This is a genomic window from Sphingomonas prati, from assembly GCF_014643515.1.
In the GTDB taxonomy this organism is placed as follows: domain Bacteria; phylum Pseudomonadota; class Alphaproteobacteria; order Sphingomonadales; family Sphingomonadaceae; genus Sphingomonas_R; species Sphingomonas_R prati.
Genome location: NZ_BMJP01000003.1, coordinates 171,257 through 228,019 on the forward strand (window position 1 = coordinate 171,257; position 56,763 = coordinate 228,019).

Annotated in this window: 54 protein-coding genes (2 of these 54 only partly in view); 28 read left to right on the plus strand and 26 right to left on the minus strand. The window is 67.9% G+C overall.

Features of this window, described 5'->3' with window-relative positions; translation table 11 throughout:
• The 4 genes in view from IEX50_RS11325 to IEX50_RS11340 are tightly spaced (at most 5 nt apart) and all read right to left on the minus strand, a layout consistent with a single transcriptional unit that may run on beyond the window.
• Positions 1-178, minus strand: the start of a protein-coding gene (locus IEX50_RS11325; protein ID WP_157176018.1) for a hypothetical protein. It extends 1,226 nt beyond the left edge of the window; 178 of the gene's 1,404 nt are visible here — the first part of the coding sequence; the start codon lies at positions 176-178; its stop codon lies off the left edge, out of view.
• Between the two features lie 3 nt (positions 179-181).
• Positions 182-1,033, minus strand: coding sequence for a 3-deoxy-8-phosphooctulonate synthase (gene kdsA / locus IEX50_RS11330; RefSeq protein WP_157176019.1), 852 nt, complete (start codon positions 1,031-1,033; stop codon positions 182-184).
• Positions 1,030-1,863, minus strand: a complete 834-nt coding sequence (gene kdsB / locus IEX50_RS11335; RefSeq protein ID WP_373285309.1) for a 3-deoxy-manno-octulosonate cytidylyltransferase — start codon at positions 1,861-1,863, stop codon at positions 1,030-1,032. The genes kdsA and kdsB overlap by 4 nt, the downstream gene beginning before the upstream one ends.
• Positions 1,864-1,868: 5 nt before the next feature.
• Positions 1,869-2,882 (minus strand): KpsF/GutQ family sugar-phosphate isomerase, encoded by a 1,014-nt coding sequence (locus tag IEX50_RS11340; protein WP_229673925.1) that lies wholly within the window; start codon positions 2,880-2,882, stop codon positions 1,869-1,871.
• A 169-nt stretch (positions 2,883-3,051) separates the two neighbouring features.
• Here IEX50_RS11340 and IEX50_RS11345 point away from each other — a divergent pair, with 169 nt between their 5' ends.
• The 9 genes from IEX50_RS11345 (at position 3,052) to IEX50_RS11385 (ending at position 15,058) form a co-directional block, all read left to right on the plus strand.
• The gene (locus tag IEX50_RS11345; protein ID WP_157176021.1) at positions 3,052-4,260 is read left to right on the plus strand and encodes an acyl-CoA dehydrogenase family protein; all 1,209 of its coding nucleotides are present in this window, start codon (positions 3,052-3,054) and stop codon (positions 4,258-4,260) included.
• Between the two features lie 3 nt (positions 4,261-4,263).
• The gene (locus tag IEX50_RS11350; RefSeq protein ID WP_157176022.1) at positions 4,264-5,367 is read left to right on the plus strand and encodes an acyl-CoA dehydrogenase family protein; all 1,104 of its coding nucleotides are present in this window, start codon (positions 4,264-4,266) and stop codon (positions 5,365-5,367) included.
• Between the two features lie 198 nt (positions 5,368-5,565).
• A complete protein-coding gene (rpiA, locus tag IEX50_RS11355) occupies positions 5,566-6,225 on the plus strand; it encodes a ribose-5-phosphate isomerase RpiA (RefSeq protein ID WP_157176023.1) in 660 nt (219 codons plus the stop codon).
• A gap of 121 nt (positions 6,226-6,346) precedes the next feature.
• Complete coding sequence (gene tkt, locus IEX50_RS11360; RefSeq protein ID WP_157176024.1) at positions 6,347-8,431, plus strand: transketolase; 2,085 nt, start codon at positions 6,347-6,349, stop codon at positions 8,429-8,431.
• Positions 8,428-11,229 (plus strand): bifunctional transaldolase/phosoglucose isomerase, encoded by a 2,802-nt coding sequence (locus tag IEX50_RS11365; protein WP_157176025.1) that lies wholly within the window; start codon positions 8,428-8,430, stop codon positions 11,227-11,229. Before tkt ends, IEX50_RS11365 begins: the two co-directional genes overlap by 4 nt.
• Complete coding sequence (gene gnd / locus IEX50_RS11370; protein ID WP_157176184.1) at positions 11,226-12,308, plus strand: phosphogluconate dehydrogenase (NAD(+)-dependent, decarboxylating); 1,083 nt, start codon at positions 11,226-11,228, stop codon at positions 12,306-12,308. The genes IEX50_RS11365 and gnd overlap by 4 nt, the downstream gene beginning before the upstream one ends.
• Positions 12,305-13,840, plus strand: coding sequence for a glucose-6-phosphate dehydrogenase (gene zwf / locus IEX50_RS11375; protein WP_157176026.1), 1,536 nt, complete (start codon positions 12,305-12,307; stop codon positions 13,838-13,840). The genes gnd and zwf overlap by 4 nt, the downstream gene beginning before the upstream one ends.
• Positions 13,837-14,649 (plus strand): Cof-type HAD-IIB family hydrolase, encoded by an 813-nt coding sequence (locus IEX50_RS11380; protein WP_157176027.1) that lies wholly within the window; start codon positions 13,837-13,839, stop codon positions 14,647-14,649. Before zwf ends, IEX50_RS11380 begins: the two co-directional genes overlap by 4 nt.
• Before the next feature lie 67 nt (positions 14,650-14,716).
• Entirely contained in the window at positions 14,717-15,058 is a 342-nt protein-coding gene (locus IEX50_RS11385) for a DUF6481 family protein (RefSeq protein WP_157176028.1), read from the plus strand.
• A 250-nt stretch (positions 15,059-15,308) separates the two neighbouring features.
• Here IEX50_RS11385 and IEX50_RS11390 read toward each other — a convergent pair whose 3' ends face one another.
• Genes IEX50_RS11390 through IEX50_RS11400 form a run of 3 tightly spaced genes read right to left on the minus strand, consistent with a single transcriptional unit; the run spans position 15,309 to position 16,975 of the window.
• Positions 15,309-15,872 carry a DUF1190 domain-containing protein gene (locus IEX50_RS11390; protein ID WP_157176029.1) on the minus strand — a complete coding sequence of 188 codons (564 nt, stop codon included), beginning with the start codon at positions 15,870-15,872 and terminating at the stop codon, positions 15,309-15,311.
• A gap of 13 nt (positions 15,873-15,885) precedes the next feature.
• Positions 15,886-16,299: a DUF350 domain-containing protein gene (locus IEX50_RS11395; protein ID WP_157176030.1), complete on the minus strand. Its 414-nt coding sequence runs from the start codon at positions 16,297-16,299 to the stop codon at positions 15,886-15,888.
• A gap of 37 nt (positions 16,300-16,336) precedes the next feature.
• The gene (locus IEX50_RS11400; RefSeq protein ID WP_157176031.1) at positions 16,337-16,975 is read right to left on the minus strand and encodes a DUF2491 family protein; all 639 of its coding nucleotides are present in this window, start codon (positions 16,973-16,975) and stop codon (positions 16,337-16,339) included.
• Positions 16,976-17,158: 183 nt separating this feature from the next.
• Between IEX50_RS11400 and IEX50_RS11405 the strand changes: the two genes are divergently transcribed.
• The 6 genes from IEX50_RS11405 to IEX50_RS11430 all read left to right on the plus strand — a co-directional run bounded on the left by IEX50_RS11405 (position 17,159) and on the right by IEX50_RS11430 (position 21,979).
• Complete coding sequence (locus IEX50_RS11405) at positions 17,159-17,599, plus strand: YjfI family protein (RefSeq protein WP_157176032.1); 441 nt, start codon at positions 17,159-17,161, stop codon at positions 17,597-17,599.
• 14 nt (positions 17,600-17,613) lie between these two features.
• On the plus strand, positions 17,614-18,348 hold the full coding sequence (locus IEX50_RS11410; RefSeq protein ID WP_157176033.1) for a PspA/IM30 family protein: 735 nt from the start codon (positions 17,614-17,616) through the stop codon (positions 18,346-18,348).
• Between the two features lie 176 nt (positions 18,349-18,524).
• The gene (locus tag IEX50_RS11415; RefSeq protein ID WP_157176034.1) at positions 18,525-19,709 is read left to right on the plus strand and encodes a glutathionylspermidine synthase family protein; all 1,185 of its coding nucleotides are present in this window, start codon (positions 18,525-18,527) and stop codon (positions 19,707-19,709) included.
• Between the two features lie 135 nt (positions 19,710-19,844).
• On the plus strand, positions 19,845-20,789 hold the full coding sequence (locus IEX50_RS11420) for a polysaccharide deacetylase family protein (protein ID WP_157176035.1): 945 nt from the start codon (positions 19,845-19,847) through the stop codon (positions 20,787-20,789).
• A gap of 117 nt (positions 20,790-20,906) precedes the next feature.
• Positions 20,907-21,593: an EI24 domain-containing protein gene (locus IEX50_RS11425; RefSeq protein ID WP_157176036.1), complete on the plus strand. Its 687-nt coding sequence runs from the start codon at positions 20,907-20,909 to the stop codon at positions 21,591-21,593.
• Positions 21,590-21,979, plus strand: coding sequence for a hypothetical protein (locus IEX50_RS11430; RefSeq protein ID WP_229673927.1), 390 nt, complete (start codon positions 21,590-21,592; stop codon positions 21,977-21,979). The genes IEX50_RS11425 and IEX50_RS11430 overlap by 4 nt, the downstream gene beginning before the upstream one ends.
• A gap of 3 nt (positions 21,980-21,982) precedes the next feature.
• Here the strand turns inward: IEX50_RS11430 and IEX50_RS11435 are convergent, their stop codons facing one another.
• A complete protein-coding gene (locus IEX50_RS11435) occupies positions 21,983-22,804 on the minus strand; it encodes a shikimate 5-dehydrogenase (RefSeq protein WP_184075225.1) in 822 nt (273 codons plus the stop codon).
• 165 nt (positions 22,805-22,969) lie between these two features.
• On the opposite strand from IEX50_RS11435, the gene IEX50_RS11440 reads away from it, so the two are divergent.
• Positions 22,970-23,968 carry an adenosine kinase gene (locus IEX50_RS11440; RefSeq protein WP_184075223.1) on the plus strand — a complete coding sequence of 333 codons (999 nt, stop codon included), beginning with the start codon at positions 22,970-22,972 and terminating at the stop codon, positions 23,966-23,968.
• 394 nt (positions 23,969-24,362) lie between these two features.
• On the opposite strand, the gene IEX50_RS11445 is transcribed toward IEX50_RS11440, so the two are convergent.
• From IEX50_RS11445 to hisB, 8 genes are all read right to left on the minus strand, one after another.
• Positions 24,363-25,895, minus strand: coding sequence for an amino acid permease (locus IEX50_RS11445; protein ID WP_157176037.1), 1,533 nt, complete (start codon positions 25,893-25,895; stop codon positions 24,363-24,365).
• A 115-nt stretch (positions 25,896-26,010) separates the two neighbouring features.
• A complete protein-coding gene (locus IEX50_RS11450; protein WP_157176038.1) occupies positions 26,011-26,388 on the minus strand; it encodes a histidine triad nucleotide-binding protein in 378 nt (125 codons plus the stop codon).
• A gap of 5 nt (positions 26,389-26,393) precedes the next feature.
• Entirely contained in the window at positions 26,394-26,714 is a 321-nt protein-coding gene (locus IEX50_RS11455; RefSeq protein ID WP_157176039.1) for a phosphoribosyl-ATP diphosphatase, read from the minus strand.
• Positions 26,711-27,505 (minus strand): imidazole glycerol phosphate synthase subunit HisF, encoded by a 795-nt coding sequence (gene hisF, locus IEX50_RS11460; protein WP_157176040.1) that lies wholly within the window; start codon positions 27,503-27,505, stop codon positions 26,711-26,713. The genes IEX50_RS11455 and hisF overlap by 4 nt, the downstream gene beginning before the upstream one ends.
• A gap of 82 nt (positions 27,506-27,587) precedes the next feature.
• Positions 27,588-28,319 (minus strand): 1-(5-phosphoribosyl)-5-[(5-phosphoribosylamino)methylideneamino]imidazole-4-carboxamide isomerase, encoded by a 732-nt coding sequence (gene hisA, locus IEX50_RS11465; RefSeq protein WP_157176041.1) that lies wholly within the window; start codon positions 28,317-28,319, stop codon positions 27,588-27,590.
• The gene (gene hisH / locus IEX50_RS11470; protein WP_157176042.1) at positions 28,316-28,927 is read right to left on the minus strand and encodes an imidazole glycerol phosphate synthase subunit HisH; all 612 of its coding nucleotides are present in this window, start codon (positions 28,925-28,927) and stop codon (positions 28,316-28,318) included. The genes hisA and hisH overlap by 4 nt, the downstream gene beginning before the upstream one ends.
• Entirely contained in the window at positions 28,924-29,208 is a 285-nt protein-coding gene (locus IEX50_RS11475) for a YciI family protein (RefSeq protein WP_157176043.1), read from the minus strand. The genes hisH and IEX50_RS11475 overlap by 4 nt, the downstream gene beginning before the upstream one ends.
• Before the next feature lie 18 nt (positions 29,209-29,226).
• Positions 29,227-29,823, minus strand: coding sequence for an imidazoleglycerol-phosphate dehydratase HisB (hisB, locus tag IEX50_RS11480; protein WP_157176188.1), 597 nt, complete (start codon positions 29,821-29,823; stop codon positions 29,227-29,229).
• A gap of 73 nt (positions 29,824-29,896) precedes the next feature.
• Here hisB and IEX50_RS11485 point away from each other — a divergent pair, with 73 nt between their 5' ends.
• Both IEX50_RS11485 and fumC read left to right on the plus strand, forming a co-directional pair.
• The gene (locus IEX50_RS11485; protein ID WP_157176044.1) at positions 29,897-30,376 is read left to right on the plus strand and encodes an SspB family protein; all 480 of its coding nucleotides are present in this window, start codon (positions 29,897-29,899) and stop codon (positions 30,374-30,376) included.
• Between the two features lie 175 nt (positions 30,377-30,551).
• Complete coding sequence (gene fumC / locus IEX50_RS11490; RefSeq protein WP_157176045.1) at positions 30,552-31,943, plus strand: class II fumarate hydratase; 1,392 nt, start codon at positions 30,552-30,554, stop codon at positions 31,941-31,943.
• Between the two features lie 174 nt (positions 31,944-32,117).
• Here fumC and IEX50_RS11495 read toward each other — a convergent pair whose 3' ends face one another.
• The 3 genes from IEX50_RS11495 to IEX50_RS11505 are packed head-to-tail and all read right to left on the minus strand — an operon-like array spanning position 32,118 to position 35,852.
• Positions 32,118-34,115, minus strand: coding sequence for a M3 family metallopeptidase (locus IEX50_RS11495; protein WP_229673929.1), 1,998 nt, complete (start codon positions 34,113-34,115; stop codon positions 32,118-32,120).
• Complete coding sequence (locus IEX50_RS11500) at positions 34,105-34,935, minus strand: transglutaminase-like domain-containing protein (protein WP_157176047.1); 831 nt, start codon at positions 34,933-34,935, stop codon at positions 34,105-34,107. The genes IEX50_RS11495 and IEX50_RS11500 overlap by 11 nt, the downstream gene beginning before the upstream one ends.
• Before the next feature lie 29 nt (positions 34,936-34,964).
• On the minus strand, positions 34,965-35,852 hold the full coding sequence (locus IEX50_RS11505) for a transglutaminase family protein (RefSeq protein ID WP_157176048.1): 888 nt from the start codon (positions 35,850-35,852) through the stop codon (positions 34,965-34,967).
• 16 nt (positions 35,853-35,868) lie between these two features.
• Here IEX50_RS11505 and IEX50_RS11510 point away from each other — a divergent pair, with 16 nt between their 5' ends.
• The 5 genes from IEX50_RS11510 (at position 35,869) to IEX50_RS11530 (ending at position 43,010) form a co-directional block, all read left to right on the plus strand.
• Positions 35,869-36,678 carry an N-formylglutamate amidohydrolase gene (locus IEX50_RS11510; RefSeq protein ID WP_198350636.1) on the plus strand — a complete coding sequence of 270 codons (810 nt, stop codon included), beginning with the start codon at positions 35,869-35,871 and terminating at the stop codon, positions 36,676-36,678.
• 28 nt (positions 36,679-36,706) lie between these two features.
• Positions 36,707-37,540, plus strand: coding sequence for a PDZ domain-containing protein (locus IEX50_RS11515; protein WP_157176049.1), 834 nt, complete (start codon positions 36,707-36,709; stop codon positions 37,538-37,540).
• Between the two features lie 170 nt (positions 37,541-37,710).
• Positions 37,711-39,291: a beta-helix domain-containing protein gene (locus tag IEX50_RS11520; protein WP_157176050.1), complete on the plus strand. Its 1,581-nt coding sequence runs from the start codon at positions 37,711-37,713 to the stop codon at positions 39,289-39,291.
• A gap of 76 nt (positions 39,292-39,367) precedes the next feature.
• The gene (locus tag IEX50_RS11525) at positions 39,368-42,097 is read left to right on the plus strand and encodes a TonB-dependent receptor domain-containing protein (protein WP_157176051.1); all 2,730 of its coding nucleotides are present in this window, start codon (positions 39,368-39,370) and stop codon (positions 42,095-42,097) included.
• 100 nt (positions 42,098-42,197) lie between these two features.
• On the plus strand, positions 42,198-43,010 hold the full coding sequence (locus IEX50_RS11530) for an APH(3')-I family aminoglycoside O-phosphotransferase (protein WP_157176052.1): 813 nt from the start codon (positions 42,198-42,200) through the stop codon (positions 43,008-43,010).
• A 40-nt stretch (positions 43,011-43,050) separates the two neighbouring features.
• On the opposite strand, the gene IEX50_RS11535 is transcribed toward IEX50_RS11530, so the two are convergent.
• From IEX50_RS11535 to IEX50_RS11545, 3 genes are all read right to left on the minus strand, one after another.
• Entirely contained in the window at positions 43,051-44,070 is a 1,020-nt protein-coding gene (locus IEX50_RS11535; RefSeq protein WP_184075220.1) for a patatin-like phospholipase family protein, read from the minus strand.
• Complete coding sequence (locus IEX50_RS11540; protein WP_157176054.1) at positions 44,067-45,080, minus strand: SDR family oxidoreductase; 1,014 nt, start codon at positions 45,078-45,080, stop codon at positions 44,067-44,069. Before IEX50_RS11540 ends, IEX50_RS11535 begins: the two co-directional genes overlap by 4 nt.
• Positions 45,081-45,448: 368 nt before the next feature.
• Positions 45,449-46,666, minus strand: coding sequence for an FAD-dependent monooxygenase (locus IEX50_RS11545; RefSeq protein ID WP_157176190.1), 1,218 nt, complete (start codon positions 46,664-46,666; stop codon positions 45,449-45,451).
• 193 nt (positions 46,667-46,859) lie between these two features.
• On the opposite strand from IEX50_RS11545, the gene IEX50_RS11550 reads away from it, so the two are divergent.
• The gene (locus IEX50_RS11550; RefSeq protein ID WP_229673931.1) at positions 46,860-49,205 is read left to right on the plus strand and encodes an FtsK/SpoIIIE family DNA translocase; all 2,346 of its coding nucleotides are present in this window, start codon (positions 46,860-46,862) and stop codon (positions 49,203-49,205) included.
• A 77-nt stretch (positions 49,206-49,282) separates the two neighbouring features.
• On the opposite strand, the gene IEX50_RS11555 is transcribed toward IEX50_RS11550, so the two are convergent.
• The gene (locus IEX50_RS11555; protein WP_157176055.1) at positions 49,283-50,200 is read right to left on the minus strand and encodes a manganese catalase family protein; all 918 of its coding nucleotides are present in this window, start codon (positions 50,198-50,200) and stop codon (positions 49,283-49,285) included.
• A gap of 246 nt (positions 50,201-50,446) precedes the next feature.
• Here IEX50_RS11555 and IEX50_RS11560 point away from each other — a divergent pair, with 246 nt between their 5' ends.
• From IEX50_RS11560 to IEX50_RS11575, 4 genes are all read left to right on the plus strand, one after another.
• Entirely contained in the window at positions 50,447-51,052 is a 606-nt protein-coding gene (locus IEX50_RS11560; RefSeq protein WP_157176056.1) for a LolA family protein, read from the plus strand.
• A gap of 406 nt (positions 51,053-51,458) precedes the next feature.
• A complete protein-coding gene (locus IEX50_RS11565; protein ID WP_157176057.1) occupies positions 51,459-52,253 on the plus strand; it encodes an exodeoxyribonuclease III in 795 nt (264 codons plus the stop codon).
• Between the two features lie 47 nt (positions 52,254-52,300).
• Positions 52,301-53,320, plus strand: coding sequence for a GTP cyclohydrolase II (gene ribA, locus IEX50_RS11570; RefSeq protein ID WP_229673963.1), 1,020 nt, complete (start codon positions 52,301-52,303; stop codon positions 53,318-53,320).
• Entirely contained in the window at positions 53,317-53,817 is a 501-nt protein-coding gene (locus IEX50_RS11575) for a L,D-transpeptidase family protein (protein WP_157176059.1), read from the plus strand. Before ribA ends, IEX50_RS11575 begins: the two co-directional genes overlap by 4 nt.
• 20 nt (positions 53,818-53,837) lie before the next feature.
• Here IEX50_RS11575 and IEX50_RS11580 read toward each other — a convergent pair whose 3' ends face one another.
• From IEX50_RS11580 to IEX50_RS11590, 3 genes are all read right to left on the minus strand, one after another.
• Positions 53,838-55,133, minus strand: a complete 1,296-nt coding sequence (locus IEX50_RS11580; protein ID WP_157176060.1) for an Hsp70 family protein — start codon at positions 55,131-55,133, stop codon at positions 53,838-53,840.
• A 92-nt stretch (positions 55,134-55,225) separates the two neighbouring features.
• Positions 55,226-55,864: a carbonic anhydrase gene (locus tag IEX50_RS11585; protein ID WP_157176061.1), complete on the minus strand. Its 639-nt coding sequence runs from the start codon at positions 55,862-55,864 to the stop codon at positions 55,226-55,228.
• Positions 55,861-56,763: the 3' portion of a SulP family inorganic anion transporter gene (locus IEX50_RS11590; protein ID WP_157176062.1), read on the minus strand. It continues 675 nt past the right edge of the window; only the last 903 of its 1,578 coding nucleotides appear in the window; its start codon lies off the right edge, out of view — the gene reads right to left on this strand; its stop codon occupies positions 55,861-55,863. The genes IEX50_RS11585 and IEX50_RS11590 overlap by 4 nt, the downstream gene beginning before the upstream one ends.

Below are 56,763 nucleotides of genomic sequence, written 5' to 3' on the forward strand. Positions count from 1 at the left end.
TGTCGCGGTAGACCCGGTCGTATCCGGTCTTCAGCGCAGACGGCGTCTGCGGCGGCGCGCTTTCGGCGGTCGCCCCGCATCCGCCGAGCAGGCCGAGGCCGCCTACCGCGGTGAGGGCCCCGACGCTCAGCCCCGCCAGGATTTCCCGCCGGGCGCGGACAGCCGTCTCGATATGCATGGGTCAGCCCTTCACGAATGCGTCCAGCGCGACCAGCCTGGCGGCCAGTGCTTCGAAGTCGTCGAGCGGCACCGCGTTCGGACCGTCCGATTTCGCGTTGGCCGGGTCGGGATGCGTTTCCATGAACAGCCCGCTGATCCCGACCGCCACGGCGGCGCGCGCCAGCACCGGCACGAACTCGCTCTGCCCGCCACTGGTCGCACCCTGCCCGCCGGGCAGCTGCACCGAATGGGTGGCGTCGAACACCACCGGACACCCGGTGTTGCGCATGATCACCAGCCCGCGCATGTCGCTGACCAGATTATTGTAGCCGAAGCTGGTGCCGCGATCGGCGACCATCAGCCCGCTGTCCGACACCCCTGCCGCCGCCGCCGCTTCGCGCGCCTTGGCGATCACATGGACCATGTCGTTGGGGGCCATGAACTGGCCCTTCTTGATGTTCACGGGTTTGCCCGATGCCGCAACCGCCTCGATCAGATCAGTCTGGCGCGCCAGGAATGCCGGCGTCTGGAGCATGTCCACCACGTCCGCCACCGGCCGGACCTGCGCCACCTCATGCACGTCGGTCAGTACCGGCAGCCCGATTTTGGCGCGCACTTTTTCCAGGATCCGCAGTCCTTCATGCAGGCCCGGCCCGCGAAACGAGCTTCCCGACGATCGGTTCGCCTTGTCGAACGAGCTCTTGTAGATCAGCAGCACGCCCAGCCGGTCGGCGATCCCGCGCAGCCGTTCGGCGGTGGACAGCGCCATCGCCTCGCTCTCGATCACACACGGCCCGGCGATCAGGAACAGCGGATGCGCCAGCCCGACCGGGCGCCCGCACAGCATCGTACCGCTCTCGACGATCGCGTTCATTCCATTCCCCGTACCGCAAGCTGCGCCTCGATCGGCGCCAGGTCGCTCGGATTGTTCAATTCCCACAACTCGCAGCCGCGCGCATCGACTTCGACGACGCGCACCGGCACGCCGCCGTCCAGGAACCGCAGCTGTTCCAGTCCTTCGAGCTGTTCGAGCAGCGACTCCGGCAACGCGGCATAACGCGCCAGCGCAGCGCGGCGATAGGCATAGACCCCGACATGCAGCAGCACCGGCAATGCCGGGTCGCCGATCCGCGCGTCGGGCACATGCGGGATGACCGCCTTGCTGAAATACAGCGCGCGCCCGTCCGCTGCCGTCGCGACCGTGGTGCCGCCCACCCGGCCCGCGGCCTGATCGTCGAGCAACCGGCGGTGGACGACGGGCGTCGCGCGCACCGCCGGCGTCGCCACCGCGATCGCCGGGTCCGCGCGCAGGACGCTCACTAGTTCGGACAGGAACCACGGCGGCGTCAGCAGCGCGTCGCCCTGCAGGTTAACGACGATGTCAGTGTCCGCGTCGATCCGGTCGAGCACCGCGGCGCAGCGTTCGGTCCCGTTCGCGCACGCCTCTGGCGTCATCATCACCTCCGCGCCGAACCCCTCGGCCAGCTCGGCAATGCGCGCATCATCGGTTGCAATGATTACCCGGACATCGCCGCCCATCGCATCCGCCGCTGCACGCGCAGCGTCCCAGCTCCGCCCGATCAGCGGGCGTTCAACACCCGTGGCACCGCGAATTGCGACCATCGGCTTGCCGGGATAGCGCGTCGACGCATGGCGCGCCGGCACCACGATCGCCACGCGGCCGTCACGTCCACCGCCTGCCACGTCGCTCACGCCAGCCCCAATCGCAGGAAATCGTGGATCGTCACCACGCCGACCGGCACGTCCTGCCCATCCGCGCCATCGCCACCGGTCACGAACAGCGCGGTGATCTTGTGATCGTTCATCAGCGCGAGCGCATCCTCGGCAAAGCTGGCCGCTCCGATCGTGATCGGATCATGCGTCATCACGTCCCGCGCGGTGCCGGTCATCAGCGCATCGACATGGCGTCGCAGATCGCCGTCGGTGATCACGCCGATCAGCCGCCCGGCATCGTCCACCACGCCGGCGATCCCGAACGTCAGCCGCGTCATGGTCAGCACGACTTCCCGCATTGACATGTCGGCCGGCACGACCGGCATTTCCTCGTCGCAGTGCATCACCGCGGCCACGCGCATCAGGCGGAGCCCGATCGTGCCGCCGGGGTGCAGCGCCTGGAATCCATCGCGCGACAGGCCACGCTCGTGCATCGTCGCCATCGCCAGCGCATCGCCCAGCGCCAGCATCATCGCGGTCGATGTCGTCGGCGCGATGTTGGCGGGGCACGCCTCCGCCGCGGCGGGCAGCATCAGGCGGATCGCCGCGGCGCGCATCAGCGTCGAATTGCGCCGTGCGGAAATCGCAATGATCGGCATGCCCAGGACCGCCGCATGGCCGATCATCGGCTTCAACTCGGTCGTGCCGCCGGAATTGGACAGCATGATCAGCGCGTCGCCCGGGATCATCATGCCGAGATCGCCGTGCGCCGCCTCGGCCGGATGAACGAACAACGCGGGCGTACCGGTGGAGGCGAGCGTGGCGGCGATCTTGCGCGCGATATGGCCCGACTTGCCCATGCCGGTCACGATCACCCGGCCGGGCAATGTCAGCAGCAGTTCGACCGCGTCGGCGAAAGAATCGTCCAGCGTCTCGCGCAGGCGGGACAGCGCCGCCGCCTCGATCGCGATGACCGATCGCCCTTCGCGCAGCCGTGCCGCGCGGGCATCTTCGGGGCTGAGGCGGGACGGGTCCGTGCCGTATCTCACCAGCGTCGTCCGGGGTTTGCTCAGCCTGATCACCATATGTGCCTAGTCCCGACAAGTTAAAAAAGCGAGCCTGCTGAACGCCCTGCCAATATCGATATTGCTTTACGCTTCCGTAAACGGCAACCTTCAGCTAGGCTACCGCTCAAGCATCCGGACGGAGACGAAGCGCATGAACCTTGATTTCGACGCCGACGAACTGGCCTTCCGCGACGAGGTCCGCGCGTTCCTGGCCGCCGAGCTGCCCGACGACATCCGCACCGCGGTGGCCGACCGGACGGACCTGACCAAGGAGCAGATCGTGCGCTGGCACGGGATCCTGCACCGGCGCGGCTGGGCGGTGCCGAAATGGGCGGCCGAACATGGCGGCCGCGGCTGGACCCCGGCGCAGAAATATATCTTCCAGGAAGAACTGTCGCTCGCCCGCGCGCCGGATGAATTCTCGTTCAACGTCGCGATGATCGGCCCGGTCATCGCGCGGTTCGGCACCGATGCGCAGAAGGAACGCTTCCTGCCGCCCACCGCCAGCCTCGACATCTGGTGGTGCCAGGGCTTCTCGGAACCCGGCTCCGGCTCCGACCTCGCCTCGCTCAAGACGACCGCGGTGCGCGACGGCGACGACTATGTCGTCAACGGGCAGAAGATCTGGACCACGCTGGCGCAGCATGCCGACTGGATCTTCGCGCTGGTCCGCACCGATCCGAACGCGCAGAAGCCGCAGATGGGGATCAGCTTCCTGCTGATCGACATGACGACGCCCGGCATCACCGTCCGCCCGATCCGCACGATCGACAATCATCACGAGGTGAACGAGGTCTTCTTCGACGACGTCCGCGTGCCGGCCGAAAACCTGATCGGTCAGGAGAACAAGGGCTGGGACTATGCCAAGCATCTGCTCGGCAACGAACGGTCGGGCATCGCGCGGATTGGTCTGTCGAAGGAACGGCTGCGCTGGGCGCGTGCGACCGCGAAGGAGATGGCGGCCGACGGGCGCATGACGCAGCGCGAACATGCGCGGCTCCTGCGCGAGCTGATCGAAACCGAGATCGACCTGAAGGCGCTCGAGCTGACCCAGCTGCGCGTCGTGGCGGCGGACAGCGCCGGCGGCGGCGGCGATCCGGGTGCCGGGGCGGCCGCATCCTCGATCCTGAAGGTGAAGGGCAGCGACATCCAGCAACGCATGACCGAGATCATGATGACGCTCGCCGGCCCCGCGGGTCTCGCGCAGCCGGACCTCGACCATGGCCGCAACGAGGAACCGCAGGACCGCTGGCTGCCTGCCGCGGCACCGTATTACTTCACCATGCGCAAGGTCTCGATCTACGGCGGGTCGAACGAGATCCAGCGCAACATCGTCGCCAAGACCGTGATGGGGCTCTGAACCATGGATTTCAGCTTTTCCGACGACCAGCGCCTGCTGCGTGAGACCGTCGCGCGCTTCGTCGCCGACCGCTACGGGTTCGAGGACCGCACCCGCATGATGGCGATGCCGGGCGGGCGCGACCCGGCGATCTGGTCCGAAATGGCCGAACTCGGCCTGCTCGGACTGCCCTTTGCGGAGGCCGATGGCGGGTTCGGCGGCGGCGGCACCGAGACGATGATCCTGATGGAGGAGTTCGGCCGCGGGCTCGTCGTCGAACCCTATCTCTCCGCCATCGTGCTGGCCGGTGCCTTGCTGCAGGACGCGGCGACCGCGGAGCAGCGCGCGGCGCGGGTCGAGCGGATCGTCACGGGCGACCTCCGCCTCGCGGTTGCCTTCGCCGAACCGCGCGGTCCGCGCTACACGGTCGACGCGCGCGAGACGGTCGCGGTCGGCGACCGGCTGACCGGCGAGAAGATCGCAGTGCTGGGCGGCGATCAGGCGCAGGAGCTGATCGTGTCCGCACGCACCAGCGAGGGGTCGACCGCTCTGTTCTTCGTCGATCCCGCCGCCACCGGCGTCAGCATTCGCGGCGAGGCCGGCTATGACGGCAGCCGCGTCGCGACGGTCACGCTGCACGATGTCGCCGCCGAACGCATCCCCGGCGACGGCGCGGCGCATCTGTCCCGCGCGATCGAGGCCGCCAACGCCGCGCTCTGTGCCGAAGCGGTCGGCGCGATGGCCGCCGCACTCGACCTGACGACCGAATATCTCAAGACCCGCAAGCAGTTCGGCGTGCCGATCGCGGCGTTCCAGGCGCTCCAGCACCGCGCCGTCGACATGCTGATGCAGCTCGAACTGGCGCGCAGCATGGCGATCCTCGCCGCCGCCTCGCTCGACCGCCCCGCCGCCGAACGCACCGCCAACATCGCCGCGGCCAAGGCGCACATCGCCCGCGCCTCGCGCTTCGTCGGGCAACAGGCGGTCCAACTCCACGGTGGCATCGGCATCACCGCCGAGTACAAGGTCGGCCACATCTTCAAGCGCCTGACCGCCATCGAAACGCTCTTCGGCGACGCGGACCATCATATCGATGCGCTGACCGACCTGGGAGGGTTGGCGGCTTAGCAGCCGGGAAACCTCCCGCCCACAGAACCGTCCATGCCGAGCGAAGTCGAGGCACCCTTTCCCCCGAGCGCAGCCGAGGGGCGCTGTTGGCTCCTCGACTACGCTCGAGGGCTCCCTCGACTGCGCTCGGGATGGACGGGTTTGGGCTAAGCCCCCGCCCCTAGGGGAACCCCCGCCCCCACCGGCCATTCCTGCTTCATGACCACCGACACCGACAAGCGCGCCGCCGCGATCGCCGCCGTGGCGGAGATCCAGCCCGGCATGCTCGTCGGCCTCGGCACCGGCAGCACCGCGGCCTACGCCGTCGCCGCGCTCGCCGAGCGGGTCCGCGCCGGCCTCCGCATCACCGCCGTCGTCACGTCCAAAGCCACCGAGACGCTCGCCCAATCCCACGGCATCACCGTCCTCCCGTTCGACGACGTGCCGCAGGTTGACCTTACCATCGACGGCGTCGACCAGATCGATCCCGCCCTCCGCGCGATCAAGGGCGGCGGCGGCGCGATGCTGCGCGAGAAGATCGTCGCCGCCGCCAGCACGCGGATGATCGCGATCGTCGACGGATCGAAGCGCGTCGCCCAACTCGATCGCGCCATCCCGGTCGAGATCCTGCCGTTCGCCCGCGCCTTCGTCCTGCGCCGGCTCGCAGAGCTAGGCGGGCCCGCCATCCTGCGCGCCACCCGGTCCGACCAGGACAATCTACTCGCCGACGCCGCATTCGGCCCCATCGCGGACCCGGCCGCGCTCGCCGCCGAACTGTCGGCCATCCCCGGCCTGCTCGGCCACGGCCTCTTCCTCGATGAAATCGACGCAACCTGCATCGCGGACGACAGCAGCACCGTTTGGCTGAAACGGTCTTAACAAAGCTTCATCTTACCCGTTAGAGCAGGAACAGTTCGGGCCGCCCGCCGTTCCCCGGACGATATCGTTCCCGCGCTGGCGCCGTTTTCCGGTGACCGTGCGCTCGCTCAAGGATCGCGCAATGACCACCCCAGCCACCGGCCTCCATGAGGATGGCTCGCCCGAGCGCCTCGCGATCGATACCATCCGCACGCTGTCCATGGACGCGGTGCAGAAGGCGAACAGCGGCCACCCCGGCACGCCGATGGCGCTCGCGCCCGTCGGCCACACGCTCTGGTCGCAGTTCCTGCGTTACGATCCGGACCGTCCCGACTGGCCCAACCGCGACCGGTTCGTGCTGTCCGTCGGCCACGCGTCGATGCTGCTCTACTCGCTGCTGCACCTCGCCGGCGTGAAGGAAATCAACGCGGACGGCGAATATAGCGGCGATCCCGCGGTCAGCCTCGACGATATCAAGGGCTTCCGCCAGCTGTCGTCCAAGACGCCCGGCCACCCGGAATATCGCTACACCACCGGCGTCGAGACGACGACCGGCCCGCTCGGCCAGGGTTGCGGCAACTCGGTCGGCATGGCGATCGCGGAACGTCACCTAGCGGCGCATTTCAACAAGGACGACATGGTCCTGTTCGATCACGACGTCTATTCGCTCTGCGGCGACGGCGACATGATGGAGGGCGTGACCGCGGAGGCCGCCTCGCTCGCCGGCCACATGAAGCTGTCGAACCTCTGCTGGATCTATGACAGCAACCAGATCAGCATCGAGGGCGGCACCGACCTCGCCTTCACCGAAGATGTCGCCGCGCGCTTCCGCGCCTATGGCTGGAAGACACTGCACGTCTCCGACGCGAACGACACCGTCGCACTGGCCGATGCGTTCCAGACTTTCCGCGATACGCATGATGCGCCGACGCTGATCGTCGTGGACAGCGTGATCGGCTGGGGCAGTCCGAAGGCGGGCAGCGAGAAGGCGCACGGCGAACCGCTTGGTGCCGACGCGATCAAGGCAACGAAGAAGGCCTATGGCTGGCCGGAAGACAAGGACTTCTACGTCCCCGAGGGCGTCGCCGAGCATTTCGCGCAGAGCATGATCGATCGCAGCCGCCCGCTGCGCGAGAGCTGGGACATGACCTTCGCGACCTACCGCGAAAAGTCTCCCGAGCTTGCCGCCGAACTGGAGCGGATGCGCCAGGGCGAGCTGCCCGACGGCTGGGCGGCCGACCTGCCGGTGTTCGAGGCCGACGCGAAGGGCGTCGCCAGTCGCGATGCCGGTGGCAAGGTGCTGAACGCGATTGCCAAGCGCGTGCCCAGCCTGATGGGCGGTGCCGCCGATCTGTCGCCATCGACCAAGACCGACCTGAAGTTCGACGGCGCGGGCAGCTTCACCGCCGCCACGCCGGGCGGCCGCAACATGCATTTCGGCGTGCGCGAACATGCGATGGGCTCGATCGCCAACGGCATGGCGCTCAGCTACCTGCGCTCCTACACCGGCACCTTCCTGGTGTTCGCCGACTATATGCGCGCGCCGATCCGGCTCGCCGCGATCATGGAAGTGCCGACGATTTTCGTCTTCACGCATGACAGCATCGGCGTGGGCGAGGATGGCCCGACCCACCAGCCGGTCGAGCATCTCGCGACGCTGCGTGCGATCCCCGGCCTCGTCACGATCCGCCCGGGCGACGCGAACGAAACCGCACAAGCCTGGTCCGTCGCGCTGAAGCAGGCCGACCGGCCGAGCGCGCTGATCTTCTCGCGCCAGGCACTTCCAACGCTTGATCGCGATAAGTACGCGTCGGCCGAGGGGCTCCAGAAGGGTGCCTACATCCTGGCGGAGGCCGGCGGCGGCGATCCCGACGTGATCCTGATCGGTACGGGCAGCGAGGTGTCGCTGGTCGTCGACGCATACGAGAAGCTGCGTGCAGAGGGCGTCCGCGCCCGGGTCGTGTCGATGCCAAGCTGGGAACTGTTCGAGAACCAGGACGCGGAATATCGCGACGCGATCTTCCCGCCCGCCGTGCGCGCCCGCGTCGCGGTGGAACAGGCCGGATCGATGGGCTGGGATCGCTATGTCGGCCATGACGGGGCAACGATCACCATGTCCACCTTCGGCGCGTCGGCCCCGCTCGCCAAGCTTCAGGAGAAGTACGGCTTCACGATCGATAACGTCGTGAAGGTCGCGCACGAAGTGATGCAGGGGAACGGCAAATGAGTGGCCCGCTGAACAAGCTCGAGCAGGCGGGTCAGGCCGTCTGGCTCGACTTCGTCGACCGCAAGTTCCTCGCCGACGGCGGCCTGCGCAAGCTGATCGAGGAGGACGGCCTGACCGGCGTCACGTCCAACCCGTCGATCTTCGAAAAGGCGATCGGCCACTCGGACGCCTATGACGATGGGCTGTCGGAATATCTGGACAAGGGCGACAGCACGATCGTCGCGGTCTATGAAAGCCTCGCGATTGCCGACATCCAGGCCGCGGCGGACGACCTCCGCCCGGTCTACGACCGGCTGGAGGGCAAGGACGGCTATGTCAGCCTCGAAGTCTCGCCCTACCTCGCCCAGGCAACCGACGACACGATCGAGGAGGCCCGCCGCCTCGCCGAGGCGGTCGATCGCCCCAACCTGATGGTGAAGGTCCCCGGCACGCAGGAAGGCGTCCCCGCCATCCGCCAGCTGATTGCCGACGGGCTGAGCATCAACGTCACCTTGCTGTTCTCGCGCGATGCCTACCGCGCCGTCGCGATGGCCTATCTCGAAGGGCTGGAGGAGCGCGTCGCCGCCGGCCAGCCGATCGACCGGATCGCCAGCGTCGCCAGCTTCTTCATCAGCCGCATCGATGCGCAGATCGACAAGGCTATCGACGACCGCATCGCCGAGGGCGACCCGGAAGCCGATGCGCTGAAGGCGATCCGCGGCAAGGTCGCGATTGCCAACGCGAAGCTCGCCTACCAGGACTATCTCGCGATCCTCGAAACCGATCGCTGGAAGGCACTCGCCGCCAAGGGCGCGCAGGTCCAGCGGCTGCTTTGGGCGTCCACGGGCGTGAAGGACAAGGCGTATAGCGACGTCCTCTACATCGAGACGCTGATCGGCCGCGACACGGTCAACACCATGCCGCCCGCCACGATGGACGCATTCCGCGACCATGGCGACGCGACCGCGCAGCTGACCAACGACATCGCCGACGCCGAGCATGTGATGGCGGAGGCCGACCGCCTCCACCTGAAGCTCGGCGACGTCACAACCGGCCTCGTCACCGCGGGCGTGAAGCTGTTCGCCGACGCCGCCGACTCGCTGCTCGGCGCGGTCGCCGGCAAGCGCGATACGTTCCTGGGCGACAAGCTCAACGGCATGTCCGCTACGCTGCCGAAGTCGCTCGACGAAACCGTCGAAACGCGGATCGGCACGATGCGCAAGGACGCGTGGAGTCGCCGGCTCTGGGCGGCCGACGCAACGCTCTGGACCGGCAAGGACGAGGGCAAGTGGCTCGGCTGGCTGGCCGCCGGCAAGGGCGAGCAGGTCGAAGAGGACGCGCTCGCCAAGCTGGCCGAGAAGACCAAGGGCAAGGCCGACGTCGTGCTGCTCGGCATGGGCGGCTCCAGCCTCGGGCCGGAAGTGATCGGCGCGATCGTGCCCCCTACCACCGGCGCCCCGCGCTTCCACGCGCTCGACAGCACCGATCCGGCGCAGGTCGCGACCGTCGCCGGCCAGATCGACGCCGGCAACACTGCGTTCCTCGTCTCGTCCAAGTCCGGTTCGACGCTCGAACCGCAGCTGCTCGAGGCCTATTTCCGCAGCCTGCCCGGCGCCGATACGAAGAACTTCGTCGCGGTGACCGACCCCGGTTCCAAGCTGGAAGCATCGGCCAAGGCGGACGGCTTCGGCGATATCTTCCACGGAGATCCTGCGATCGGTGGGCGCTACTCGGTCCTGTCGGTGTTCGGTATGGTGCCGGCCGCGATGATGGGCGTGGACGTCCCCGCCTTCTTCACCGCGGCCAAGGCGATGGTCTTCGCCTGCGGCCCGGACAGCCCGCCCGCCACCAACCCAGGCATGCGGCTCGGCGCGATCATGGGCGAGGCGGCACTGGCCGGTCGCGACAAGCTGACCATCCTGCCCAGCCCCAGCCTCGCCGCATTCGGTAGCTGGCTGGAACAGCTGGTCGCCGAATCGACGGGGAAGGAAGGCAAGGGCATCGTCCCCGTCGACCTCGAACCGCTCGGCTCCGCGGACAGCTACGGCACCGACCGCCTGTTCGTGCATCTGCACCTGGCCGGCGACAGCGACGACCGCCTCGAATCGACCCTCAAGGCACTCGCCGACGGCGGCCATCCGTTGGTGCGCATCTCGGTCGCGGACCCGATGCAACTCGGTCAGGAGTTCTTCCGCTGGGAAATGGCCACCGCGGTCGCCGGCGCGATCATCGGGATCGACCCGTTCGATCAGCCCGATGTCGAGGCCGCCAAGGTCGAGGCGCGCAAGCTGGTCGACGCCTATGAGGCGACCGGCGCGCTCGAACCCGAAACGCCGCTCTACGACGATGGCGATATCGCGATCTTCGCCCCCGGCGATCCGGAATTCGCACCGACCGACCCGGCCGTCCTGCTCAGCACGCACTTCGCCAGCCTGGTGCCCGGCGACTATGCCGGCTTCCTCGCCTATATCGAGCGCAACGAGCCGCATGCCGACGGCATCGCGCGGATGCGTGCCGCGGTCCGCGACGCGCGGCAGGTGGCGACGGTTGCCGGCTTCGGTCCGCGCTTCCTCCACTCGACGGGGCAGGCATATAAGGGCGGCCCGCGCACCGGCAGCTTCCTGGAAATCACCCGCACGCCGTCCGACGACGTCGCGGTTCCGGGTCGCAAGGCGAGCTTCGGCACCGTCCAGCTGGCGCAGGCGCGCGGCGACCTCGACGTGCTCGTCGAACGCGGCCAGCGCGTCATGCGCGTTCACCTGAAGCACGACGCGGCCTTTGACCGCCTCGTCGACATGGTGATCGCCAGCGTCGCCTGAACCACACCGACCGTACCCCGGCGCGGGCCGGGGCCTGGACGCATCCTCGCGCCAGGCCCCGGCCTGCGGCGGAACAAGATCTACACAGCAGGAGCATCCCCATGAAGATCGGCATCATCGGCCTCGGCCGCATGGGCGGCAACATCGCCCGCCGCCTGATGCGCGCCGGCCACGAAGTCGTCGCCTATGACCGCGACGACAAGGCGGTCACCGCGCTCACCGCCGACGGCGCGGTGGCCGCGTCCGGGATCGAGGACATGGCGGGCAAGCTCGACAGCCCGCGCATCTTCTGGTCGATGCTCCCCGCCGGCGAAATCACCGAACAGACGGTCGAGACGATCGCCGCGCTCTGCGCCCCCGGCGACATCGTGATCGACGGCGGCAACAGCTTCTACAAGGACGACATCCGTCGCGCGAAGGTGCTCGGCGAACAGGGTCTGCACTATGTCGACGTCGGCACGTCCGGCGGCGTCTGGGGCCTGGAACGCGGCTATTGCATGATGATCGGCGGCAGCGACGACGCGGTGCGCCTGCTCGACCCGATCTTCGACGCGCTGGCCCCCGGCCGCGGCGACGTGGTGCCCACCAAGGGCCGCGACACGGGCGACGACCGCGCCGAGCGCGGCTACATCCACGCCGGTCCCGCAGGCGCCGGCCACTTCGTGAAGATGGTCCACAACGGCATCGAATATGGCCTGATGCAGGCCTATGCCGAGGGTTTCGACATCCTGAAGGGCAAGGCATCGGACAAGCTGCCCGAGGACGAGCGCTTCGACCTCAACCTGCCCGACATCGCCGAGGTCTGGCGCCGCGGCAGCGTCATCTCCTCCTGGCTGCTCGACCTGACCGCGATCGGCCTCGCCAGCGACCATGAGCTGAAGCAGTTCAGCGGCCATGTCGCGGACTCGGGCGAAGGGCAGTGGACGATCGACGCCGCGATGGAGGAGAAGGTGCCCGCCAACGTGCTGACCGCAGCACTCTTCGCGCGCTACCGCAGCCGCGTCGACACGACGTTCGGCGACAAGCTGCTCTCCGCGATGCGGTTCGGCTTCGGCGGCCATGTGGAGATGCCACAATGAGCGCCGCGCCCAGCTCGCCTGCGGGCGGCACGACCGCCACGCCCCCCGCCCCGCCCGCAACGCTGGTCATCTTCGGCGCGCTCGGCGATCTCACCCGCCGGCTCCTCGTGCCGGCGATCGTCAATCTGGTCCGCAGCGGGCTGGTCGGTGACGACTTCAAGATCATCGGCGTCAGCCACCATGATTCCAGCGACGACGCGCTGCGTGAACAGCTCGACGACTTCATCGGCAAGGCCGACGGCGAAGGCGGCGCGCATGGTGACAAGTCCGGTGCGGGCGACCCAGACTGGCTGAAGCTGCGCGACCGCATCACGTACTTGAAGGGGGATTTCGAAGACGCGGCGACCTACGAGGCGCTCAAGGACCGCATCGATGGCAACGCCGCCTTCTATCTCGCCACCGCGCCCGGCTTCTTCGGCCCTGTGATCGACAGCCTCGGCGACGCCGGCCTGCTGACCCAGTCCGACGAGGCGTTCCGCCGCGTCGTGATCGAGAAGCCGTTCGGCCACGACCTGCCGTCCGCCGAAGCGCTCGATGAGCGCATCCTCAAGCATCTCGACGAAACGCAGGTCTACCGGATCGACCATTTTCTCGGCAAGGAAACCGTCCAGAACATCCTCGTCACGCGCTTCGCCAACACGATGGTCGAGGCGGTGTGGAACAACCGCTACATCGATCATGTCCAGATCACCGCGGCCGAGACGGTCACGGTCGGCACGCGCGGCAAATTCTACGACACGACCGGCGCGATGCGCGACATGGTGCCCAACCACCTGTTCCAGCTGCTCGCCATGGTCGGCATGGAGCCGCCGAACGATTTCGGTTCCGAGGCAATTCGCAACGAGAAGGCCAAGGTCATCGCCGCAATCCGCGCGCCGCGGCCCGAGGACGTCGCCGACGTTGCCGTCCGCGGCCGCTACACCGCGGGCCGCGCGGGCGATGCCGATGTCGCCGACTATCGGTCGGAGCCCGAGGTTGCGCCTGACAGCAAGACCGAGACCTATGTCGCACTGAAACTGATGGTCGACAGCTGGCGCTGGGCCGGCGTGCCGTTCTACCTGCGCACCGGCAAGGGGCTGGCGGCGCGCGATACCGAGATCGTCGTCCAGTTCAAACCTGTGCCCTATGCGCAGTTCGCCGGGGTCGATCACAACCGCCTGCCGCCCAACCGCATGGTGATCCAGATCCAGCCGGACGAAGGGCTGAGCATCGAAATCCTCGCCAAGAAGCCTGGTCCGGTGATCGAGCCCGCGCCGGTCAGCCTCGACTTCGCCTACTCCGATCATTTCAAGCTCGGCCACACGACCGGCTACGAAACCCTGCTCTACGACATGCTGACCGGCGACCAGACTTTGTTCCAGCGCGCGGATCAGATCGAGTCCGGGTGGGAAGCGGTGCAGCCGATCCTCGACGCCTGGGCCGCGGACGGCGAGCCCGAACCCTATCCCGCCGGCAGTGACGGCCCCGCCGCCGCCGCGGACCTCCTGACGCGCGACGGCCGCGCCTGGCACAAGATCGGAAGGCCCGCATGACCCGCCTCTTCATCTCCGACATCGACGGCACCCTAGTCCGCAAGGACAAGGTGCTGACCGAACCGACCGTCGCCGCGATCCGCCGGCTGCGTGCCGCGGGCGTGCCTGTGACGCTCATCAGCGCGCGGCCCCCGTCGGGCATGATCGCGCATGCCGAGCGGCTCGGCATCGACCTGCCAATGGGTGCGTTCAACGGCGGTACGATCGTGAAGCCGGACGGCACGGTCATCTCCGCCGCGCACGTGCCCGCCGATGTCGCGATCGACACGCTCGCCCGGCTCCGCGCGGCGAACATCGACCGCTGGGTGTTCGCGAACGGCAAATGGTACGCCAGCGGCCAGGACAGCCACCACCTGGAGCGCGAACAGGTCGCCGCCGCGATCGACGCGGTCTACACCGACGACTTCGCCGCGATGATCGACCGGATCGACAAGATCGTCGGCGTCAGCGACGACGCGCCGCTTGTCGCACGGGTCGAGGCGGAACTCGTCGCCGCGCACGGTAGCGCCGCGACCATCGCCTGCTCGCAACCCTATTATCTCGACATCACGGCGCTTGCCGCGAACAAGGGCGACGGGGTCGCGGCGCTGGCCGACGCGATCGGCGTTTCGCTCGCCGACGTCACGGTCGCGGGCGACATGCCCAACGACCTGCCGATGTTCGCGCGCGCCGGACAGTCGATCGCGATGGGCCAGGCGCCACAGGCGGTGCGCGACGCCGCGACGCGCGTGACGGGCCCGACCGACGAGGACGGGCTGGCCGCCGCGGTCGATGCACTGGCGGAATTGGCCGAACAGCACCATCTGTGATAGGGGCTGCGCCGATCTGCGGCGCACCTGCCGTTTCATTCCCTGCAAAGGCATCAGACCCGCTTTTATGAAGACCTATAATCCCGACTTTTCCGACCGTCGCAGTGCCGCCGCCGCCGCCAAGACCAAGGCGCTGGAAGCGATGAAGAACAAGGCCGCGCCCGATCCGGCGCTGGTCGCGGAAAAGCTTGCCGCGCAGGAAGCGAAGGAAGCCCTCCAGGCCGAACGCCGCGCCGCCAAGCTGGCCGAAAAGGAAGAGGCCGACGCCATCCGCAAGGCCGAACGCGCCATCCGCGAAGAAGCCGAGAAGAAGGCCGCCGAAGAGGCCCAGATGTCCGAATCCGACCGCAAGGCCGCGCAGAAGGCCGCGCGCGATGCGAAGTACGCCGCCCGCAAGGCGCGCAAGTAAGGCGAGAGAATGGGGTTCGTTTGTCGGGGCCGCGATCGGCTTGAGACCTAACTGAACCCTTTCCCCCACCCCGTTTGGTTCGAGCCTGTCGAAAACTCCGCGCCGAGTTCTCGACAGGCTCGAACCAAACGGGATGTATGAAGTAACGCGCGCAAGATCAGCGCGTGTGGGGTCCAGTCAAGTCGGCCGGATCGCCACCGCGGGCACTTTAGCGGGGCCAGCGCCGGCCCAGCATCACCCCGCGATCAAATCAGCCGCCAAAACTCCGCCCGCCACCGCCGCCGAAGCCGCCGCGCGAGATGACCGAACTCCGCGACTGGATCCGCGTCGGCGCCCGCACCGTCGGGTTGAACGCGTTCGACCCGATCCGCGTCCGGCCGCTGACATAGTCGCGTCCGAACGGCACGCCACCGCCGCCATAATAGCTGCCGTAGCGATCGCGATACATCGGCGCACCGCGATACCCGCCGCCACCCATGTTGCTCAGCGCCTGGCCGACGATGAACCCGGTCAGCAGCGGCGTGAAGAAGCTGCCGTTGTTGCGCGGCACGCACTGGTCGACGCCGTACTGTTCCTCGCAGCTTTGGCGCTGGTCGAACCGCGGCGCGTTCGTCTCGTTCGCCTTCTGCGCATCGGCATAGGCCTTGTCGCACGCCTCGGGCGTCATCTGCGCGTCGGCCTTGCACGCCGCGACCGAGGTGTAGCTCGTCGCCTCCACCGGCTTGCCGCCGGGATCGTCGCCGTCGCAGGCGGAGAGCGAGACGCCTGCCCCCGCCATCAGGGATGTCAGCACGATCGTCCGGGAACGCTTCATCGCCATGACCTCCTCAGGCCGTCATGCAGGCGGCGTTGAGCACGCCGATGCTGATCGAGATGCTTGCCATATAGATCGCCGCCGCCATTTCGCCGCGCACGATCCGGTCGCTGAAATCGCGCATCACGATCATCCGCACGACGGTGACCGCGACGATCTGGATCACGCCGGCCATCACCGCCCACACGCCGAACTCGACCAGCGAAACGGTATGTTCCAGTGCGGAGGCGACCGGCAGGACATAACCGATCAGCGCGCCGCCCAGCGTGAGCGCCGCCGCGACATTGCCCTCGCGGATCAGCGTGCGTTCGTTGTACGGCGTCGCCGCCTGGTAGATCAGCTTGAACGCGATCGTCAGCACGCCAGCCGCCGCGAACGCGATCAGGAACGCCGCCGCGCTCGCCCCGAAACCATAATCCTGAAACATCGTCTTCCCCCCGTATGCCCGTCAGGCCTTATACCTGTCAGGCCTTGAACTCGCCCAGTTCCAGCGCGACGCCCAGCATGATCTCGAACGATACCTCGCCGGCCTCGCTCTGCTGTTCGATCGCGAGCAGCAGCTCGCGCGCGTCCGGCTCGTCCAGCTCCCGCGCGAACAGCATGCATTTCTGGAAGATCCGCCGGTCGACCACGCCGTCGCGGTCGTCGTGAATATCCTCCCAGAACGTCACCGGATCCTGCACCGGCGCATCCGGCCCGAACCAGAACCGCGTATAGTCGGGCAGGCCGGGTGCCGTGAACACCGGTGCGGACAGCCGCCGGATCCACGGCGCGCGTTCCGATGCGGAGCCGGGATAGGCGCTGTCCCACGGCGCGAACAGCGTGACGTCGGTCACGTCCTGCCCCGCGCGGTCGGTCGACACCGCCTGGAACATGATGTCGTCCTCGGTATAGAAACGGTGCACGAAACTGCCGTCGGTCAGCTCGACCAGACCCTGCGCCACGATCTGCAACGTATCGCGATCGAACGGGAATTTCAGCGTATCGCCGAACCGCCGCCACGCGAGCGGATCGAGCATCACCGTCCGCCCCAGCGTGACGTTGCGGATCACCGGCAACGCATTCTCCGGCGCCTTCTCGCGGCCGAACAGACGATCGAACATGCAGGAGACTCCAATCCGCCGGGTGCAGGCATAGAACGTGGGGTGAACGAAGCAAAGCCCTCGCCGGGCCACAACTTGGGCGCCGATCCCATGCGCAATGATGGAGACGGCGCGCGGCACCCACTACCCCAGCCGCCCGCAACCCCCTATGTAGCTGACGACCAAACCGCGGAGCCTGCCCCCATGACCGACACCGCCTGGACCGTCCGCTCGCTGAAGGCGGCACTCGACCGCTGCGCCCCCGTCGCCGACGGGGAATTCAGCGTCCACATGATCGAAGGCAGCGACCCCGTGCTGCTCGTCACCATGCACCAGCACGGCGACCTCGAACTGTTCGTCAACGTCTCGGATGCACAGATCGCGGCCTCCGTACTACTCTGGCCATGCGACGAACAGCATGACCGGCCGGCGTTCAACGAATATCTGCTCAAGACGCAGAAGCTCGTGCCGCTGTCGAACTTCGGCATCGGCATGGTCGACGGCCGCGACTATTACGAACTGTTCGGCGAACTCGCGGTCAGCAGTCCGCTCGACACCGTCCTCATCGAACTTCGCATGCTCGCCGAAAACGCGATCGAGGCCGCCGGGCCGCTACGCGAAGCCTTCGTCCCCTCATCGCACTGACCGGAGCAACGTCCATGGCCATTTGGAGTAAATTGTTCACCCTGGGCCGCGCCGGCGCGCATGAGGCGTCGAGCGCGATCGTCGACGCCAACGCGCTGCGCATCCTGGACCAGGAGATCCGCGACGCCGACAATGCGCAGGGCAAGGCGCGCGACGACATGGCCGGCCTCGTCGCCCGCCGCCGCATCCTGGAACAGGAAGTGGCCAGCTTCCGCGCGCAGGTCGAAAAGTACATGTCCTCGGCCAAGGCGGCGATGGACAAGGGCAATATGGACCTCGCCCGCCAGGTGGCGCAGCGGGTTGCCGACCTGGAACAGGACATCGCGCTCAAGACGCCGCAGCTGGAGGCGATGAAGGAAGCCGAAGGCAAGATCCACACGACCATCGCCGCGACCGATCGCAAGATCGAACAGCTCCGCCGCGAGGTCGAGGTGGTGAAGGTGAACGAGAGCGTCCAGAAGGCGCAGGCCTCCGTCGCCGCCCGCGGTTCGGGCGCGGGCAACTCGCTCGGCTCGGCCGCCGACAGCCTGGCCCGCATCCGCGAACGCCAGGCGATCCGCGGCGAACGGATCAACGCCGCCAACGAACTCGAAGACATGCGCACCGGCGCCGACCTCGACGAGAAGCTCCGTCTCGCCGGCATCGCGCCGGGCCAGTCCTCGGCCGACGACGTGCTCGCGCGCCTGTCGGCGCCGAAGTCGGAACCGCTGCGGCTGGAGGCCACGCGCGACACCGACAAGGCGGAGTAGGCTCTCACCGGCCGGACCCCACCGCTCCCCGTTCGGTTCGAGCCTGTCGAGAACGGCCCCACCCCCGCCCGCAGACCGCCGTTAGGTTCGAGCCTGTCGAGAACAGCCTTCCCCTCCGCGGCGAAGGTTCTCGACAGGCTCGAACCGAACGGAAGATGAGGTGAAGGACACCGAACATGCGCCGCATCCCCCTCGCCCCGCGTCCCGACTGGCAGGCCAAGGCCGACGCGATCGGCTTCGTCTACCACGCCACCGACGGCGCGCCGTACTGGGACGAGACCGCGGCCTATGTCTTCTCGATGACGGAGATCGAGGACGTCCTCGAACCCGCGGCCGAAGAGCTTCACCGTATGTGCCTCGACCTGGTCGAGGAGGTCTGCCGCCACGACGCGCTGATGGACCGCCTCGCCATCCCGCGCGAGCAGCGCCAGTTCGTGCGCGACAGCTGGTCGCGACGCGATCCCTCGCTCTACGGCCGGTTCGACTTCGCCTATGACGGCTCGGGGCCACCGAAGCTCTACGAATACAACGCCGACACCCCGACTGCGGTGTTCGAATGCGCGACCTTCCAGTGGATCTGGCTGGAAGAACGCCTCTCCACCGGCGCGCTCCCGGCCGGCAGCGACCAGTTCAATTCACTGTTCGAGGCACTCCGCGACCGGTTCAAGGCGATCTTCCCGACCGGCGGCTACGTCCATTTCGCCGCCGAGCCGCAGTCGATCGAGGACCGCCAGACCGTCCGGTTCTTCGAGGATCTGGCGAGCCAAGTCGGGATCGAACCGAAGTTCGTCGCGATGAACGCGATCGGGCTCAACGAAACCGGCCAATTCGTCGACGATGCCGGCGACGAGATCCAGGCGGCGTTCAAGCTGTACCCGTGGGAGGACATGTTCCGCGAGCCCTACGCCCCCAGCCTGACCGCCGCGGGCGTCCGATGGATCGAACCGGCGTGGAAGTCGATCCTGTCGAACAAGGGCATCCTGCCGCTGCTCTGGGAACGCCACCCCGACCACCCGAACCTCCTCCCCGCCTTCTTCGACAACGACCCCGCGGCCGTGGCACTGGGCGAAGACTATGTCCGCAAGCCGCTCTTCTCCCGCGAAGGGGCCAACATCGAACTGGTCCGCGCCGGCGCGTCCGAAACCGTCCTCGACGAAGGCTACGGCGCCGAAGGCCACATCCGCCAGGCGCTCTGCATGCCCCCCGAATTCGACGGCCGCTACCCGGTGATCGGCGCCTGGATCGTCGGCGACCAGCCCGCCGGCATCGGCATCCGCGAGGACGACCACGCCATCACCCGCAACCTGGCCCGTTTCGTACCGCACTATATCGGGCCGGCGGAGCCTTTGCCGCAGCCGTAGCGTGTGTCGTGCCAGGGCACGCGCTGCAGAACCTGTGATGCGGGTGACAGATCGAAGGTCGTCAGACCGATCCGGAGCCTGACGAAACCCATCGGCTGAGATTGCCAGACGACTCCATGGCTCGCATCATGCGGAATGGCCGTTCATCCCGATCGTCGAACCCTGCTTGCCGGGCTCGCTACCTCCGGCCTTGTCGCCGGCTGCGCACGGCCCGACCGCGGGCGGGCCGCGGCGACCCCCGGCATTGCCGTCACCATCGACGACTTCGACCTGTCGGACACGCCGTTGCTCAGCGGATCGGAGCGCGACGCGGCGATCCTTGCGGCCTTGCGGCGTCACCGGGTGAAGGCGGCCGGGTTCGTCGCCGGCAAATATGTCGACGCCACACTCGCCCCCCGCATTCTGACGCGCTGGTCGGACGAGGGGCATATCCTGGGCAACCATAGTTTCTCGCATCGCTATTTCAGCGGGCAGGATCCCGCCGGGCTGATGGCGGACATCCTGCGTTGCGAGCCCCTGCTGTCACGCTACGCCGGCTTTCGCAGGCTCTTCCGTTTCCCCTATCTCGCGGAAGGCAAGACTGCGACCGGGCGCGACGCGATGCGCGCGCTGCTCGATCGCCACCGATATCGCAACGCGCCGGTGACCATCGACACGTCGGACTGGTGCATCGACAACCGCTTGAAGGCGCGGCTGGCGGTCGATCCGCGCAGCGCGATCGCACCCTATCGGCGCTTCTACCTCGACCATGTGTGGGAACGGGCGACCTTCTACGACGGGCTCGCCCGATCGCTTTTCGGACACTCGATCGATCACACGATCCTGCTGCATCACCGGCTGACGACCGGACTCTTCCTCGACGACATGCTTGCCATGTTCCGCGCACGGGGCTGGCGGCTCGTCGACGCCGAAACCGCCTTCGCATCGTCGACTCTCGCGTTGAAACCGGACACCCTGCCAGCCGGGCAGAGCCTCATCTGGTCGCTGGCAAAGGCGGACGGCCGCTTCGCAGGTCAATTGCGCTATCCGGGCGAGGATGGCGATTACGAGGCACCGCGGATGGACGCGCGCGGACTGTAGCATCGCGGGCCGGGCAGGACCGACGCCACCGGTGGAGCAGCGTCCGATCCGGTGATATGCCCGCACCGCCGATCGGCCGCCGCCGGTGCCGAACTCAACAACAGGATACTCTGCCGAATGATCGCCGCCCTCCTGCTTTCGATCCGGCAACTGGGCGACCGGGCGATCCTGCGTGTGCTGGGGCTGTCGTTGCTCGTCACGCTGATGCTGTTCGCGGGCGTCGGCTACGCGTTGCATGCCTTGATCGTCGGCAGCGACAGCTGCGTCGCGGTCGCGTCCTACGAGCTTTGCACGCGCGATCTGGGCACGGTCGGCACGCTGCTGTTCCTGGTCGTCGCGGTCTGGCTGCTGTTTCCTGCCATCGCGATCGGCGTCATCGGGGCGTTTTCGGACGAGATCGTCGCGGCGGTTGAGCGGCGGCATTATCCCGCGGCGGCCACGGCGGCACGCGCCCCCGGCTGGGCGCGCGGTGCGGTGATGGGGCTGCGGTCTGCGCTCCGGCTGCTCGGCTACAATCTGCTCGCTGCACCCTTCTACATCGTGTTGCTTGTCACCGGCATCGGGCCGCTGCTGCTCGTCGTGGCGGTGAACGGCTTCGCGCTCAGCCGCGACCTGTGGGAGATGGTCGCGGTGCGTCATCTGCCGCCTGCCGCGATTAAACCCGAACTGGGCACGACGCGCGGCGTGCGGCTGCCGCTGGGGCTTGTCGCGGCGGTGCTGTTCGTGGTTCCGGTCGTCAACCTGCTGGCGCCCGTGCTGGGTGCCGCGATGGCGACGCATCTGTACCACCGGAGACGGCGATGACCATGACGACCCGGCGGACCTTCCATCGCACGGCCGGCGCATGCGGGGCTGCCCTCCTGCTCGCGCTCGCCGGTTGCGCCACCGCACCGGTCAAGCCGGGCGTGGCCCAGGCGCCGTCCCGCGCGACAGTGATCAACCCGGCCGGGCTGGAACGCGTCATGGGCCGCGACGCCGACGCGGTCGTGGCGCTGCTCGGCACCCCCGACCAGGACCAGCGCGAGGATCGCGGCCGGCGCCTACAGTTCGTCGGCCCCGCCTGCGTGCTCGACACCTATCTCTACCCCAAGGGCAACGGCAAGCCGGTCGTCACCTGGGTCGACGCCCGCACCCCCGCCGGCGCCGACTATGACCGCGCAGCCTGCCTCGCGATGCTCAGCCGGGAATAGGCGCTAACCGGCCGCGGCGAACGCAGCCGCCGCCGCCACCTGCGCATCGCTCGGCGTCTGCCCGGTATAGAGCACGAACTGTTCCAGCGCCTGCAACACCGCGATCTGCTCGCCCGTGATCCGCGCGACGCCGTGCCGCGCCGCCGCGGCCAGCAACGGCGTCTCGACCGGCACCGCGACTGCATCGCACACCAGCATCGCCTGCGCGATCATCGCCTCCGGAAACGCCAGCGCGCCCTCGTTCCCGCCGCGCATGCCGATCGGCGTAACGTTCACCAGCATCCCAGCCGGCGGCGCATCGGTCAGCTCCGCGACCCAGCCGAACCCGTATTGCTCCGCCAGCCGCCGCCCCGCGTCCGCGTTGCGCGCCACGATCGTGCCCTGCGTCTGCCCCGCATCGCGCAACGCAGCGGCCACCGCCTTCCCCATCCCACCGCTGCCGCGCAGCACGAACGGCGTGTCCGCCGCGACCCCGGACCGCGTCACCAGCGTCCGCACCGCGCCGTAATCCGTGTTGTACCCGGTCAGGTGCCCGCCATCGTTGACGATCGTATTGACCGAATCAATCGCCCTCGCCGACGCGTCGAGATCGTCGAGTAGCGCGATCACCGCCTCCTTGAATGGCATCGACACGGCACAGCCGCGAATACCCAGCGCGCGGATCCCCGCCACCGCGCCGGGCAGATCGGTGGTCGAAAACGACTTGTAGACCCCGTCGATCCCCATCGCCTCGTACAGGTGATTGTGGAACCGCGACCCGAAATTGCCCGGCCGCGCGGACAGCGACATGCACATCATCGTATCGCGGCCGATCGCGGGTTTCATGGGCAGGTCTCCTTCGTCGGTTCGTCGCCGCCTCATCCCGCGTTCCCCGCTAAAATGCAAAGCCGACCCGTTCGACAGTTCCCCTCCAAACCCACCACCACGCTCGACAACCCCGCCGCGTCCGCCTAGGCGCGATCCCAACCAACGCAGCCACCGGAGACCGCCTTGACCGCCCCCACGCTCGATATTCTCGCGATCGGCAACGCCATCGTCGACGTCATCGCCGCCACCGACGACGCCTTCCTGTCGCAGGAGGGCATGGTGAAGGGCCAGATGCAGCTCATCGACGCGCCGCGCGCCGAAAGCCTCTACGCCGGCATGGGCCCGGGTCGCGAAGTCAGCGGCGGATCCGCCGCCAACACGCTCGCCGGTGCCGCGATGATGGGCGCGTCCTGCGGCTTCATCGGCCAGGTCGCCGACGATCAGCTCGGCGCCGTGTTCGTCCACGACATCCGCGCGCAAGGCATCGCGTTCGACGTGCCCGCGCGCGACGCATCGGTCCCGACCGGCCGCTGCCTCGTCCTGGTCAGCGAAGATGGCCAGCGCACGATGAACACCTTCCTCGGCGCCGCGCAGTTCCTGCCGACCAGCGCCGCGGACCGCGCGCTCGTGGAATCGGCTGCCGTGCTGCTGCTCGAGGGCTACCTCTGGGATCCGGCCGAGCCGCGCGCCGCGATGCAGGACGCGATCCGCATTGCCCGCGCCGCCGGCCGCAAGGTCGCGCTCGGCGTCTCCGCCACGTTCTGCATCCTCAACCATCACGCCGATTTCGTCGCGATGGTCGAGGCCGGCGACATCGACATCCTGTTCGCCAACGAGGAAGAGCTGGTCGCGCTCGCCGCACTCGACGATTTCGAAGCCGCGCTGGCCAAGATCGCCAAGTCCGTGCCCATCCTCGTCGTCACCCGCGGTGCCGACGGCGCGATCGCGATCGAGAACGGCACGACCCGCCACGAAGTCGCCGCCGAACCGATCGACCGCATCGTCGACACCACCGGCGCGGGCGACCTGTTCGCCGCCGGGTTCCTCGCGGGCCAGGCCAAGGGCCGCTCGATCGCCGACAGCCTGACGATGGGCGCGGTCGCCGCCGCCGAAGTCATCAGCCACTACGGCGCGCGCCCCGAAACCGACCTCAACGCGCTCGTCACCGCCCGCCTGGGCTGACGCCAAACGAAACCAAAAGCCCCCTCCCCTTCAGGGGAGGGGGAGGGGGTTGGGGCAACAGCACCACCAACACGATATCGAAGACGAGCGTCACGCGAGCCAGTCCCGTACGCGCGGGAAGGTGTCGCGGATCAACACATGATGGCCCCGATTGTCGGCCATGCCAGCCGCGCCTTGGCTCAGTGACAACAGCCCCCAAGGATATGGCCAAAGCTGGTCAGGCCGGAGGCCGGCCGCACTTCCCAAAAAGCGACGGATAGGCCCTGCGCCCTGTTGGCGACCGCACCAAATTTAGTGGAGCGCTCCGCCGAAACCGGCTGCACCCCATAACCACCCACCGGTCCGCCCGGTTCGCGATTCATCGCGCGAACCGGGCGAGATTCCGGACCTGACCTTAAAACGCCCCCGGCGTCTTCGGTGCGTCCGGCACCACGTCCAGCCCGCGCGCCACGTGGCTCTTGCGGTAGCCATAGGCGAAGTACAGCAGCAGCCCGACCGCACCCCACACCGGCAGCACCAGCTGCGCGTCGCTCGGCAATGCCAGGAACAGCCCGACGCAACCCAAGATCGTCAGGATCGCGACCAGCCACACCGCCGGCACGCGGAACGCGCGCTTCACGTTCGGATGCGTCTTGCGCAGCCGCAGCACAGCGATCGCCACCATCAGGAACGCGAACAGCGTGCCCGCATTGGCGATATCGGCCAGCTTGCCGACCGGCAGGAACGCTGCCGCCAGCGTCACGCCGATCCCGGTGATCGCAGTGATGATGTGCGGCGTCTTCCACTTCGGATGGATCGTCGACAGCTTCTCGGGCAGCAGCCCGTCGCGCGACATCACGAAGAACATCCGCGTCTGGCCAAAGATCATGACCAGGATCACCGACGGCAGCGCCAGGAACGCCGCCAGGCCGATCAGATTCCCGATCTTCAGATAGCCGATCTCGCGCAGCACATGTGCCAGCGCTTCCTTCGAACACGCCAGCGGCTCGACACCGGCGGCGCTGATTGTAGCGCAGCGCGCGGCGAGTTCGGTCGACCCCGGCGCCAGCCACTGGCCGGCCGCGTTCAGCACCGGCTGCGCGCCCAGCGGCGATCCGATCGCGCCGGATGCCACCAGCATGTAGAAGATCGTGCAGATCGCGAGGCTGCCGAGCAGGCCCAGCGGCACGTTGCGCTGCGGGTTCTTGGTCTCCTCCGCCGCGGTCGACACCGCGTCGAACCCGACATAGGCGAAGAAGATCGACGCGGCCGCCCCGATCACGCCGGATCCGCCGGCCCCCATCCAGCCCTGCGGCGCGAACGGTTCGAAATTCTCCATCCGCATCACCGGCAACGCGAGCACGATGAACAGCGTCAGCGCGGTGACCTTGATGCCGACCAGCACCGCGTTCACCTTGGCGCTCTCGCTGGTGCCGATGATCAGCAGGCCCGTGATCGCCAGCGATATGATCACCGCCGGCAGGTTGATGATCCCCCCGGCATAAGGCCCGGCGATCAGCGACAACGGCATCTCGACACCGAACCAGCCGCGCATCTGCCCGACGAAATAGCCGGACCACCCGACCGCGACCGCACTGGCCGCCACTGCATATTCCAGCACGAGCGCCCAGCCGACCGTCCAGGCGAGCAGCTCGCCAAGCGACGCATAGGTATAGGTGTAGGCGGAGCCCGACACCGGCACCATCGACGCCAGTTCGGAATAGCACAAAGCCGCGACGGCACAGACCGCACCCGCGATGATGAAGCTGATCATCATGCCGGGGCCCGCCTTCTGCGCGGCCTCCGACGTCAGAACGAAGATGCCGGTCCCGATGATCGCCCCGACGCCCAGCAACGTCAGCTGCAGCGCCCCCAGCGATCGGTGCAGCGATTTCCTCTCCGCCGTCGCCAGGATGGCGTCCAGCGACTTAACGCGCCCGAATATCATTCTGCCCAGTCCCCCATTGCCGGTACGCGCGGCTGATCCGCTCCGGCTTAAAGGAGAAAGACTAACCGCTATTCCGCATCGCGCAATAGGCTAAGCATTGCTGCGAAAAGCGTGGCTATTCCGCCACCATCCGCCCAAGCGCCCGCCCGCCGAACAGGTGGACGTGCAGATGCGGCACCTCCTGCCCCCCGTGGCTGCCGACATTGGCGAGCAACCGGTATCCCGGCTCAACCAGCCCCTGCTCACGCGCGACGGTCGCCACCGCGCGCACGAAGCCGGCAATCTCCGTGTCGTCCGCCGTCGCGGCAAAATCGTCCCACGACACATAACGCCCCTTGGGGATCACCAGCACATGCACGGGTGCCTGCGGAGCAATGTCGTGGAACGCCAGCGCATGCGCGTCCTCGTACACCCGCTTCGCCGGGATCTTCCCGCGCAGGATCCGCGCGAAGATATTGTCGTCATCATAAGGCAACGTCGCGTCGATCGGCATGGCGGTCAGTCCTCTGTGCGGGCGGCTTTCTCGGCAAGGCCGGACAGCCCTTCGCGGCGGTCGAGCTCGGTCATGACCTCGGCGATCGGGATGTCCGCGTCGGCGAGCAGCACGGTCAGGTGGAACAGCAAGTCGGCCGCCTCGCCGACCAGGTCGGTGCGATCGCCCGCCACCGCCGCGATCACCGCCTCGACCGCCTCCTCGCCCACCTTCTGCGCGATCTTTGGCGTACCCTTGGCGAACAGCCGCGCGACATAGGATGCGTCGGGGTCGCCGCCGCGGCGAGCGGCGATCGTGGCTTCCAGGCGGGCGAGCGTCTCGGTCATGCGTCCACCCTCCCCGCCGCGCCCGCGCCCGTCAAGCGGCGGACCGGCAACCCCGCCGCCGCCAGCGCCGCGCGGGCGTCCGCGATCGTATGCTGCCCGAAATGGAAGATCGACGCGGCCAGCACCGCGCTGGCATGCCCCTCGACCACGCCGTCGACCAGATGGTCGAGCGTGCCCACGCCACCGCTGGCGATGACCGGCACGTTGACCGCGTCCGCGATCGTCCGGGTCAGCGCCAGGTCGTATCCGTCGCGCGTCCCGTCGCGGTCCATCGACGTGACGAGCAGTTCGCCCGCACCCAGCTTGGCCAGCCGCACCGCATGCGCCACCGCGTCGATCCCCGTGCCGCGCCGCCCGCCATGGGTGAAGATTTCCCACCCGTCGCCCGACCGCCGCGCGTCGATCGACCCGACCACGCACTGCGCGCCGAACCGGTCGGCGATCTCCGCGACCAGTTCGGGCCGCTCGACCGCCGCGCTGTTCACCGCGACCTTGTCCGCGCCGGCGAGCAGCAGCGCGCGCGCATCCGCCGCACTGCGCACCCCGCCGCCAACGGTCAGCGGCATGAAACACACCGCCGCCGTCCGCGCGACGACGTCGAGGATCGTCCCGCGACCTTCATGGCTTGCGCCGATGTCGAGGAAGCACAACTCGTCCGCGCCCGCGGCGTCATAGACGCGCGCCTGCGCCACGGGATCGCCCGCGTCCGCGAGGTCGACAAAGTTGACGCCTTTCACAACGCGCCCGTTGGCAACGTCGAGACACGGAATGATACGCGTGCGGACTGTCATGCGAAGAACCCGAGCGCAGCGGGCATGAAATCATAGCCCTCCCCCCCACGGGGGGAGGGAGCAGGAGACGCCATCGGTACCATCACGCCCGCCCGACCCGGAGCGCCTCGCCCAGATCGAGCCGCCCGTCATACAACGCGCGCCCGGTAATCACGCCCTCGATCCCCTCCGACGCGAGCCGTGCCAGCGCCAGCACGTCGCCGATATCTGTCACGCCACCGCTCGCGATCACCGGGATCCGTGTCTTGCGGGCCAGCGCGACCGTCGCCTCGATATTACACCCGCGCATCATCCCGTCGCGCCCGACATCAGTAAACAGCAACGACGCCACCCCCGCATCGCGGAACCGCTCCGCCATGTCCGCCACCGGCACGTCGGACACATCGGCCCAGCCGCGCGTCGCGACCATGCCGTCGCGCGCGTCCACCGCCACCACGATCCGCCCCGGCAGATCGCGCGCCGCCGCCCGGACCAGCTCCGGATCCTCCAGCGCCGCGGTCCCGATCACCACCCGCTCGACGCCCAGCGCCAGCCAGCGGTCGATCCCCGCCCGGTCGCGGATGCCGCCACCCAGCTGCACCTTGCCCGGAAACGCCGTAACGATCGCCTCGACGGCAGCCGCATTCACTGCCTTACCCGCGAACGCACCGTCCAGGTCGACGACATGCACCCACTCGGCCCCGGCCGCGGCGAACGATTCCGCCTGCTGCGCCGGGTCGTCGCCATACACCGTGGCGCGGTCCATATCGCCCTCGGCCAGCCGCACGACCTGACCCTGTTTCAGGTCGATCGCCGGGAAAATGATGATGCTCAAGGCCGCCACTCCAGAAAACGCGACAGGAACGCCAGCCCGTAGGACTGGCTCTTTTCAGGGTGAAACTGCACGCCGATCACCGTGTCGCGCGCCACCGCGGCGGTGACCGGCCCGCCATGCTGCGTCGTCGCCAGCACATCGGCGGCGTCGTCCGCATCGAAGCGGTAGCCGTGCAGGAAATACGCCTCGCCCGGGCTCAGCATCGCATGCGGCCGCGCCGGCACGACGTCGTTCCAGCCCATATGCGGCACCCGCGCCGCGGGGCCCGGCACCATCGCCGACACGCTGCCCGGAATCCAGCCGAGCCCGGCGTGGACCCCGTGCTCCTCGCCCTGCGTCGCGAGCAGCTGCATCCCCACGCACACGCCCAGGAACGGCACGCCGCGCGTCTGCGCCGCCGCCGCCATCGCCTGCTCCATCCCGTCGATCGCCCGCAACGCACCGATGCACGCGCCGAACGCGCCGACGCCCGGCAACACGATCCGGTCCGCCGCCGCCACGACATCGGTATCGGCGGTCACGACCAGATCGTCGCACCCCGCGGCGCGCAACGCATTCTCCACAGAGCGCAGGTTGCCCGCGCCATAATCGATCAGCGCCAGCGTCACGCCTGCAAGCCCTCATACCCGTCGCCGACCATCGTCGCGCGGAACTCGGTCACGGCGTAGGTCGCCACACCCGCGGTCGCGAACGGATCGGTCTTCACCAGTTCCTCGATCAGCGCGCGCTCACCCAGCGCGAGAATGATACCGCCGGTCCGCGGGATCTGCCGCCCCGCCGCCACGAACACGCCGGCGGCAAAACCCTGCTTCAACCACGCAACATGCGCGTCCATCTCGGCGTCCACCGCAACAAGCGGCGCCACATACGTCAGCGTCAGCACGAACATCGACAAGTCTCCCAGCGGTCAGATGCCGCCCAGCGTACCCTTGGTGCTCGGCACCTGATCGGCCTTGCGCGGGTCCACCTCCACCGCGAAGCGCAGCGCGCGCGCCGCCGCCTTGAAGATGCTCTCGACGATATGGTGGTTGTTGCGCCCGTACAGCGTCTCGACGTGCAGCGTGATGCCCGCCGTCTGCGCCAGCGAGTGGAAGAAATGCTCGAACAGCTCGGTGTCGAAATCGCCGAGCTTCGACTGCGAGAACTCCGCCCGCCACACCATGAACGGCCGGCCGGAGATGTCGATCGCGACCCGGCTCAGCGTCTCGTCCATCGGCGCATAGGCATGGCCGTAACGCTGGATGCCCTTGCGGTCGCCGAGTGCGCGGGTCAGCGCCTCGCCGATCGCCAGGCCGGCGTCTTCGGTCGTGTGATGCTGGTCGATGTGCAGGTCGCCGGTCGCCGCGACGTCCATGTCGATCAGCGAATGGCGCGACAACTGCTCCAGCATATGGTCAAGAAACCCGATGCCGGTGCGGCAGTGATAGATGCCGGTCCCGTCGAGGTTCAACGTGACGCGGATCTCGGTTTCGCTGGTCTTGCGGTGGACGGTGGCTGTGCGCATGCCGCCGCTATAGCGTAGCGCCGCCCCCACGCAACGCTTGACCCCGCCGCGCCCCGCGTTCACCAAGCGAGCCATGACCGAGACCTCGCCCGACAGCTTGATTCCCTATGACGAGATCGTCCAGGAGGCGTTGCGCGCCGTGGTCGGCCGCGTGCTGGGTGAGGTGGAACGCGGCGGCGGCCTGCCCGGCGACCATCATTTCTACATCACGTTCAAGACGCATGCGGCCGGCGTGGACATTCCGCGCCACCTGATCGAACGATTCCCGGACGAGATGACGATCGTCATCCAGAACCGTTACTGGGACCTGATCGTCCGCCCGGACGAGTTCGAGGTCGGGCTGTCGTTCAACTCAATCCCGTCGCGGCTCGTCATCCCGTTCGCCGCAATCACCGGCTTCGTCGATCCCGCCGTCAACTTCGCGCTGCAATTCCAGGCGCAGGGCGACGACGACGCCGTCGAACAGACCCCCGCCGGCAACGACGCACCGATCGCCGAACCGATCGAGGATGGCAGCAACGTCGTCTCGGTGGACTTCACGCGGAAAAAGTAAGTCGGTCGGCAGGGCGTGGCTACTCGCCTACGATCCCAAGAGATGCCATTTTAGAATAGGGCGTATCCCGGACTTGATGCGGGATCCAAGGTTTCAAGGACCGCCGCCGGACGCTCTGCCTACGCGCGTCACCTCATAAAATGCAACCCAACCCGCCCCCGAACGCTTGTTCGGCATGACCAGCCAGACCCGCACCGAAACCGACAGCTTCGGCCCGCTCGAAGTTCACGCCGACCGCTACTGGGGTGCCCAGACCGAGCGATCGATCGCCAATTTCCCGTTCGGCGCGCAGGAACGCATGCCGATCGGAATCGTCCACGGCCTCGCGCTGGTGAAACAGGCCGCCGCCCGCGTGAACCGGCTCCACGGCCTCGACGCGAAGATCGCCGACGCCATCGAATCCGCCGCGGCCGAGATCGTCGCCGGCAAGCTCGATCAGGAATTCCCGCTCGTCATCTGGCAGACCGGCTCCGGCACGCAGTCCAACATGAACGTCAACGAGGTGATCGCCGGCCGCGCGAACGAGGTCCTCACCGGCACCCGCGGCGGCAAGAGCCCCGTCCACCCCAACGACCACGTCAACCAGGGCCAGTCGTCGAACGACAGCTTCCCGACCGCGCTCCACATCGCCGCTGCCCGCGCGGTCAACGACGCACTGCTTCCCGCCCTCCGCGCACTCCACGCCGAACTGTCGGGCAAGGCGCAGACGTGGGACTCGATCGTCAAGATCGGCCGCACCCATCTCCAGGACGCGACCCCGCTGACGCTCGGCGACGAATTCTCCGGTTATGCGCAGCAGATCGCTGACGGCATCGCCCGCGTCGAGGGCGTCCAGCCGCGGCTCTACCGGCTCGCACAAGGCGGCACTGCGGTCGGCACCGGGCTCAACGCACCGGCCAATTTCGGTCCTGCCGTGGCCGCGGAACTCGCCGACCTGACCGGCCTCCCGTTCGAAACCGCGCCGAACAAGTTCGAGGCGCTGGCCAGCCACGACACGCTCGTCGAACTGTCCGGCGTGCTGAACGTGCTTGCGGTGTCGCTGTCGAAGATCGCCAACGACATCCGCCTGCTCGGCTCCGGCCCGCGCTGCGGCCTCGGCGAACTGCACCTGCCCGAGAACGAGCCCGGCAGCTCGATCATGCCCGGCAAGGTCAACCCGACGCAGTGCGAAATGCTGACGATGGTCGCCGCCCAGGTCATGGGCAACCACATGGCCGCCACGATCGGCGGCCTGCAGGGTCATCTCGAACTCAACGTGTTCAAGCCGCTGATCGGCGCCGCCGTCCTGCGCTCGATCGACCTGCTCAGCGTCGGCATGGACAGCTTCCGCCTCCGCGCGCTGGAAGGGTTGGAGCCCGACCGCGACCGCATCGCCGCTTTGCTCGACCGCTCGCTGATGCTGGTGACCGCACTCGCCCCCGAGATCGGCTACGATAACGCCGCCAAGATCGCCAAGACCGCGCATCATGAGGGCCAGACATTGCGTGAGGCGGCGCTGGCGTCTGGGCTGGTCGACGCGGAAACGTTCGACCGCGTCGTGCGGGCGGAGACGATGCTCGGGCGCTGAGCGTATTGGAAAGCTTTTAGATTAGAGCTTTCCGTTCGTCCTGAGTAGCGACTGAGCGTAGTCGAAGACGCGTACCGAAGGACCAGTTCAACGTACTTCGATACGGGTCTTCGACAGGCTCAGCCCCTACTCAGCATGGACGGGGTCAGATCCGTCAAGCTTGGCAGCGGGTCATCACCCCACCAACCCACGCTGCCTCAACAACGGTGCCTCGTCCGGCCCACGCCCGCGGAATGCCACGAAAGACAGCATCGGATCGCGGCTGTCCCCGCGCGCCAGCACCTCGTCGCGGAACCGCTCCGCCAGTCCGCGGTCGAACAGGCGGCCCGGCTCGGCAAAGCTGTCGAACGCGTCCTCGTCGAGCACCTCGGCCCAGAGGTAGCTGTAGTAAGCCGCCGCATAGCCGCCATCGAACACATGGGTGAAATGCGGCAGCCGGTGGCGTAGGACGATCGCGTCCGGCATCTGCAGTTCGGCCAGCATCGCCGCCTCGAACGCAGGCGCATCGACCGGCTCGGTCGCGCGGTGCAACGCCAGGTCGACGATCGACGACCCGGTCAGCTCGACGGTCGAGAAACCCTGCCCGAACCCGTCGCCGGCACCGATCGCCGCGATCATCGCGTCGTCCATCCCGAACCCGCGCAGCACCTCGGGTGCCACGATCCAATGCTCCATGAACTTGCTCGGGAATTCGACGAAGTCGCGCGCCACCGCGGTCCCGGCCAGGCTGGGATAGGTCACGTTCGACAGCAGCGCGTGCAACGCATGGCCGAATTCGTGGAACAGCGTCCGCGCCTCGTCCAGCGACAGCCGGCTGTCCGCTGCGACCGGCGCCTTCGAGAAATTCGCGACGGTATAGACGATCGGCAGCACCGGCCCGTCCATCCGCTCCTGCACGCGGAGCGACCCCATCCACGCGCCGCCATGCTTGGTCGGCCGCGCGAAATAATCGGTGTAGAGCAGCCCGACCGCCTCGCCCGCCGCATCGCGCACGTCCCACGCGGCGACGTCGGGGTGGTAGACCGGCACGTCCGGCCGCGCGACGAAGCGCAGCCCGTAGAGCCGCCCCGCCACATCGAACGCCGCCGCACGTACCGCCTCAACGCGCAGCAGCGCGCGGACGGCTGCCGCATCGAGGGCATATTCCTCGCGCCGCACCTGTTCGGCATAGAACCGCCAGTCCCACGGCGCGATCGTCACGCCGTCGCGGTCGGCCAGCAGCTGCAACGTCGCGGTCTCCGCGATCGCCTTCGCCCGCGCTGGCGCCCACAACCGCATCAGCAGCGCGTGTGCCGCACCCGGCGATGCCGCCATGCTGTCGACCAGCTTGTAGTCGGCATAGGTCGCGTGACCGAGCAGCGCCGCCCGCTCCCGCCGCAACGCCACGATCTCCGCCACCAGCGGGTTGTTGTCGTACGCGTCACCGTCGCAGCGCTGCGTAAACGCCCGCCACATCGTCTCGCGCAGCTCGCGGTTCGTGGCAAAGGTCGTGACCGCCTCGAAATCCCCGCGGTCCAGCGTGAAGCGGTAGCGCCCGGCCAGCCCCTCCGTCGCCGCCCGCGCGCCCGCGGCGTCGCGCACCGCCTGCGGCAGGCCGTCGACCTCCGCCTCGTCCGCCACCAGCGACCAGTCGCCGACCGCGCCCATCACATTCTGCCCGAACGCCACCGACAACGCCGCCAGCCGCGCATCGATCGCCGCGAACCGCGCCTTGTCCGCCGGCTCCAGCCCCGCCCCGTCATTGATGAACCCGTGATAGACATTGTCGACCAGCCGCAACTGTTCCGCGGTCAGCCCGGCCAGCTCGCGCGCCTGCCACACCGCGGCGACACGCGCGAACAGCGCGGGATCATGCGCGATCGCGGTGCCGTGCACCGACATCCGCTCCGAAACCTCCGCCTCGATCGCGCGGATCCCGGCATCGCCGTGCGCGGACGACAGCGTCCAGAACACGCGCCCCACCTTCGCCAGCGCGGCGCCCGACCGTTCGAGCGGCGCGATCACGCTATCGAACGTCGCCGGCCCGGTCGCGTCAGCGATCGCGCGGATCTCCGCCATCTTTTCCGCCATCGCGATTTCCAGCGCGGGCAGGACATGACCGGCCTCGATCAGGTCGAACGGCGGCGCGCCGAACGGCGTGTCCCAGTCAGCAAGCAGGGGATTAAGGGACATCGGGCGTACTCTCGGCAGGGAGTTCGTCGGTATGGACATCGAACCGGCTGAGCGTCGCCGGCCCGAACACGGTGGTCAGCGCCGTATCGGTCGCATCGCGACCGCGGGCCATCAGGATGCGGCCGATCCGCGGAATATTGTGCCGCGCGTCGAACGTGTACCATTCGCCGCCCAGATACACGTCGAACCAGGCGCTGAAGTCCATCGGCGCGTCGGACATCGGCACGCCGATATCGCCGAGATAGCCGGTGCAGTAGCGCGCCGGGATGTTCATGCAGCGGCAGAGCGTGACCGCCAAATGGGCGAAATCGCGGCACACGCCGCGCTTTTCCTGGAACGCGTCCCACGCCGTCTTGGTCGACCGCGCGTGATGATATCCGAATTCGATATGGTCATGGACGAAGTCGACGATCGCCTGCACCCGCGCCCAGCCGGTCGGCGTGTTGCCGAACAGGTTCCACGCGGTGTTCGACAGCCGGTCCGTCTCGCAATATCGGCTGCCCAGCAGGTAGACGAGGATATCGTCCGGCAAGTCCGCCACCGGCACCTGCGGCGCATCCGGCACCACCCGATCGGGCAGCCCGCTGTCCTGCACCGTGAAATCGGCCGACAGGGTAATGCCACCCGCCGGAATCACCAGCCGGGTGCAGACATTCCCGAACCCGTCGATGTAATCGTACATCGGCACATCCTTGTCGGATGTGATGCGGTGCGGCGTCGTCAGGTCGCGACTGCGCGACGGATGGATACTCAGCATCGCCATCATCGGCGTCGGCCGGTTCGCGGTAAAACTGATGTCGTAACCGGTGCGGATCAGCATGATGGCACGTCTCCCAGTGACGCTTGTGTTCAAGCGGGGACCGTATCGTCGTCCAGATGAACCGCAATGTCGACAGTCATGCCGGTATCGCTGCCGGGAAAGCCCGCCCAGCTGCCCGACAGCGGCACCGCCTGCATCGGATCGCGCGCCACCGCGACGCGGATCAGGCCGCGATTGCCGACGATTCCGTTGGTCGGATCATATTCGACCCACCCCGATCCGGGCAGGAAGATCCGCACCCAGGCGTGCGTGTTGCCGCCCCCCACGCGGCCCTCCCCGCGCGACGGGCTGTAGACGTAACCCGACACGAACCGCGCAGCGAGGCCCAGCGCACGCGCCGCCTCCATCATCAGCACGGCATAGTCGCGGCACGTCCCCTGCCGGCGGTTCAGCGTCTCGATCGGGCTCTGCGTCCCTTGTTCGTAGCGCGGGACATAGGTGAATTCACGGCGGATCGTCTCTGTCATGGTGGCCAGCATCTCGGCCGTGTCGGTCCGCCGGTCGTCCTTCACGAAACTGCGCGCCCAGCTGTCGACGATCCGTTCGGGGTCGAGGTGCTGGCGCTCGATCGACCGCAGCAGGTCGGGCATATCCTCGCCGGCATAGGTGAACGGGAATGCGCGGGCATAATCCTCGATCGCGACCGCATGGTCGCCAGCCGGGCTGTGTTCCATCCGCACCACGCTGTCGAACCGCAGTTCGCGGGCGCGCCGGTCGAACCGCGCGATCGCCACCGAATTGCCGAACACATCGTGGATGTAACGCAGATTGGCAGGCGCGGGCGTGATATCGAGCCGCGCCTCGATCAGGCGCTGGTCATGGCTCTCGCGCGGGCGCACCATGATGCGGTGTTCGCCGAACGATACCGGGTGGCGATAGGCATAGCGGGTGCTATGCGCGATGGTCAGGAACGGCATGATGGGGAGATCGGACGTGACGACGGCTGCATGGAATACCCTGTTGTCCGCGGGCGACCCCGATCCGGTCGCGATCCGCAACCCATCGGGCACCGCCCCTTTCCTCCTGATAGGGGATCATGCCGGAAACGCCATCCCGCAAAGCCTCGGCGACCTGGGCGTATCGGCCGCCGAACGGGCCCGTCACATCGGCTGGGACATCGGCATCGCGGCGCTGGGGGCGGAATTGTCGCGCCATCTGGATGCGGTCTGGATCGCGCAGAATTATTCGCGGCTGGTGATCGACTGCAACCGCGCGCCGGATGCGTGCGCGGTGCCGAACGCGGTCGTACCAGTCAGCGACGAGACGCCGATCCCCGCCAATCACGGGCTGGACGACGCCGCCCGCGCCGCCCGCGTGGACGAAATCCACGCCCCCTACCAGGACGCGATCGCCGCCGAGATCGCGCGCCGCACCGCCGCCGGCCAGCCGACCGTGCTGGTGGCGCTGCACAGTTTCACCCCCGTCATGGCCGGCACCAAGCGCCCGTGGCACGTCGGCATCCTGCACGACGGCGCCAACGACGGCTTCGCCCGCGCCGTGCTGTCGCTGCTTGACGCCGATCCGCTGCTGACCGTCGGCGACAACGAACCGTACAAGATGGACCGCATCGATCATACGATCCCACGCCACGCGTTCGCCGCCGGGCTGCCCTATGTGGAGTTCGAGGTGCGGCAGGATCTGTTGGGCGACGCCGCCGGGATCGACCGCTGGTGCGGGATCGTGGCGCGTGTTCTGACCGCAGCGGCGCGCGGCGACGCGACCTGCGGCATGCGTCACCATTAAGTCATTGTAACGTCATAAGCCGCTCCAGATGTTGACACCCTCCGCTGCTTCCGACCCGATCGGTGTCGTGCGCCCGGCGTCCGCCAACCGGCGGCTGGGCATTATCCTGGCGGTCGGCACGCTGGCCGTGATCGGGGCGTACGCGGCCACCTCGCCCTCCGAACCGGCGGCGACCGTCGCCACCGCGCCGCCACCGCTGCCCGCTCCACCACCGATGCCGGCGCTCGCCACACCGGTGCCTCCGCCACAGCCCCTCCCCGTCGGACCGGTCGCGCCCGGCGCGATCCTGCGCGGCAGCATCCCCGGCCTGTCGGTCAACGCCACCTTCGCCACGCGTGCCGGCGGCGGCAGCATCCTTGTCACGCGCGGCGACGGCACGCGTGCGCTGATCGCGAACGGCACGGATGTCGTACCCGGCACCCGGCTGACCGGCGTGGCGGCGGATCGCGCCACCTTCACCACAGGCGCCACACGCTTCTGGATGCCGCTCCAGTCGGAAGCCGCAGCCAAGGCGGACCCCGGCCCCGCCACGGTCATGACCGCGGCCGCAGCACCGCTCCCGCCACCCACCGTGCCCGCCGCCGCATCCGCATCCGAAATGCGGGATTCGGTCGCGTACCAGGCAGCGCTCACCCCCGGCGCGGACGGCGTCTACCGCGGCTACACTGTCCGCGCCTTGCCGCCGCTGTTCGCGAAGGCGGGGCTGAAACCGGGCGACATCATCACCGGCATCAACGGCCGCGCGTTCGACGGACCTACCGAAATGGCGATGCTTGCGCACGAAGCTGCGATCTCAAGCACTGTCGTGTTCCGCATTCGGAGGGGCGGCCAGACACAGGAATTGCAGGTCCAGCCGCGCTGATCCGCGAGTCGCACGAAGCCGCGATGCAGCCGGGACACACTTAAGAAGAGATTACCCGGTTGTAACATTACCATCATGAAGCGGCCCTAGGCACCGCGTCAGCGAACAGTGGAACCCGCATCCGCGGAGTGGCCCGTCGCGCACGACGTGAACACCAAAAGGGGCCGACCATGACATCCTTCAAGTCCATTCTGCTGCTCGGATCCGCGCTGGCCCTGGCTGGTTGCGGCGCAGACGATGTCGCATCGCCGGGCGAAGGCGTCATCATTCAGCCCACGCCGACGCCGACCCCCACGCCGACCCCGACGCCCACGCCCACGCCGACCCCCACGACGGGCCCGGCCACGGGTTGCCCCACGGGCACCACCGACGTCGGCACGATTGGCTCCTACCGGTCCTGCCGCGTCCCCGGCCTGATCACCGGTTCGCTGACCCTGCCGCGCCGTGCCGGCACCGCCTATGAACTGAACGGCCGCGTCGATGTCGGCGTCGATCTGGGCGGTGCGGGCAATGCCGCCGGCGGGTCCAGCGCCACGCTGACCGTCGAGCCGGGCGCGCTGGTCTACGCCAACACGACGAACGCCGACAACGACTACATGGTCGTCAACCGCGGTTCGCGCATCGTCGCCGACGGCACCGAATCGCTGCCGATCATCTTCACGTCGGAACAGAATGTTCGCGGCACCGCAACTGATGACTCGCAGGGTCAGTGGGGCGGTATCATCATGTCCGGCCGCGCCCCGATCAGCAACTGCAACGCCACTGTCGCCGGCGGCGCGGTGAACTGCGAAGCCGTGGTCGAAGGCACCGGCAACGCGCTGTACGGTGGCAACGTCGCGACCGACTCCAGCGGCGTGTTCCGCTACGTCCAAATCCGCTACTCCGGCACGGTCATCAGCGCGAACAACGAGTTGCAGGGCCTGACTCTCGGCGGCGTTGGTTCCGGCACTGCGATCGACCACGTCCAGATCCACAACAGTTCGGATGACGGCATCGAGGTCTTCGGCGGCCGCGCCAACATGCGCTACCTCATCGTCACCGGCGCGGACGACGACTCGCTCGACACCGACGTCGGGTATCAGGGCTTCATCCAGTTCGTGATCGCGGCTCAGAAGCCGACCAACACGCAGACTGACAACTATGTGATGGAAATCGACTCGAACGGCAGCGAAGACGCCCTGCCGCGTCAGTTCGGCCGCATCTCGAACTTCACCTTCATCCACACCTCGACCGCCACGAACGCCGCCATCCGCCTCCGCGGTGGTGCCGACTTTACCTTCGTGAACGGCATCGTGGTCAGCCCGACGGCCTGCCTGAACACCGTGGCATCGAACAGCGCGACCGACCCGTCGACGATCCGCGCCGCCAACACCGCGCTGGAGGATCAGGGCCCGCCGGTGTTCAACTCGGTGTCCTTCGCCTGCGCTTCGTCGTTCGCTGAAACGACGCAGACCGGCGTGACGGTCACCAATGCGCAGCAGGCGGCGTTCTTCAACGCCGGCAGCAACAACCTTGCGATGGCGACCTCCACGCTCGCCAGCCTGTATGTCAACGGTGCCAACGAAACGGCGCGCCCGGCCTTCAACGCCGCTTCGCTGAACCCGACCGGCACGTCGTTCCTGGTGACGACCAACTATATCGGCGCTGTCCGCGACGCCAATGACGGCTGGTTCCGCAGCTGGAGCTGCAACTCCAACCGCGCCCAGTTCGGCGCGTCCAGCAGCGCCTGCACGGCCCTTCCGACGACCTGAGCTGCGCCGACGCCGGGCGGGTGACGTGAACACGTCGCCCGCCCTTCGCGCATATCCGATCTGACAGGATGCCATGATGACCAAGCCGCTCGCCTACGGAACGCTTCTCCTCCTCACCTCCACGCTCGTGACGCCAGCGGCGCTCGCGCAGACCGCGTCCGGCGGCGGTGGCACGTCCTCGACTCCTGCCATGTCCAGCGCACCCGGGACGCCCGCCGCCACGGATCCGCAAAGCGCTGCCCAGGTCGAAGAAGACGTCGAAATCTCCACCCCAGGCGGCGCCAACCGCCCATCAGCCGGCCCGACGCAGGAAGGCGACATCGTCGTCACCGGGCGTTACATCCCCAACGTCGTGCGCAACACGTCGCAGGTCCTGTCGGTCCTGTCGCAGGCCGACATCGCCCGCACCGGCGAAGGGGACATCGCCGGCGCGCTTCAGCGCGTGACCGGCCTCAGCCTCGTCGGCAACGGGTTCGTCTATGTCCGCGGGCTCGGCGATCGCTACTCCTCGTCGCTGCTCAACGGGTCGCCGCTTCCATCGCCGGAACCGTTGCGCCGCGTCGTACCGCTCGACATCTTCCCGACCAGCATCGTGGCGAGCGCGCTCGTCCAGAAAAGCTACTCGGTGAACTATCCCGGTGAATTCGGCGGCGGCGTCATCAACCTGACGACCCGCGCCGTGCCGGAAAAGACGACCTTCGCGTTCGGCACCTCGCTCGGCGTCGATACCGAAACCACGGGTCGGCTCGGCTACACCTATTACGGCAGCGACACCGATTTCCTCGGCTACGATGATGGGGAGCGGAACGTTCCGCAGGCCATCAAGGATGCCGGCCGCAATGGTACGTCGCTCGGCTCGAACGAGATCCTCAATCTCTCGAACGCACGTACCACGCTGCTTCGCCGCAACACCGATGTCCCCGCGAACTTCTCGGCGGACATGAACTTCGGCACGGCCAAGGACATCGATGACGGTCGGATCGGCATGGTCGTGTCGGCCGGCTACGACAACAGCTGGCGCACCCGCAACGCGATCCAGCAGGCCACCGACGATCAGCAGGGCAATGTTCAGCGCGACTTTCGCACCGTCCTGACCGACAACCGGACGATCGTGAACGGCCTGCTCGGCTTCGGTGCCGAGCTCGGCGATCACCGCGTCCGGTTCACCAACGTCTATATCCACGATACGCTGAAGCAGAGCCGGCTGGGCGCGGGTACGGACGTGAACATCGCCGGCGTCCCTGGTATCCCGACGCTGATCGAACAGAACACCAACTTCTTCGAACGTCAGCTCATCACCACGCAGGGCGTCGGGGAATTCAAGTTCGGCGATGTCGGTTTCGACGTCCGCGGCAGTTACGCCAACACCTTCCGTAAATCTCCCTACGAACGGGCCTTCGTCTACCAGTACGACAACGTGCTGGCGAAGGACTATGTTAACAACCTTAGCGGCACCCAGTCGGCAACGGTCGCGTTCAGCGACCTGAACGAGGATCTGTGGAGCGGTGCGGCGGATCTCAGCTACAAGATTACCGGCGCTGTGCCGATCCGGCTGTCCGCGGGCTACGCCTATAACGACACGGACCGGACCTCCAGCCGCTTCACCTTCCGCTATATCGGCCCCAACGCGGCGCCGCTGAACCAGACCGTGTCGCAGCTGCGCCCCGACTATCTGCTGTCGGATGCCATCATCCAGCAATATGGCATCACGCTGCAGAACACTTCGACGGCGCAGGGTGCGGCGGAATATGAGGCATCGCTGCGTGTTCATGCGGGCTATGCGCAGATCGAAGCGGAAGCGAGCAGCACGCTGCGCGCTACCGCCGGTGTCCGCTACGAAACGGCGCTCGAAACGGTCAACCCGATCGGCACCACGTCGCTGCCGACCAATCTCGACAACGACTATTTCCTGCCCGCAGCCACCATTACCTGGAATTTCGTGCCCGACATGCAGCTCCGCCTGCACGGGTCGAAGACGCTGGCCCGTCCGCAGTTCCGCGAACTGGCCGCGCAGATCTACCAGGATTTCGAATCCGATCGCCAGTTCATCGGCAACCCGCTGCTGGTCGACTCGCAGCTCTACAACGCCGAAGCCCGCTACGAATGGTTCTTCGGTCGTGATCAGCGGTTCAGCGCCGCCGGTTTCTACAAGAAGATCAAGGATCCGGTTGAGGCCATCGCCGCCTTCACGTCCGATGGCCGTCTCCAGACCGGTTTCTCGAACGCCCCCGAAGCGCAGCTGTACGGCGGCGAGGTCGAGTTCCAGAAATACATTCCGCTCGACACCTTCGGCGGCCCGTTCTTCGCAACGCGGCGCGTCGTTCTGGTCGCCAACTATTCGTACACCAAGTCGAAGATTAAGGCTGGCGACGAACTGGTTCCCGATCCCATCCAGTCGAGCACAACGCCGCGTTTTCAGCAGGCCAACCTGCTGTTCCGCGACGGCGCATCACTCGTCGGGCAGTCTGACCATCTGGTGAACTTCCAGCTTGGTCTCGAAGATACGTCGAAGCTTTCGCAGGTGACCTTGCTGGTCAACTACGCCAGCGACCGCGTCACCGCACGCGGCCCGGTCAGCTCGGGCGTCCGCCTGCCCGACCTGGTCGAGCGGCCGGGCGTCAAGCTCGACCTCGTCGTCCGCCAGGGCTTCGAATTCTACGGCGCGCAGCTGGAATTCAAGGCGGAAGGGCGCAACCTCCTGCGCACCAACTACCGCGAATCGCAGGACTTCGGCGATCAGCGGATCCTGATCAACCAGTACGACCTCGGCCGTATCTTTTCGCTCGGCGTGGGCGTGAAGCTCTAACCCGACCGACCCTTCCCCGCACCTTCCGGCCGGAGAGCACCCGCTCTCCGGCCGTTTTCTTTGGCCTCGCCACTTCGGGAATGGGAGTTAGAGTCCAGCGATGGACGTCGAACGCGAACACCCCTGCCCGCCCCCATCGCTTCCGTCGGGCATCGCCGCGGACGTGGCCGGATACGCCTGGGCGCGCGACACGGTCGGCGAGTCCGGCGGCACCGTCCACCGCCTCCACGGCAAGACCGGCGCGCCCGACCTGTTCCTGAAATACGGCCGAGGCACCGTCGCTAATGACGTGACGGACGAGATGGTCCGGCTCGGTTGGCTCGCTGACCACTCCCAAGTCCCCAGGGTCCGAACCTTCCTGCGCACCCCCAACGAAGCGTGGCTGCTCATGACGGCGATCCCCGGCCGGACCGCCTATCAGATGCTCGTCGCGCACCCGGACGACCGCCCCGCCGTCGTCGCCGCACTGTCGCTGTACCTCCGCCAGTTGCACGCGATCCCGACCGCCGCCTGCCCGTTCAACGCCGATCACGGCTTCCGCCTGTCCCAAGCGAAGGCCCGCATCGACGCAGGCGTCGTCGACACCGACGACTTCGACGAAGAGCGCACCGGCTGGACCGCCGACCGCGTCTGGGACGCGATGCAGGCGCTGCTCCCCATGGCCCCCGACCCCGTCGTCACGCATGGCGACTTCTCGCTGGACAATATCCTGATTGAGGACGGCGCCGTGGTCGGCTGCATCGACGTCGGCCGCACCGGCATCGCCGACCGCTACCAGGACCTCGCTATCCTCTGGAACTGCCTCGGCGAGTTCGGCCCGGCACTCCAGGACCGGCTGTTCAGCAGCTACGGCATCTCCGAACCCGACAAGCGCAAGCTCGACTTCCACCTGCTACTCGACGAGCTGTTTTAGGCAACGGCCCCCAATTTCGGGCAGGTTCTCGCGGGCAGGATCACCCCTCCCCGCCACCAACCACGTTCAGCCCGACCGCCCCGATCGACAGCGCCCCCTCCGCCACCCGCTCAGCCGCGCCAAGCCCAGCACGGTGCCCAGCCGCCCAGCGCCGCTCGATCGTCTCGGGCGAGAAGTCGAGCGCCTTGCCCGCGACCTCTTCCTCCTGCTCGGTATAGGCCAGCCGCAGCAGCGCGATCCGCACATCCTCGCGCCCCGCATGCACCGCCTGCCACCGCGCGATCGTGCGGCGGGATTGCGCCGCGAAGATCAGGTCCTGCATCCGGCTCGCCGCCTCGCCCAGCGTCGTCGGTACCGCACCACCAAGCGGCAACAGGTCGACCGCGATGCACAGCACCAGCCGCGCCGAAGGCTCGGACAGCACGGGATCGAGCGGCAGGTTCGCCGACAGCCCGCCATCGACGTGCCAGCGCCCGTCCACCTCCACCGGCGGAAACGCGATCGGCAGTGCCGCACTCGCCCGGATATGATCCGGCCCGATCGTCCGGTCGCGACTGTCGAACACGACGTCCTCGCCGGTCTGCAGATCGACCGCGGTCGCCGTGAACCGGCAGGGCCCGGCGTTCAGGAGGTCGAAATCGATCAGTTGCGCCAGCGTGCTGCTCAACTGGTTCGTCTCGAAGATCGACGGCCGATCGTCGGTCCACGGCGTCATCGACGATAGCAGCGGACCGAAGATGCCCGACCGCCCCGCCATCGCCGTCCAGCCGACCGCAGCGGTCCGCCGCCCGGTTTCCATCGCCGACGTCATCCACGGCAGCCCCGCGATCGGCACCATACCCGGCCGCCAGAAGGCACGCAACGTCTCGACCCGCTGCTCCGGCGCGGACCCGACGATCAGCGCGGCGTTGATCGCCCCGATCGACGCACCCACGACCCAGTCCGGCTGCAAGCCCTGCGCATGCAACGCCTCGTACACCCCGGCCTCGAACGCCCCGAGCGCGTTCCCGCCGCTCAGGACCAGCACGACGTCGAAGTCGCGGGCCGCCGCGCCCGTCACCGCGCGCGCTTCCAAATGCCGAGCGAGAGGAGCGCGCCACCCAGACCGAGTGCGCCGAGCAGCACCGCGGACGGCACCTTCTGGACCTGCAACGCGATGCTCGAGTTGCGCGCATGGACGTCCTGGCTCCCGCGCAGCGCATCGACCCGCGGCTCGTACAGATTGTCGCGTCGCGCCGGGTCACCCGGATCGCCCGGCTTCTGCTGCGCGCCCGTCCCAATCGCTTCCATGATGAAATCCGTCATCCGCGGCGCGGCCTGCGCCAGCATTGCGGACACCAGCCCTCCGCCGCCCGCATACAGCGTCCGCCGCGGATGTGCGCAGGCGAACAGCACCGCATCGGCGACCACCGACGGCGCGTAGAGCGGCGGCGGCAGGCGCGGCGGCTGGTCCATGAAATTGCGCGCATGTTCGGGGAACGGCGTGTCGATCGCGCCCGGTTTCACCAGCGTGACCGAGATCGGAGCCCCCTCGTGCTCCAGTTCCATCCGCAACGTATCGGTCAGCGCCTGTACCGCATGCTTCGTCGCGCAATAGGGCCCCTGTTGCAGGATCGACCGGTCGCCCAGGATCGACCCCACGTTGACGATCGCCCCGCCGCCCCGGACGCGCAGATGGCGCGCCGCGACCAGCGATCCGTGCAGCGCCCCGAAATAATTCACGTCGAACACCCGGCGATGATCTGCCACCGGCACCTGATCGAGCGTCCCGTAGGTCCCGATCCCGGCATTGTTCACCCAGCTGTCGAAGCCCCCGAACGCCTCCGTCGCGAAGGCGGCGACCCGCTCGACCGCCGCCATGTCGCTGACATCGGCGACGCACACCGCGATCCGACCGCCCGCCGCGGCCAGCCGCTCCCGCATCGCATTCAGCGCCTCCTCGTTACGCGCAACCGCGAGCACGGCCGCCCCTGCACGCACCGCCTGCTCGACGATCGCGAGGCCGTTGCCACTGGTGGCGCCGGTCACGACGATAACCTGATCGCGAAGGGATTTGAGTTTGATTGGCATATCGGGTCTCCGTCAGCCGGCTCGGGCGCGAGGCGACGTCGACCAGTCAACGGAAGGTGAAGGCGATCGATCCGGATAGTGATTTAGATCAACAGTAATTCAGCCAATAACGCTGCCATCACTGATTAATTGGCGCAGGCCGGGACTGGCTCTAGAGTTGTCGGCAAGCTCTTCGCCGATGGAATGACCTGTTTTGTAATCAGAAACCCACGTGGGTTTGCCGTGCGTAGGGGCAACTTACCCCCTAACCGTGCTGCCGTATTCCCGCGGAGGCGGGGATCCAGATCGGAGTGTGGACCTGGACCCCCGCCTTCGCGTGGGTACGTAAGGCGCATGCTACGGAGCCAAGACCAAGCCTAAAGGTCGAACTAAACTAGCCGCCCTGCCAGCAAGTCCGGCAAGTCCCCGCTCTCGCCGCGCGCCTCCGCCATGAAGCGGTCCTTCAGCGGCGGGATGCGCTGCACCGCGGCCAGCCCGAAGCGTCGCACCGTCGCCGCGGTGCGCCCGCCGAGCCCGAACAGCCGCGTCAGCCCGTCCGTCGTCGACGCGACAAGGAAGGTATCGAGCGCGCGCCAGCGTTCGTAGCGCGCGAGCGACTGCGCATCGCCCGGATCCATGCCCAGCCGCGCCGCCTCGACCAGCACCTGCACCAGCGCCGCGACATCGCGGAAGCCGAGGTTCAGCCCCTGCCCCGCGATCGGGTGGATGCCGTGTGCCGCATCGCCGACCAGCGCCAGCCGCTCGCCCGTGATGTGCGCGGCATGGTGGAAGCCGAGCGGATAGGACGCCCGCGCGCCGTTGGTCGTGATCGCGCCGAGCAGGCCGCCCATGCGCTTCTCCGCCTCCGCCGCGAACGCCCGGTCGGGCAGGCCGAGCAGCGCCGGCCCGTCGCGCGCCGCCACGCTCCACACGATCGCCGACCGGTGCCGCCCATCGGGCTCGTCCCGCATCGGCAGGATCGCGAACGGCCCGGCGGGGTAGAAGATCTCGTGCGCCACGCCGTCATGCGGCCGTTCGTGGTGGATGCCGCCGATGATCGCGTGATGGTCATACTTCCAGCGCGCGACGCGGATGCCCGCCGCCTCGCGCGTCGGCGATCCGCGCCCTTCCGCGGCGATCAGCAACGGCGCGGACAGAACGCGCCCGTCCTCCACCGTCACGCGCACCCCCGCCGCATCGCGCACCGTCGAAACCGGTCGCGCGGGTTGCAGCAGCGTGACGCCGCCCGCCTCCACCGCCGCGGCCCGCAAAGCGGCGCGCAGCACGCGGTTCTCGAACATGATGCCGAGCGGACCGTCCGCCGGGTCCGCATCGAACGCCAGCCCGCCGACCAGCCCGTCGGTCACGCGGATCGTGCGGATCGGGCAACCCTGCCCCTCCAGCCGGTCCGCCACGCCGATCGCCTGCAACATCCGCCACGATGCGCTGGCGACCGCGGAGGCGCGACCGTCGAAGCCGACGGCTGCCTGCGCCGCCGGATCGGCCGGATCGACCACGATGCTGGTCAAACCATGCGCATCGAGCGCGCTGGCCAGAGTGAGCCCGACGAGTCCGCCGCCGAGGATGATGACGTCCGCTGTATCCATGCGCACCAGTGTAGGCGGTGCGCGCGAACCGCGAAACGGGTTTCCGCGGGTTGGGGCAAATGGTCCGGCGGAACGGGCGACCGACCGGCGCCCGCCTTGACCGCATCCGGCCCCGCGTCGCATGGTGGCGCCTTGACCAGACGCACGACCGGCGATCGCCCGGTCGCGGGTGGACGCGCGGCGGGATCGAGACATGGCGAGCAATGGGGTGGCGACCACGATGTGGCGTACGCAGGCGAAAGCGGCGGCGGTGCGATCCGGCACCATGGCGTGCGCGGCGGCTTTGCTCGCGCTGACGCTGGCGCTGGGCTTCGCGATGGCCAGCTATCATGGCAGCGATCCGTCGCTCAACACCGCGGCGGACGGCCCGGTCCAGAACGTGCTCGGCACGCCCGGCGCCTGGACCGCGGACATCCTGTTCACTTTGTTCGGCCTGCCCGCGCTGCTGCTCGTGCCGCTCGTCCTGCTCGCCGGGCTGCGGCTGTGGCGCGGCGCGCCGGCCGGACGGTGGAAGCGGTCGCTGCTGCTGTCCGTCGGCGGCATCGTCCTGCTCGGCGGCGCGCTGACATTGTTCCGCAACGGCGCGGGCGGATCGCTGCCGGCCGACTGGGGCGGCATGGCCGGCATCGGGATCGCCAGCGCGGTCGATGCACTGACCGGGCTGCTGCCGGGGCTGGACGTGGGCCGCATCGCGCGGCTCAGCATCATGGCGCTGCTCGTGCCCGCCGGCCTCGCGGTCTGTGTCCGCGGCCTGGCGTTGCAGGCGGGCGAGCGCGCGTTCCTCGGCAACATCCGCCGTCGCCGCGTCCGCGCGGACGGGTCGATCGACCCGCGCGACATGGGGGACACGGGTGAGGACGGCATGCCGATCGACGAACTGGTCGTGCCGATCCCGCGCCCGCCGCGCCCCGTGGCGGTGCCCGACGGCCGCGCACCGCCCGTCATCACCGAACCGGCGATGGCTCCCGCCCCGGCACGCAAGGCGCAGACCCAGACCAAGCTCGACCTGCGCGACAACACCTACGAACTGCCGCCGCTCGACCTTCTCACCCCGCCGCCGCCGCCGACTGGCGTCCCGATCGACCGCGCTGCGCTGGAACGCAATGCCCGCCTGCTCGAATCGGTGCTCGACGATTTCAAGGTGAAGGGTCAGATCGTCGAGATCCGGCCCGGCCCGGTCGTGACGATGTACGAACTCGAACCCGAATCGGGGATCAAGGCCAGCCGCGTCATCGCGCTGGCCGACGATATCGCGCGCAACATGTCCGCGCTGTCCGCGCGTGTCGCGGTGATCCCCGGTCGCACGGTGATCGGCATCGAACTGCCCAACCAGAAACGCGATATGGTCGTGCTGTCCGAACTGGTGGCGTCGCAGGGCTTCGAAGACCAGCAGGCGCAACTGCCGATCATCCTGGGCAAGAACATTGCGGGCGACCCGGTGATCGCCGATCTCGCGCCGATGCCCCACCTGCTCGTGGCCGGCACGACCGGGTCGGGCAAGTCGGTCGGGCTGAACTGCATGATCCTGTCGCTGCTTTATCGGCTGACCCCGACGCAGTGCCGCATGATCATGATCGATCCGAAGATGCTCGAACTGTCGATCTACGACGATATCCCGCATCTCCTGTCCCCTGTTGTCACCGATCCGCCCAAGGCGATCCGCGCGCTCAAATGGGCGGTGGAGCAGATGGAGGAACGTTACCGCATGATGGCGTCGGTCGGCGTCCGCGGGCTCGGTTCGTTCAACGACAAGGTGCGCCAGGCCAAGGCCAAGGGCCAGCCGCTCGGTCGCAAGGTGCAGACCGGCTACGATGCGGAGACCGGCACGCCGATCTACGAGGAGGAGAAGCTCGAATATGAGGTCCTGCCGCAGATCGTCGTGATCGTCGACGAGCTGGCCGACCTCATGATGACCGCCGGCAAGGAGGTCGAATTCCTGATCCAGCGGCTGGCGCAGAAGGCACGCGCGGCCGGCATCCACCTGATCATGGCGACGCAGCGCCCGTCGGTCGACGTCATCACCGGTGTCATCAAGGCGAACCTGCCGACCCGGATCAGCTTCCAGGTCACCAGCAAGATCGATTCGCGTACCATCCTCGGCGAACAGGGCGCCGAACAGCTGCTCGGCAAGGGCGACATGCTCTACATGCCCGGCGGCAAGCAGATCGCGCGCGTCCACGGCCCGTTCGTCAGCGACGAGGAGGTCCGCGCGGTCGCCGACTTCTGGCGCGCACAGGGCCAGCCAGACTATATCAAGAGCGTGACCGAGGAGCCCGAGGACGGCGGCTACGCCATGGAAGGTGCGCCGGTCGGCCCCGACGATCCCGAGACGCAGGTCTACCACCGCGCGGTCCAGCTGGTGGTGGAGAACAAGAAGGCCTCGACCAGCTGGCTGCAACGCCAGCTACGCGTCGGCTACAACAGCGCCGCGCGCCTGATCGAGCGGATGGAAAAGGAAGCGATCATCAGCCAGCCCGACCATGTCGGCCGGCGCGAGGTTCAGGTCGAACCCGAGGACCTGCCCCGCATCCTCGGCTGATCTCCGCACGACACAAAAAAAGCCCGGGGCGGACCATGATAGTCCGCCCCGGGCCTTTTTGTCAGATTAGTGCGGGATCAGACCAGCTTGGTCAGCTTGGCTGCGATCTCGTACATCTCTTCAGGTGCGTAATCCGGCGTGAAAGCGCAAGGGACACCGGCCAACTGGTGGATCTTGCCACCGTCCGGCATGCCGCGCACGACTTCCAGATTGCCCGGCGGATCACCGGGGAGCGCGACCTCGTCGTTGCTCCAGATGCCGGCCATGTCCTGATAATCGTCCGGGCTGAACGTATAGAGGCGACGGTGCGAACCCTCGTCTAGATACTTTTGGCATTCCGGAATACGGTCCAGGTTGATGTTCGGCGTCGGCAGCATCTTCTTCAGGTCGACACCGGTCAGCTTCTGGATCGCCAGCGCGTAGCTATGCGCATGCACCGAACCGCGGACGAGCAGGTAGCCGCACACTTCGCGACCCGTCGGATCGGTCAGCGTCTCATACACGCGCAGCTTATGAAGGCGCGCGCCGCATTCGAGGTGGAAATTGTGCAGCAGGTCAGTGATGACGTTGCCGGTCGTCGTGATGAAATCATTGTTCCACGACGCGCCGTTGCTGTTCACCGGGGTCACGCCGCCGCCGTTCGACAGGAACGATGCCGCCAGGCGGATATCGGTCATGTCCTCGAACGGTGCGCCCGAGATGTCGCCGCCGTCACCGGTATCGTCGCCGTCCGGCCCGTTCGCCAGCATCGCGACGCCGTTCGACACAAGCTCGACGTGGCCCAGTTCTTCTGCCGTGATCGACGCGACCAAACTGTAGAACGGGCGGAGCTTGCTCTTCGACCGGAAGTTGAAACTCTGGAACATATAGTTGCCCAGCGTGGACATCTCGCCATATTTGCCGCCCAGCAATTCCTGCAATGCTGCGGCTGCATTCGGATCCTTCGCCTTAGGCGCAGGAAGATTGGCTTGAAGCTTGTCGACACGCATGAACATGGGTCGTACCTTTTGAAGGAGGAGCCGATTTAACCAATCTAAACTCGCTTTGGTTTCGCTAATTGACCTATGTTGGGTCGATTGCCGGAAATATTCGGACGACTCACCCCATATTCGGCACGCCCGGATATTTGCGTAAAGTCCATGACGGAAATGCCCCCCGGTGGAACTCGGCGGGTTCAGAGCGCATTCAACCGCGACCCGTCATCTGACGTCGCGACACGACCTTTCCCGACTGGAGACCGCATGTTCCGCCCCGCCCTGATCGCCGTCGCCTTGATGGCCCCCGCCGCCGTCTTTGCCCAGGCCGCCCCGCTCACGCAGGTGTCGCAGCATCTCCGTGCGGTCACCACCATGACCGCGAACTTCATCCAGACCGACCGCGCCGGCAAATCGGTCGGCGGCGTGCTCAGCATGAAGCGGCCGGGCAAGGTGCGGTTCCAGTATCAGAAGGGCTCGCCGCTCACGATCGTCGGCGATGGCAAGGCGCTGACCGTCTACGACTCGTCCGTCCGCCAGGAATCGCGCTGGCCGATCGGCAATTCGCCGCTATCCGTCCTGCTCGATCCGTCCAAAGACCTAAGTCGCGTGGCAAAGGTGGTGCCCAGCCCGACCCCGCGTATGCTGCTGGTCGAGGCGCGCGATCCGAAACATCCCGAATTCGGCACGACCACGATCGCGTTCGACCGCGTCGCATCGGCGCCCGGAGGCCTCGCGCTGATGGGCTGGTCCACGCTCGATGCGCAGGGCAACAGGTCCGCGGTGCGGCTCAGCAACCAACGATTCAACGGCCCGGTCGACGATCGGCTGTTCCGCTGGATCAGCCCGCGGCGAGCCGGTCCGCGCGGCTGACGGACCGTCCCGTCCGTTCATCCAGGCGACAGGAAGAAGGTCTATAGAAGGTCCTGCGGTTGCGGAGCCGCCCCGGGTTTTCCCCCTGTTATCCGGTCAGGCTCCGTACCCCGCCTGCGTGACGAACGCTAGGTCGGCCCTCGCTCCATGCCCCCGGAGCGGGGGCCTTTTCATGTTTGTTGGAAAAGGTCCTCCGCGGGTGCCCGCGTCCGGCGCGCGCGTCCCGCTTGCGGTCCTGCGGCCCGGTCTGATCCCCTTGCCCTACCCGTCCATCCCGAGCGAAGTCGCGGGTCCCGTCGAGCGCAGCCGAGACGGCCAACACCGCCGCCACATTGGCCTCGACGGAACGCGCAGCCTAAGCAACACCTCCACTGGCGCCCCGCCCACCGCGTCGCTACATCGCGGCATGGCCGACCGCATCAAGATCGCATCGTGGAACATCAATTCGGTGCGGGCACGACTCGATATCGTGCAGCAGTTCCTGACCGACCAGTCGATCGACATCCTCTGCCTTCAGGAAACCAAGGTCGTCGACGACACCTTCCCGGCCGCCCCGTTCAGTGCGCTCGGCTACACCCACCATGTCCTGAACGGCCAGCGGATGCACCACGGCGTCGCGATCCTCAGCCGCATCCCGCTGTCCGCCGACCTGCGTCACGACTGGCAGGACAATGGCGAGGCACGCCACATCGGCGCGGTGCTCGAATGCGGCATCCGGATCGAGAATGTCTACGTGCCCGCCGGCGGTGATGTGCCGGACCGCGAAGTGAACCCGAAATTCGGGCAGAAGCTCGACTTCCTCGAACGCATGACGCGCTGGTCCGAGACCGTCGCCGAACCGACGTTGCTGGTGGGCGACTTCAACGTCGCCCCGCTCGAATGCGACGTCTGGAGCCACAAGCAGCTGCTCGACGTGGTCAGCCACACGCCGATCGAGGTCGCGGCGCTCGACCGGTTGCAGGCGGCCGGCAACTGGGTCGACATCGGGCGGACGTTCGTGCCGGCCCCCGCCCCGCTGTTCACCTGGTGGAGCTACCGCGCGATCGATTGGCGCGCGTCGAACCGCGGCCGGCGGCTCGACCATATGTGGGCCACCGCGGACGTTGCGGCCAAGGCGGTCGCGCACCGCGTCCACGACGAATGCCGCGACTGGCTCAAACCCTCCGACCACGTCCCGCTCGTGACCGAGTTCGAACTGTGAGCGAATTGGGGAGCGACCCGCGTGCCGCCGCTCGCGCGATCGACGCGATGCGTCGCGGCTGGCCGGTCACCGTCGCGGGCGACGACGGCGCGATCCGCCTGCTCGCGATCGAAAGCGCCGACCGCGACCGCCTCGCCACGTTCGACCCGGACGGCCAGGCCGGCGTGCTGCTCTCCCCCTCGCGCGCGACCACGCTGAAACTCGGCAACCAGCGCGCCGCCGGCGACATGGCCCGCCCGGTCCTGCTGACCCGCACGCCCTGGCTCGATTTCGAAACCGCTGTCGCGCTCGCCGATCCGCAGATGGACCTGGCGACCCCGTTCAAGGGCCCTTTCCCCGCCACCCCGCTCGGCCCCGTCACCGCGGCGGAGGCGGCGCTCGAGCTCGCGCGCCGCGCCGGCATGTTGCCCGCCTTCTTCCTGCTCCCTGCGACCGACAATGCCGACGTCACCGTCGCCGACGTGACCGAGTTCGCCGCCCCCGCAAACCTCGCCATCGCCTCACGCGCGCGCCTGCCGGTCGCGGCCGCCGAGACCGCCGAGATCGTCGCGTTCCGCACCCCCGACGACCCGACCGACCATGTCGCGTTGCTCATCGGCACGCCCGACGGCCGCTCGCCGCTCGTCCGGCTGCACAGCGAATGCCTGACCGGCGACGTGCTCCGCTCGCTCAAATGCGATTGCGGACCGCAACTCGACGCCGCGCTCGCCGCCATCGCCGCCTCCGGCTGGGGCGTGCTGCTCTATCTGCGGCAGGAAGGGCGCGGCATCGGCCTGATCAACAAGCTGCGTGCCTATGCCCTGCAGGATCAGGGGTTCGACACGGTCGACGCCAATCTCCGCCTCGGTTTCGCGGTCGACTCGCGCGACTTCGGCGTCGCGGCGCGGATGCTGGCGCTGCTCAACATCGACACCGTCCGGCTGCTGACCAACAACCCCGCCAAGGTCGCCGGGCTGGAAGCCGCGGGCATCGTGGTGGCCGAACGGGTGCCGCACATCGTCGCGTCCAACCCGCACAACCACGACTATCTCGCCACCAAACGCGACCGGACCGGCCACCAGCTGTGATCCGGGTCGACACCGCTGCGCTGACCCTGACCGCGGCCGGCCGGACGATCGCCTGCACCATCGGCCGCAGCGGCGCCTGCGACGCTCCGGACAAGCGCGAAGGCGACGGCTGCACGCCCTTCGGCACCTGGCCGATCCGCGCGGCCCTGCTGCGCCGTGACCGCGTCTCGCTCCCCGCCGGCGTCACGCTCCCCTGGCGCTGGATCGGCGCGCTGGATGGCTGGAGCGACGACATTCGCGACCCGGTCTACAACCGACCGGTCACCCACCCGCACCGCTTCTCCGCCGAACGGCTCTGGCGCGACGACGGCCTTTACGACGTCATCGTCGTCCTGGGCCACAACGACACGCCCCCCGCCCCCGGCCTCGGCAGCGCGATCTTCCTCCACTGCCGCAACGCCGACCATCCGACCGAAGGCTGCGTCGCGGTCGATCGGGACGCGCTTCTCTGGTTGCTCCTGACGCTCCGGCAGGGCGACCCGCTCGTCATCGGCTAGCCACTACCGCTCACACGAACTCAGGCAGCCCAGGCCGCGACATCCTCTTCCTGCCCGATCAGCGCGAGCCCGTGCGCGATCGCGGTCAGCTCGTCGCCGGTCGCGATCCGGTCGCTGCCGAACCGTGCGTCGAAGATCGCACGCACCGCGGGCACCAGCGACGACCCGCCGGTCAGGAACACCCGGTCGATCGCATCCGCCGGCACCCCCGACGCCGCCAGCGCGCGGTCCACCGTCGCCGCGATCCGCTCCAGATCCTCCGCGATCCAGCCCTCGAACTCGCCCCGCGTCACCACCGCCTCGATATCCACACCGCCGCCGTGGAACCGGAACGGCGCGCTGTCCGCCATCGACAGCGCACGCTTGCACGCCCCCACCGCGTCGTAGAGCGTGTAGCCGAGCTCGTTCTCGATCACCGCGATCATCCGGCCGATCGCCGCGGGATCGACCGCCGCCTTGGCCAGTTTGGCCAGCTCGTCCAGCGTCCGGCGGTTGCGCATCAGCGCCAGCCGCGACCAATCGGCGAAGTCCGCATAATAGCTCCGCGGCACCTCCAGCGTCTTGCCGAACGAACGATACTGCCCGCCCTTGCCGAGCATCGGCAGAACCAGCCGGTCGACGATCCGGTAATCAAACCGGTCGCCCGCAATCCCGATGCCGGCATGACCCAGCGGCTCGCAGCGTCGCGCCGCCCCCGGTGCCGCCACGCGCACCACCGAGAAATCGCTCGTACCGCCGCCGAAATCCGCCACAAGGATCGTCGCGGCATGCGTCAGCCGCGCGGCATAGCTGAACGCCGCGCCCAGCGGTTCGTAGACATAGTGCACCGCTTGGCCCAGCTCGGCGAACATCGCGTCGTAGCGCGTCCGGGCCAGCGCGGCATCGGGCCGCGCCCCGGCATATTCCACCGGCCGCCCGACGATGATCCGGTCCGGCCGCGGCGCATCGAGCCGCCCGCCGCCATGCGCGACCAACCGGTCGAGGAACGTCCGGCCCAGCTCCTCGAACCGGTATCGCCGGTCGAACACCGACGCCGTCTCGAAACTCGCGCTCGCCGCGACGGACTTGAAGGATTGCAGGAAACGGCTGTTCTGCGGATCGTCGAGATATTCGTCGATCGCCCATGGCCCGGCCTCCACCGCCAGCCCGCCGCGCGCCGCCTCGTCCTGCCAGAAACACAAAGCGGAGCGGAACACCGCCCCGCGGTTCCCGAACGGGACCAGCTCGGCCGTCCCGGCCGCACCGGCCAGCGCGACCACGCTGTTCGTCGTCCCGAAATCGATCCCCAGCGCCGCTGGCCTGTCGGTGGCGGTCATATAAATACGGTCCCGGCTGCTCTGGATGGCCGGCGCTCCTACAGGCAACCGATCCGCGCGACCAGCCTCTCACGGCCGGACCGGCAACGTTTCTAGAGCAGCACGCTCTCCAGCTTCGCCAGCGCCCGCAGGTCGCTCGCCGCGTTAATATCCATCAACGGCTTCAGCAGCCCGTCGCGCAGGTCGTAGACCCAGCCGTGCAACGTCAGCCGGCGCCCTGCCGCGAACGCCCCGGCCACCGGCGGCGTCGCGGCCAGATGGATCAGCTGCGCCCGGACGTTATACTCGACCAGCCGGTTCACCTTGGACTCGCGGTCGGGCAGCGCATCGATCTCCGCGCGGTGATCGTCGTACACGGTCCGCAGGTTCGACAGCCAGTCGTGGGTCGGTCCCTTCGCGCTGTCGTCCAGCGCGGCGACGATGCCGCTGCAGCCATAATGGCCGCACAGGATGACGTCGTTCACCTCCAGCACGTCGATCGCATATTGCACGACCGCCATCAGGTTCAGGTCGCTGCCGTACACCAGATTGCCGATGTTGCGGTGGATATACAGCCCGCCGGGCGGCGACTGCGTGATCTGGTCGGGCGCGACGCGGCTGTCGGAACAGCCGATCCACAGGAATTCCGGCCGCTGCCCGCGGATCTGCCGCGTGAAGAAGTCCGGATCGAAATGATGCTGTTCCGCCGCCCACGCCATGTTGGACAGGATCAGCTGCTGGGATTCCTTCATGCGAACCGCACTTCCTTGATCGGCGCCGAAATCTGCCGCGCGCTGCGGCCCGACAGGTCACCCTTCACCAGCACGGCGATGTCGCGGTACGGCGCGCCTTTGATGAACGAATTGATGATGTCGATATTGTCCTCGTCGACATAGGTCGTGCTCGACAGGTCGATCAGCACGTCGCGGCCGTCCGGCACGCGCGCCAGCGCCGCCTGCAACTGCGGCTTGTGGATGAAGTACAGGTCGCGCCGCGCCCGCACCATGCACGCCTCGGGCGTCTCGACATAGCTGATCACCTGCCGGAAATTGCGCGCGATCACGAACACGAAGCCGACGGCCAGCCCGATCGCGATCCCCTCGAGAAGATCGGTGAACAGGATCGCGACGACCGTGACGAAGAACGGCACGAACTGGCGATACCCCTGCTTGTACCGCTGGAAATACAGCGCCGGTTTGGTCAGCTTGTAGCCGGTCTGGATCAGGATCGCGGCCAGTGCGGCGAGCGGGATCATGTTGAGCACGAACGGGATCGTGACGACGCTCAACAGCAGCCAGAAACCGTGGAGGATCGTCGACAGCTTGCTGTCCGCGCCCGAATCGACGTTGGCCGAACTGCGTACGATCACCGACGTCACCGGGATGCCGCCGAGCAGGCCCGACACGATGTTGCCCGTGCCCTGCGCCAGGAGCTCGCGATTCTTGTCGGTCACGCGGCGCTTCGGATCGATCTCGTCGACCGCCTTCACGCTCAGCAGCGACTCGAGGCTCGCGACGATCGCCAGCGTCAGCGCCGTGGTCCACACCAGCCCCGAACCGATCGCGGTGAAATCGGGCAGCTGGAGCAGGCCGAAGAACTCCGCCGGCGACGCGCTGACCGGCACGTTCACCAGATGGGTCTGCTGCACCGC

Excerpts from the sequence above, each read along its gene's own strand:
- IEX50_RS11350 (WP_157176022.1), top strand. The coding sequence starts at position 4,264 with ATGGATTTCAGCTTTTCCGACGACCAGCGCCTGCTGCGTGAGACCGTC.
- IEX50_RS11525 (WP_157176051.1), top strand. The coding sequence starts at position 39,368 with ATGACCAAGCCGCTCGCCTACGGAACGCTTCTCCTCCTCACCTCCACG.
- IEX50_RS11475 (WP_157176043.1), bottom strand. The coding sequence starts at position 29,208 with ATGTTCGTGCTGACGCTGACGTATGTGGCGCCGCTTGTTGCGGTGGAC.
- IEX50_RS11365 (WP_157176025.1), top strand. The coding sequence starts at position 8,428 with ATGAGTGGCCCGCTGAACAAGCTCGAGCAGGCGGGTCAGGCCGTCTGG.
- IEX50_RS11390 (WP_157176029.1), bottom strand. The coding sequence starts at position 15,872 with ATGAAGCGTTCCCGGACGATCGTGCTGACATCCCTGATGGCGGGGGCA.
- IEX50_RS11405 (WP_157176032.1), top strand. The coding sequence starts at position 17,159 with ATGACCGACACCGCCTGGACCGTCCGCTCGCTGAAGGCGGCACTCGAC.
- IEX50_RS11385 (WP_157176028.1), top strand. The coding sequence starts at position 14,717 with ATGAAGACCTATAATCCCGACTTTTCCGACCGTCGCAGTGCCGCCGCC.
- hisF (WP_157176040.1), bottom strand. The coding sequence starts at position 27,505 with ATGACAGTCCGCACGCGTATCATTCCGTGTCTCGACGTTGCCAACGGG.
- IEX50_RS11585 (WP_157176061.1), bottom strand. The coding sequence starts at position 55,864 with ATGAAGGAATCCCAGCAGCTGATCCTGTCCAACATGGCGTGGGCGGCG.
- IEX50_RS11345 (WP_157176021.1), top strand. The coding sequence starts at position 3,052 with ATGAACCTTGATTTCGACGCCGACGAACTGGCCTTCCGCGACGAGGTC.
- IEX50_RS11495 (WP_229673929.1), bottom strand. The coding sequence starts at position 34,115 with ATGTCCCTTAATCCCCTGCTTGCTGACTGGGACACGCCGTTCGGCGCG.
- kdsA (WP_157176019.1), bottom strand. The coding sequence starts at position 1,033 with ATGAACGCGATCGTCGAGAGCGGTACGATGCTGTGCGGGCGCCCGGTC.
- IEX50_RS11530 (WP_157176052.1), top strand. The coding sequence starts at position 42,198 with ATGGACGTCGAACGCGAACACCCCTGCCCGCCCCCATCGCTTCCGTCG.
- IEX50_RS11400 (WP_157176031.1), bottom strand. The coding sequence starts at position 16,975 with ATGTTCGATCGTCTGTTCGGCCGCGAGAAGGCGCCGGAGAATGCGTTG.
- tkt (WP_157176024.1), top strand. The coding sequence starts at position 6,347 with ATGACCACCCCAGCCACCGGCCTCCATGAGGATGGCTCGCCCGAGCGC.
- IEX50_RS11550 (WP_229673931.1), top strand. The coding sequence starts at position 46,860 with ATGGCGAGCAATGGGGTGGCGACCACGATGTGGCGTACGCAGGCGAAA.
- IEX50_RS11450 (WP_157176038.1), bottom strand. The coding sequence starts at position 26,388 with ATGCCGATCGACGCGACGTTGCCTTATGATGACGACAATATCTTCGCG.
- rpiA (WP_157176023.1), top strand. The coding sequence starts at position 5,566 with ATGACCACCGACACCGACAAGCGCGCCGCCGCGATCGCCGCCGTGGCG.
- zwf (WP_157176026.1), top strand. The coding sequence starts at position 12,305 with ATGAGCGCCGCGCCCAGCTCGCCTGCGGGCGGCACGACCGCCACGCCC.
- IEX50_RS11380 (WP_157176027.1), top strand. The coding sequence starts at position 13,837 with ATGACCCGCCTCTTCATCTCCGACATCGACGGCACCCTAGTCCGCAAG.
- IEX50_RS11485 (WP_157176044.1), top strand. The coding sequence starts at position 29,897 with ATGACCGAGACCTCGCCCGACAGCTTGATTCCCTATGACGAGATCGTC.
- IEX50_RS11545 (WP_157176190.1), bottom strand. The coding sequence starts at position 46,666 with ATGGATACAGCGGACGTCATCATCCTCGGCGGCGGACTCGTCGGGCTC.
- IEX50_RS11445 (WP_157176037.1), bottom strand. The coding sequence starts at position 25,895 with ATGATATTCGGGCGCGTTAAGTCGCTGGACGCCATCCTGGCGACGGCG.
- IEX50_RS11420 (WP_157176035.1), top strand. The coding sequence starts at position 19,845 with ATGGCCGTTCATCCCGATCGTCGAACCCTGCTTGCCGGGCTCGCTACC.
- IEX50_RS11520 (WP_157176050.1), top strand. The coding sequence starts at position 37,711 with ATGACATCCTTCAAGTCCATTCTGCTGCTCGGATCCGCGCTGGCCCTG.
- ribA (WP_229673963.1), top strand. The coding sequence starts at position 52,301 with ATGCGTCGCGGCTGGCCGGTCACCGTCGCGGGCGACGACGGCGCGATC.
- fumC (WP_157176045.1), top strand. The coding sequence starts at position 30,552 with ATGACCAGCCAGACCCGCACCGAAACCGACAGCTTCGGCCCGCTCGAA.
- IEX50_RS11505 (WP_157176048.1), bottom strand. The coding sequence starts at position 35,852 with ATGCCGTTCCTGACCATCGCGCATAGCACCCGCTATGCCTATCGCCAC.
- IEX50_RS11430 (WP_229673927.1), top strand. The coding sequence starts at position 21,590 with ATGACCATGACGACCCGGCGGACCTTCCATCGCACGGCCGGCGCATGC.
- IEX50_RS11500 (WP_157176047.1), bottom strand. The coding sequence starts at position 34,935 with ATGCTGATCCGCACCGGTTACGACATCAGTTTTACCGCGAACCGGCCG.
- IEX50_RS11415 (WP_157176034.1), top strand. The coding sequence starts at position 18,525 with ATGCGCCGCATCCCCCTCGCCCCGCGTCCCGACTGGCAGGCCAAGGCC.
- IEX50_RS11410 (WP_157176033.1), top strand. The coding sequence starts at position 17,614 with ATGGCCATTTGGAGTAAATTGTTCACCCTGGGCCGCGCCGGCGCGCAT.
- IEX50_RS11540 (WP_157176054.1), bottom strand. The coding sequence starts at position 45,080 with ATGCCAATCAAACTCAAATCCCTTCGCGATCAGGTTATCGTCGTGACC.
- IEX50_RS11560 (WP_157176056.1), top strand. The coding sequence starts at position 50,447 with ATGTTCCGCCCCGCCCTGATCGCCGTCGCCTTGATGGCCCCCGCCGCC.
- IEX50_RS11565 (WP_157176057.1), top strand. The coding sequence starts at position 51,459 with ATGGCCGACCGCATCAAGATCGCATCGTGGAACATCAATTCGGTGCGG.
- IEX50_RS11425 (WP_157176036.1), top strand. The coding sequence starts at position 20,907 with ATGATCGCCGCCCTCCTGCTTTCGATCCGGCAACTGGGCGACCGGGCG.
- IEX50_RS11515 (WP_157176049.1), top strand. The coding sequence starts at position 36,707 with ATGTTGACACCCTCCGCTGCTTCCGACCCGATCGGTGTCGTGCGCCCG.
- IEX50_RS11580 (WP_157176060.1), bottom strand. The coding sequence starts at position 55,133 with ATGACCGCCACCGACAGGCCAGCGGCGCTGGGGATCGATTTCGGGACG.
- IEX50_RS11395 (WP_157176030.1), bottom strand. The coding sequence starts at position 16,299 with ATGTTTCAGGATTATGGTTTCGGGGCGAGCGCGGCGGCGTTCCTGATC.
- hisB (WP_157176188.1), bottom strand. The coding sequence starts at position 29,823 with ATGCGCACAGCCACCGTCCACCGCAAGACCAGCGAAACCGAGATCCGC.
- IEX50_RS11555 (WP_157176055.1), bottom strand. The coding sequence starts at position 50,200 with ATGTTCATGCGTGTCGACAAGCTTCAAGCCAATCTTCCTGCGCCTAAG.
- IEX50_RS11455 (WP_157176039.1), bottom strand. The coding sequence starts at position 26,714 with ATGACCGAGACGCTCGCCCGCCTGGAAGCCACGATCGCCGCTCGCCGC.
- IEX50_RS11435 (WP_184075225.1), bottom strand. The coding sequence starts at position 22,804 with ATGAAACCCGCGATCGGCCGCGATACGATGATGTGCATGTCGCTGTCC.